Annotated in this window: 54 protein-coding genes, 2 pseudogenes and 2 riboswitches (1 of these 58 running past the window's edge); of the genes and pseudogenes, 52 read left to right on the plus strand and 4 right to left on the minus strand. The window is 35.7% G+C overall.

Annotation, left to right across the window (positions count from 1 at the left end):
* A pseudogene (locus CLLU_RS19595) lies at positions 1 to 89 on the minus strand (amino acid permease); the annotation flags it as partial.
* Between the two features lie 290 nt (positions 90 to 379).
* Here CLLU_RS19595 and CLLU_RS07800 point away from each other — a divergent pair.
* The 15 genes and pseudogenes from CLLU_RS07800 to CLLU_RS07870 all read left to right on the plus strand — a co-directional run bounded on the left by CLLU_RS07800 (position 380) and on the right by CLLU_RS07870 (position 13,913).
* Entirely contained in the window at positions 380 to 952 is a 573-nt protein-coding gene (locus CLLU_RS07800) for a TetR/AcrR family transcriptional regulator (RefSeq protein WP_106009181.1), read from the plus strand.
* 76 nt (positions 953 to 1,028) lie between these two features.
* Complete coding sequence (locus CLLU_RS07805) at positions 1,029 to 2,444, plus strand: MDR family MFS transporter (protein ID WP_207655959.1); 1,416 nt, start codon at positions 1,029 to 1,031, stop codon at positions 2,442 to 2,444.
* A 260-nt stretch (positions 2,445 to 2,704) separates the two neighbouring features.
* Positions 2,705 to 3,124 (plus strand): 2-thiouracil desulfurase family protein, encoded by a 420-nt coding sequence (locus CLLU_RS07810; protein WP_106009182.1) that lies wholly within the window; start codon positions 2,705 to 2,707, stop codon positions 3,122 to 3,124.
* 151 nt (positions 3,125 to 3,275) lie between these two features.
* Positions 3,276 to 4,706, plus strand: coding sequence for a DHA2 family efflux MFS transporter permease subunit (locus tag CLLU_RS07815; protein ID WP_106009183.1), 1,431 nt, complete (start codon positions 3,276 to 3,278; stop codon positions 4,704 to 4,706).
* Positions 4,707 to 4,818: 112 nt separating this feature from the next.
* Positions 4,819 to 5,080: pseudogene (locus tag CLLU_RS07820) on the plus strand (MFS transporter); the annotation flags it as partial.
* A gap of 437 nt (positions 5,081 to 5,517) precedes the next feature.
* Positions 5,518 to 6,267, plus strand: coding sequence for a class I SAM-dependent methyltransferase (locus CLLU_RS07825; protein ID WP_106009184.1), 750 nt, complete (start codon positions 5,518 to 5,520; stop codon positions 6,265 to 6,267).
* 52 nt (positions 6,268 to 6,319) lie between these two features.
* A complete protein-coding gene (locus CLLU_RS07830) occupies positions 6,320 to 6,859 on the plus strand; it encodes an ECF transporter S component (protein ID WP_106009185.1) in 540 nt (179 codons plus the stop codon).
* Positions 6,849 to 7,487, plus strand: coding sequence for a class I SAM-dependent DNA methyltransferase (locus CLLU_RS07835; RefSeq protein ID WP_106009186.1), 639 nt, complete (start codon positions 6,849 to 6,851; stop codon positions 7,485 to 7,487). The genes CLLU_RS07830 and CLLU_RS07835 overlap by 11 nt, the downstream gene beginning before the upstream one ends.
* Positions 7,453 to 8,199 (plus strand): class I SAM-dependent methyltransferase, encoded by a 747-nt coding sequence (locus tag CLLU_RS07840; RefSeq protein WP_106009187.1) that lies wholly within the window; start codon positions 7,453 to 7,455, stop codon positions 8,197 to 8,199. Before CLLU_RS07835 ends, CLLU_RS07840 begins: the two co-directional genes overlap by 35 nt.
* 49 nt (positions 8,200 to 8,248) lie before the next feature.
* Entirely contained in the window at positions 8,249 to 9,187 is a 939-nt protein-coding gene (gene nikB, locus CLLU_RS07845; RefSeq protein ID WP_106009188.1) for a nickel ABC transporter permease, read from the plus strand.
* 1 nt (position 9,188) lies between these two features.
* Positions 9,189 to 10,013, plus strand: coding sequence for a nickel transporter permease (nikC, locus tag CLLU_RS07850; RefSeq protein ID WP_106009189.1), 825 nt, complete (start codon positions 9,189 to 9,191; stop codon positions 10,011 to 10,013).
* Positions 10,014 to 10,035: 22 nt separating this feature from the next.
* Positions 10,036 to 11,586 carry an ABC transporter substrate-binding protein gene (locus tag CLLU_RS07855; RefSeq protein WP_106009190.1) on the plus strand — a complete coding sequence of 517 codons (1,551 nt, stop codon included), beginning with the start codon at positions 10,036 to 10,038 and terminating at the stop codon, positions 11,584 to 11,586.
* The gene (locus CLLU_RS07860; protein WP_106009191.1) at positions 11,583 to 12,410 is read left to right on the plus strand and encodes an ABC transporter ATP-binding protein; all 828 of its coding nucleotides are present in this window, start codon (positions 11,583 to 11,585) and stop codon (positions 12,408 to 12,410) included. The genes CLLU_RS07855 and CLLU_RS07860 overlap by 4 nt, the downstream gene beginning before the upstream one ends.
* Positions 12,370 to 13,338: an ABC transporter ATP-binding protein gene (locus tag CLLU_RS07865; RefSeq protein ID WP_338078774.1), complete on the plus strand. Its 969-nt coding sequence runs from the start codon at positions 12,370 to 12,372 to the stop codon at positions 13,336 to 13,338. Before CLLU_RS07860 ends, CLLU_RS07865 begins: the two co-directional genes overlap by 41 nt.
* A 32-nt stretch (positions 13,339 to 13,370) precedes the next feature.
* Entirely contained in the window at positions 13,371 to 13,913 is a 543-nt protein-coding gene (locus CLLU_RS07870) for a succinylglutamate desuccinylase/aspartoacylase family protein (protein ID WP_242977517.1), read from the plus strand.
* Between the two features lie 30 nt (positions 13,914 to 13,943).
* Here the strand turns inward: CLLU_RS07870 and CLLU_RS07875 are convergent, their stop codons facing one another.
* A complete protein-coding gene (locus tag CLLU_RS07875; protein WP_106009194.1) occupies positions 13,944 to 14,234 on the minus strand; it encodes a DUF2325 domain-containing protein in 291 nt (96 codons plus the stop codon).
* 102 nt (positions 14,235 to 14,336) lie between these two features.
* A riboswitch (SAM riboswitch) is annotated at positions 14,337 to 14,459 on the minus strand.
* A gap of 231 nt (positions 14,460 to 14,690) precedes the next feature.
* Between CLLU_RS07875 and CLLU_RS07880 the strand changes: the two genes are divergently transcribed.
* Both CLLU_RS07880 and CLLU_RS07885 read left to right on the plus strand, forming a co-directional pair.
* Positions 14,691 to 15,854, plus strand: coding sequence for a MerR family transcriptional regulator (locus CLLU_RS07880; RefSeq protein ID WP_106009195.1), 1,164 nt, complete (start codon positions 14,691 to 14,693; stop codon positions 15,852 to 15,854).
* A 63-nt stretch (positions 15,855 to 15,917) separates the two neighbouring features.
* Entirely contained in the window at positions 15,918 to 16,097 is a 180-nt protein-coding gene (locus CLLU_RS07885) for a small, acid-soluble spore protein, alpha/beta type (RefSeq protein ID WP_106009196.1), read from the plus strand.
* A gap of 97 nt (positions 16,098 to 16,194) precedes the next feature.
* Here the strand turns inward: CLLU_RS07885 and CLLU_RS07890 are convergent, their stop codons facing one another.
* A complete protein-coding gene (locus tag CLLU_RS07890) occupies positions 16,195 to 16,425 on the minus strand; it encodes a helix-turn-helix domain-containing protein (RefSeq protein ID WP_106009197.1) in 231 nt (76 codons plus the stop codon).
* Between the two features lie 156 nt (positions 16,426 to 16,581).
* Between CLLU_RS07890 and CLLU_RS07895 the strand changes: the two genes are divergently transcribed.
* The 12 genes from CLLU_RS07895 to CLLU_RS07950 all read left to right on the plus strand — a co-directional run bounded on the left by CLLU_RS07895 (position 16,582) and on the right by CLLU_RS07950 (position 32,936).
* Positions 16,582 to 16,719, plus strand: coding sequence for an aspartyl-phosphate phosphatase Spo0E family protein (locus tag CLLU_RS07895; protein WP_242977520.1), 138 nt, complete (start codon positions 16,582 to 16,584; stop codon positions 16,717 to 16,719).
* A gap of 223 nt (positions 16,720 to 16,942) precedes the next feature.
* Positions 16,943 to 17,887 (plus strand): AAA family ATPase, encoded by a 945-nt coding sequence (locus CLLU_RS07900; RefSeq protein ID WP_207655961.1) that lies wholly within the window; start codon positions 16,943 to 16,945, stop codon positions 17,885 to 17,887.
* Between the two features lie 167 nt (positions 17,888 to 18,054).
* Positions 18,055 to 19,023: a DUF58 domain-containing protein gene (locus CLLU_RS07905; protein WP_242977518.1), complete on the plus strand. Its 969-nt coding sequence runs from the start codon at positions 18,055 to 18,057 to the stop codon at positions 19,021 to 19,023.
* 13 nt (positions 19,024 to 19,036) lie between these two features.
* Positions 19,037 to 19,258, plus strand: coding sequence for a hypothetical protein (locus tag CLLU_RS07910; RefSeq protein ID WP_106009200.1), 222 nt, complete (start codon positions 19,037 to 19,039; stop codon positions 19,256 to 19,258).
* A 128-nt stretch (positions 19,259 to 19,386) separates the two neighbouring features.
* Entirely contained in the window at positions 19,387 to 21,258 is a 1,872-nt protein-coding gene (locus tag CLLU_RS07915; protein WP_106009201.1) for a transglutaminase-like domain-containing protein, read from the plus strand.
* 230 nt (positions 21,259 to 21,488) lie between these two features.
* Positions 21,489 to 23,363: a molecular chaperone HtpG gene (gene htpG, locus CLLU_RS07920; RefSeq protein WP_106009202.1), complete on the plus strand. Its 1,875-nt coding sequence runs from the start codon at positions 21,489 to 21,491 to the stop codon at positions 23,361 to 23,363.
* A gap of 566 nt (positions 23,364 to 23,929) precedes the next feature.
* Positions 23,930 to 24,904: a bile acid:sodium symporter family protein gene (locus CLLU_RS07925; RefSeq protein ID WP_106009203.1), complete on the plus strand. Its 975-nt coding sequence runs from the start codon at positions 23,930 to 23,932 to the stop codon at positions 24,902 to 24,904.
* A gap of 26 nt (positions 24,905 to 24,930) precedes the next feature.
* Complete coding sequence (locus tag CLLU_RS07930) at positions 24,931 to 26,184, plus strand: nickel pincer cofactor-dependent isomerase, group 22 (RefSeq protein WP_106009204.1); 1,254 nt, start codon at positions 24,931 to 24,933, stop codon at positions 26,182 to 26,184.
* A 148-nt stretch (positions 26,185 to 26,332) separates the two neighbouring features.
* Positions 26,333 to 27,553 (plus strand): exonuclease SbcCD subunit D, encoded by a 1,221-nt coding sequence (locus tag CLLU_RS07935; protein WP_106009205.1) that lies wholly within the window; start codon positions 26,333 to 26,335, stop codon positions 27,551 to 27,553.
* On the plus strand, positions 27,540 to 31,034 hold the full coding sequence (locus CLLU_RS07940) for an AAA family ATPase (protein WP_106009206.1): 3,495 nt from the start codon (positions 27,540 to 27,542) through the stop codon (positions 31,032 to 31,034). Before CLLU_RS07935 ends, CLLU_RS07940 begins: the two co-directional genes overlap by 14 nt.
* Before the next feature lie 80 nt (positions 31,035 to 31,114).
* Positions 31,115 to 32,044, plus strand: a complete 930-nt coding sequence (locus tag CLLU_RS07945) for a ketopantoate reductase family protein (protein WP_106009207.1) — start codon at positions 31,115 to 31,117, stop codon at positions 32,042 to 32,044.
* 19 nt (positions 32,045 to 32,063) lie between these two features.
* Positions 32,064 to 32,936: a cation diffusion facilitator family transporter gene (locus tag CLLU_RS07950; RefSeq protein ID WP_106009208.1), complete on the plus strand. Its 873-nt coding sequence runs from the start codon at positions 32,064 to 32,066 to the stop codon at positions 32,934 to 32,936.
* Between the two features lie 3 nt (positions 32,937 to 32,939).
* On the opposite strand, the gene CLLU_RS07955 is transcribed toward CLLU_RS07950, so the two are convergent.
* Positions 32,940 to 35,243: a heavy metal translocating P-type ATPase gene (locus tag CLLU_RS07955; protein WP_106009209.1), complete on the minus strand. Its 2,304-nt coding sequence runs from the start codon at positions 35,241 to 35,243 to the stop codon at positions 32,940 to 32,942.
* A 385-nt stretch (positions 35,244 to 35,628) separates the two neighbouring features.
* Here CLLU_RS07955 and CLLU_RS19600 point away from each other — a divergent pair, with 385 nt between their 5' ends.
* The 23 genes from CLLU_RS19600 to CLLU_RS08055 form a co-directional block, all read left to right on the plus strand.
* Entirely contained in the window at positions 35,629 to 35,877 is a 249-nt protein-coding gene (locus tag CLLU_RS19600; protein ID WP_477099999.1) for a hypothetical protein, read from the plus strand.
* Between the two features lie 92 nt (positions 35,878 to 35,969).
* Positions 35,970 to 37,016, plus strand: a complete 1,047-nt coding sequence (locus CLLU_RS07960) for a sensor histidine kinase (protein WP_477100000.1) — start codon at positions 35,970 to 35,972, stop codon at positions 37,014 to 37,016.
* A gap of 203 nt (positions 37,017 to 37,219) precedes the next feature.
* Complete coding sequence (locus CLLU_RS07965; RefSeq protein ID WP_106009210.1) at positions 37,220 to 38,665, plus strand: cell wall-binding repeat-containing protein; 1,446 nt, start codon at positions 37,220 to 37,222, stop codon at positions 38,663 to 38,665.
* Positions 38,666 to 38,709: 44 nt separating this feature from the next.
* Entirely contained in the window at positions 38,710 to 39,927 is a 1,218-nt protein-coding gene (locus tag CLLU_RS07970; RefSeq protein ID WP_106009211.1) for a sulfite exporter TauE/SafE family protein, read from the plus strand.
* Between the two features lie 52 nt (positions 39,928 to 39,979).
* The gene (locus tag CLLU_RS07975; protein ID WP_106009212.1) at positions 39,980 to 40,714 is read left to right on the plus strand and encodes a hypothetical protein; all 735 of its coding nucleotides are present in this window, start codon (positions 39,980 to 39,982) and stop codon (positions 40,712 to 40,714) included.
* A 151-nt stretch (positions 40,715 to 40,865) separates the two neighbouring features.
* Entirely contained in the window at positions 40,866 to 41,573 is a 708-nt protein-coding gene (locus tag CLLU_RS07980; RefSeq protein ID WP_106009213.1) for a response regulator transcription factor, read from the plus strand.
* 57 nt (positions 41,574 to 41,630) lie between these two features.
* The gene (locus tag CLLU_RS07985) at positions 41,631 to 42,110 is read left to right on the plus strand and encodes an S-ribosylhomocysteine lyase (RefSeq protein WP_106009214.1); all 480 of its coding nucleotides are present in this window, start codon (positions 41,631 to 41,633) and stop codon (positions 42,108 to 42,110) included.
* A 73-nt stretch (positions 42,111 to 42,183) separates the two neighbouring features.
* Positions 42,184 to 42,315 carry a hypothetical protein gene (locus CLLU_RS19320; RefSeq protein ID WP_273335986.1) on the plus strand — a complete coding sequence of 44 codons (132 nt, stop codon included), beginning with the start codon at positions 42,184 to 42,186 and terminating at the stop codon, positions 42,313 to 42,315.
* A gap of 34 nt (positions 42,316 to 42,349) precedes the next feature.
* On the plus strand, positions 42,350 to 42,727 hold the full coding sequence (locus CLLU_RS07990) for a carbonic anhydrase (protein ID WP_106009215.1): 378 nt from the start codon (positions 42,350 to 42,352) through the stop codon (positions 42,725 to 42,727).
* A gap of 188 nt (positions 42,728 to 42,915) precedes the next feature.
* The gene (locus CLLU_RS07995) at positions 42,916 to 44,379 is read left to right on the plus strand and encodes a nitrogenase component 1 (RefSeq protein WP_106009216.1); all 1,464 of its coding nucleotides are present in this window, start codon (positions 42,916 to 42,918) and stop codon (positions 44,377 to 44,379) included.
* 1 nt (position 44,380) lies between these two features.
* Entirely contained in the window at positions 44,381 to 45,679 is a 1,299-nt protein-coding gene (locus tag CLLU_RS08000) for a nitrogenase component 1 (protein ID WP_106009217.1), read from the plus strand.
* Between the two features lie 15 nt (positions 45,680 to 45,694).
* Positions 45,695 to 46,051, plus strand: a complete 357-nt coding sequence (locus CLLU_RS08005; RefSeq protein ID WP_106009218.1) for a NifB/NifX family molybdenum-iron cluster-binding protein — start codon at positions 45,695 to 45,697, stop codon at positions 46,049 to 46,051.
* Positions 46,052 to 46,095: 44 nt separating this feature from the next.
* The gene (locus CLLU_RS08010; RefSeq protein ID WP_106009219.1) at positions 46,096 to 47,397 is read left to right on the plus strand and encodes an O-acetylhomoserine aminocarboxypropyltransferase/cysteine synthase family protein; all 1,302 of its coding nucleotides are present in this window, start codon (positions 46,096 to 46,098) and stop codon (positions 47,395 to 47,397) included.
* A gap of 60 nt (positions 47,398 to 47,457) precedes the next feature.
* Positions 47,458 to 47,567, plus strand: a riboswitch (SAM riboswitch).
* Positions 47,568 to 47,699: 132 nt separating this feature from the next.
* Positions 47,700 to 49,166 (plus strand): nitrogenase component 1, encoded by a 1,467-nt coding sequence (locus tag CLLU_RS08015; RefSeq protein ID WP_106009220.1) that lies wholly within the window; start codon positions 47,700 to 47,702, stop codon positions 49,164 to 49,166.
* Complete coding sequence (locus tag CLLU_RS08020) at positions 49,159 to 50,481, plus strand: nitrogenase component 1 (RefSeq protein ID WP_106009221.1); 1,323 nt, start codon at positions 49,159 to 49,161, stop codon at positions 50,479 to 50,481. Before CLLU_RS08015 ends, CLLU_RS08020 begins: the two co-directional genes overlap by 8 nt.
* Positions 50,482 to 50,507: 26 nt before the next feature.
* A complete protein-coding gene (locus tag CLLU_RS08025) occupies positions 50,508 to 51,377 on the plus strand; it encodes an ABC transporter ATP-binding protein (RefSeq protein ID WP_106009222.1) in 870 nt (289 codons plus the stop codon).
* A 172-nt stretch (positions 51,378 to 51,549) separates the two neighbouring features.
* Positions 51,550 to 52,368 (plus strand): ABC transporter permease, encoded by an 819-nt coding sequence (locus CLLU_RS08030; RefSeq protein ID WP_106009223.1) that lies wholly within the window; start codon positions 51,550 to 51,552, stop codon positions 52,366 to 52,368.
* Between the two features lie 41 nt (positions 52,369 to 52,409).
* On the plus strand, positions 52,410 to 53,522 hold the full coding sequence (locus CLLU_RS08035; protein ID WP_106009224.1) for an ABC transporter substrate-binding protein: 1,113 nt from the start codon (positions 52,410 to 52,412) through the stop codon (positions 53,520 to 53,522).
* Between the two features lie 43 nt (positions 53,523 to 53,565).
* Complete coding sequence (locus CLLU_RS08040) at positions 53,566 to 54,738, plus strand: M20 metallopeptidase family protein (protein WP_158255908.1); 1,173 nt, start codon at positions 53,566 to 53,568, stop codon at positions 54,736 to 54,738.
* A 66-nt stretch (positions 54,739 to 54,804) separates the two neighbouring features.
* The gene (locus CLLU_RS08045; protein WP_207655962.1) at positions 54,805 to 55,887 is read left to right on the plus strand and encodes an ABC transporter substrate-binding protein; all 1,083 of its coding nucleotides are present in this window, start codon (positions 54,805 to 54,807) and stop codon (positions 55,885 to 55,887) included.
* Positions 55,888 to 55,984: 97 nt separating this feature from the next.
* Positions 55,985 to 56,134: a hypothetical protein gene (locus CLLU_RS18735; protein ID WP_158255909.1), complete on the plus strand. Its 150-nt coding sequence runs from the start codon at positions 55,985 to 55,987 to the stop codon at positions 56,132 to 56,134.
* Between the two features lie 114 nt (positions 56,135 to 56,248).
* Positions 56,249 to 57,337 carry an ABC transporter substrate-binding protein gene (locus CLLU_RS08050; RefSeq protein WP_106009226.1) on the plus strand — a complete coding sequence of 363 codons (1,089 nt, stop codon included), beginning with the start codon at positions 56,249 to 56,251 and terminating at the stop codon, positions 57,335 to 57,337.
* A 58-nt stretch (positions 57,338 to 57,395) separates the two neighbouring features.
* On the plus strand, positions 57,396 to 57,671 hold the 5' end (the start) of the coding sequence (locus tag CLLU_RS08055) for a D-cysteine desulfhydrase family protein (RefSeq protein ID WP_106009227.1). 720 nt of this gene lie beyond the right edge of the window; 276 of the gene's 996 nt are visible here — the first part of the coding sequence; it begins with the start codon at positions 57,396 to 57,398; the stop codon falls past the right edge of the window.

A 57,671-nucleotide genomic window follows, 5' to 3' on the forward strand; every position in this document is an offset into this window, starting at 1 on the left:
ATAAACAGGCCGACACCAATTGTACCGCCTAAAGCAATTAATTCGATATGACGTGCTTTCAAGCCACGTGTTAATTCTTTTTCTTCCACTTAAAATATCTCCCTTCAAGATGTCTATTAATAAATTAGTTTTTTCTGCAGAGACTTGTTTGTTATTCTCCAAACAATATATTATCATATATTAGCATAAATTTTTATTATTTAGCATAATTTTATATTTTTTTATTTGAATATTAATTCATTAAATTAATTGAACAAAATATCATAATATTTTGAAAATTATTCTTGCTTTATAAAGTTGTATTGACATAAAAATCAATTTATAGTAATCTATCATATAGACCAGTTATTATAATTTTATTTGTGGAAGGATATATCTTATGAATTCTAAAAATAATTCAAGAGAAAAAATACTTAATACTGCCACTAAGCTTTTCCAAATCAATGGATTCAATGCTACCGGATTGAATGAAATTTTAAAAGAAAGCAAATCGCCAAAGGGTTCTCTTTATTACTATTTTCCAGACGGTAAAGATCAACTGGCGTTAGAAGCAATTCAATTGGCAAGCAAATCTATAATAGAAAGAGTAAAAACTACCCTGAATAAATATTCGGATCCCATTGAAGCTATAAAATATTTAATAGGTAATATAATAAATGATTTAGAAGAAGAAAACAAGCTTCAGGATATTTCAATAAGTTTAATAGCCTTAGAAACATATTCTTCAAATGAGAATTTGAGAAAAGCTTGTAAAGGTGCATTTACATCACTAAGCTATGTATATGCCGGTAAACTGGTTCAAAATGGATTTTCGAAACAAAAAGCTGATGAATTAGGCATGACCATTGAAATAATGATTGAAGGAGCTATTACCTTATCTGTTACAAGAAAAGACACCGTTCCACTTTTAACGATTAGTAATATTATAGATATTTTGTTGAGTCAAGATTAACATATATTTTATTAATCTTGTTAATGTTTAATTTTGATATATAGACTGGTCTAAATACCAAAAGGAGTTAATATATATGCTGCAACAAGAAAATTATTTACAGTCGAGAAAATACAATAAAAAAGTTATAATGTTTACATTACTTTTAGGAAGCTTTATAGCACTTTTCAATGAAACCATATTAAATATAGCCTTCCCCAAATTGATGGCAGAAATGAATGTTGGAGCTACAACAGTTCAATGGCTTACTACTGGTTATGTATTGGTAATTGCTATTTTAATGCCGGTTACAGCATTTCTAATGAACACTTTTACAACAAAGAGATTATTTATGGGAGCTGTTACTTTATTTTTAATTGGAACCATATGCGCATTTTTTTCTGCATCATTTCCATTACTATTGATATCTAGAATTATACAGGCATTTGGAACAAGCATGATGATACCAATTTTAATAAACACTGCACTTGCAATCCATCCACGAGAAAAACGCGGATTAGTGATGGGTACATGTATTTGTGTAGTATCATTGGGTCCCGCATTTGGCCCTACCTTTTCAGGCATATTGCTGCAATATTTTTCCTGGCATATACTGTTCTTGGTTTTGACTCCCTTTTTAGTAATATGCCTGGTTTTGGGATATATATTTCTGGAAAATGTCAATACGATAACTAAACCTAAAATAGATTATTTATCTATTTTGTTATCTGCTGCAGGAATTGCATGTATCATATATTCCATAAGTTCAATGTCCACTGTAAATATACTGGTGGTTTTGGGAATATTTATAGCTGGGGTAATATCGGTGATACTTTTTTGCAGGCGGCAGACATTACTTAAACAGCCGATGCTGCAAGTAAAATCATTTAAATACCCTGTATTTGCAAGAAGTATGTTAATAATAATGATTATTCAAATGCTGCAATTTTCCATGAATATAATATTACCTATGGTTTTAGAAAATGGATTTAAGACATCATCCCTGGTAACCGGAATTGTTTTATTACCAGCAACCCTTTTTAATGCACTTTTATCGCCGATGGCAGGTAAAGTATATGATAACATAGGGGAAAAAATAGTAATTCCTGGCGGAGTTTTATTAATGTGTATTTCAACCTTTATATTATCCAATATTACAAAATCAAATTCTATTTTAACGATTGTTATTTTGTACTGCTTTATATGTATAGGGTCAGCAATGGCTGCATCTAATACACAAACAACCGCACTTAATCAGCTGCCGGATAAATTTAGAGCAGATGGAATTGCAATTATAAATACTTTAATGCAAATAGCTGGTTGTTTGGGATCTTCATTATTTTTAGGGATTATGTCAATTTATGAAAATAAGTATTTGATAGTTTCTCACAGCAAAATAAGTGCTGCATTCTATGGATTTACTTCTTCTATTAGGTTTGCAGCTATTATATTAGTAATTGGATTTATATTATCATTAACATTGAAATATGATATTAAAAATAAATTACGTTGATTAAAAGAAAAATTATTTATAAAAATGAACCACATGTTAGAATTATTATATGGCTTTGGCCAGTAAACAATATTTCAATTTTATGTAGTGTTGAGTGACAAATTGGTTTTGGCTATCGAATTAATTTATATGATATAATTTATATGAAATAAATTAATAAAAGGAGGTTTGAAATATTTATAACTAGAATTTGAAGTTAGATTATTTATGATAAAACAGATAGAATATTCGAATGATCCTTAATATTGGGAGGTCTTATTTTGAAGATACTTGTCAGTGCATGCCTTATGGGTAAAAACTGTAAATATAACGGTGGAAATAATTATAATCCAAAAGTAGATGAATTTTTAACTGGAAAGGAAATTATTATGATTTGCCCGGAAATGCTGGCTCAATTGGGCATTCCTCGAAATTGTGCAGAAATAGCCAATGGAAAAGTAATAGATATTATGGGTAAGAATGTTGATAAAGACTATCGTAGAGGTGTCGATCTTGCCCTTAGGAAAGTACAAAACGAACAGATAGATTTGGCTATTTTACAGTCAAGGAGCCCAACTTGTGGGGTACATCAAATATATGATGGCAGTTTTTCTGGTACGCTTATTCAAGGTCAAGGATTGTTTGCAAAGGCTCTTATCAGCAGGGGATTTAAAGTTTTGGATGCGGATGAGTTTCAATGAATGTGATGTTCTAGCTAACATATACTTTATTAATATCTGATTTTAATATATAGGCTGGTCTAAAAATTTAAAAAATCTACACTATATAATGTAAGGGTATTATTTCTAGAGACTTTTATTTTCAAAGAGAATGAGGAGGTAATTTGATATTATGCTGCAACAACAGACATTTTCAAAGGCCAGAGTAGATGTAAAACATCCTTATCTGGTCATGTTGGGATTATATTTAGGTACATTTACTGGTATGTTCAGTGAAACATCACTAAATATTGCACTTCCACAATTGATGGACGCTTTTAATATCAGTGCGGGGATTGCCCAGTGGTTGGTTGTAGGTTATATGCTTGTGATTGGAATTATTCTGCCTTTTACTAGTTTACTGATGAAATGTTTTTCCGTAAGAAAACTTACAGTTTTTGCTTTAGGAGCATTTATGGTCGGCTCTCTTATCAGTGGTTTTGCACCCAATTTTAAACTTCTTCTAGCTGGACGTATGATTCAGGGAATTGGTACAGGAATGGTTCTTCCAATGATGTTTTCAGTTATTTTGGAGGTTTTTCCTCCAAATAAAATTGGCTCTGCCATGGGAGTAGCCTCTTTGGTCGTTATGTTTGCACCAGCAATTGGACCGACCCTTTCCGGAATATTTTTAGGAATGCTTTCCTGGCGCTGGATTTTCTTTTCTTTTGTTATTATATTGGCAGTTGCTGTGTTTTTTGCAGTAATCTATATGGTGAATCCTTATAAATTAACCAAACCTAAAATTGATGGAATATCCTGCTTGAGTTCCGTTATTGGATTTGGGGGTATAGTGCTGGGTGTTAGTCTGGTCAGTGAATTCGGATTTTCTGTTCCAGTTATTATGGCACTGATAATTGGTATTATTGCCATTGTATTTTATGCAAAAAGGCAAATGCAGATGGAAACTCCAGTTCTTGATTTAAAAGCTCTGACAGTCCCAAGATTCAGAACGGGAGCAATACTGGTGATGGTGAACTTTGGTATTGCATTATCGGCTATGTATTTGCTGCCCCAGTATATTCAAAACGGATTGTCGATTCCGGTGGCTACGGCTGGTTTGGTTTTGTTTCCAGGAGGGCTTATCAATGCCTTTGTTTCTTATCTTTCTGGTACACTTTATGATAAATTCGGAGCAAAATACCTTGTGAAAATTGGATTCTTTGCCTCGATTATGGGTATGATTTTATTACTGTTTACATCATCCAAAAGTTCTGCTGCTTATATAATTTTCTGCCATATTTTTTTAATGGTTGGTATTCCGCTGGTAATGTCTCCGGCACAGACAAGTGGATTGAATGCACTTCCGCAGAAACTGTCAAGAGATGGAAGTACCATTATAAATACAATGCAGCAGATAGTCGGTGCTATTAGTACCGCAATTGCAACATGTCTGCTTGGGATCGGACAAACTTTGTATTTATCTGACGGCGGCAGAAATAAAGCGGAAGCATTTGTGAATGGTTCCCATTACGGATTTTATTTTGCTCTGGCGCTTTCTATAATTGGATTTCTTATTTCCTTTAAAATCAAAGATACAAACAAAGCAAATAAAGTTTACTGAACAAGAGCAAAATATTTGCCGTACCCGGTTGTTTCCATGGAAAATCAAACAAACAGATGCCAGATATAATTATAATAATCAAGCTTTAAGCAATTTAAAGGGGGAAAATGCTATGGAAGATATTCCGGAAAGAACGCAAAAATATCTTGGTAACAAAGGATTGATTTTATTTCTTGCACTTTTAAGTGCATTTGTACCGCTGTCTACCGATCTTTATCTGCCGGCCCTTCCGGTTATGACAAGTTTTTTTCATGTGTCCGAGTTTGAGATGAATCTGACACTGATTCTGTTTTTCGTATTTTACAGTCTTGCAACATTGGTGTGGTCCTCTAAGCGATAAATATGGCCGCAGGCCAATTTTGCTCATTGGTCTGACTGGATAAACGATTAAGTGGGTAAAATTCAAAACCAGGAGAATAAGGAAACAGCAAGTAAAAATTTATAATTTTAAAATTTATCAAAATGAAACCGAGATATCATTATGAAATAAAAATAATCTCATAATGATATTTTTCTGTTTTTTGAATTGATTTAAGCAACGTAATTTGTCGATATTTTCATCTTAATAGGGATATAGTGCTGTATTGACAAGATTTCTGTATATATTGATGTTTTTGGCACGAATATTGCTGCTTAAAATAACTATACATAAAATTCAGGGGAGGTATAGTTGAAGTAATAGACAATACAGATGAAAACTATAGGATAAAACATCCTTATACTAAACTGCTGCTTGATTCAGTGCCTATAGATAATCCAAACAAGAGAAATGCAGTTTGACTAATATTAAAAAATTGGAGGAGGATATATGATGAACTTACAGTATATGGTGGAAGATAATTGGAGCAAAGCTGCTGAAGGGTACAGCGGCATAGTACAGAGAGAACTTCACAGTTTTAAAAAGGATGCATGGACAGAGCTCATATTAAAAAATGCACCGGATAAAAAAAAGCTGAAAGTGTTGGATATAGGAACCGGACCTGGTTTTTTTGCTGTTATTTTATCTTTGGCAGGACATGATGTTACTGCTGTTGACTGTACAGAAGAAATGATTGTACAGGCTCAAAAAAATGCAGAGGAGTCAGGAGTTAAACCACATTTTTATGTGATGGATAGTCATGATTTGGATTTTGAATATGAAAGCTTTGATCTGATTGTAAGCCGCAATGTGACCTGGACTCTGAGAAGTGCGGAAGCTGCTTATAGAGAATGGAAACGCCTGCTTAGAAAAGATGGAAGAATACTCATATTTGATGCCAATTGGAATTTATATTTTTATAATGAAGAATATAGAATAAACCATGAAAAGGATAAAAAGGATTATATCGCTAAATATGGAGAGGCTGCCTGCATAGATAATCACCCGGACAATGGAGATAGGTTCAGAAAAGCTATGCCCATGAATAAGAGATTGCGTCCTCAATGGGACTTTGATACTCTGATTAAAATCGGGTTTACCAAAATTTATTGTGAAATTGATGTCACAGAAAAAGTATGGGATGAGCATGAAAAATTAAAATACAGGTCAACACCGATGTTTATGCTGTCCATTGGGAAATGATAAATTCAGAGTTCTAAGTAATTGGAAAAAATACATTGATGGGGGGATTGAAATGACAAAGAACAGAGATGTGATGCAGTTGGCAAGAGCTGCTGTGCTTGTAGCAATTGCACTTATACTGCCGTATTTTTTTCACGGTATAAACAATGCAGGAAGCATTTTTCTGCCCATGCATATTCCAATTTTAATTGCAGGTTTTTTGCTTGAACCCAAATATTCAGTCATGGCAGGTGCAGCGGCTCCAGTGCTCAGTTTCCTGTTTACAGGAATGCCGCCTGTGCCCTATTTATATGTAATGGTATTGGAACTGGCTGCATACGGGCTTTTGATATCTGTTTTTTATAACAAGCTAAAGCTTAGAATGTATATGTCCCTAATTTTAGGTATGCTGGGGGGCAGAATAGTAAGCATAATTGGAACTTTTTTAATACTTCATATTATTATGGCCAGACCCTTTGATTTTATAACTGTGGTTTCAGGTCTGTTTATTACAGGGATTCCGGGAATAATAATACAGCTTGTATTTATACCAATTGTAGTGGGCGTACTTGAAAAAAATGTTTTAAAGGCTGGGATTAAAAATGGAAGATAGGGAATTTTTTAATGCAATAGCTGAAAAGTGGGATGATATGTGCTGTCATCCAAAAGAAAAAGTGAATCATGTAATTGAAAGTATAGACCTTGCTGAAGGGGAAAGAATTTTGGATGTGGGAAGCGGGACCGGAGTTCTTATACCTTATCTGGAGCAGAAAATAGGGAAAAGCGGCAGCATAACTGCAATTGATGTTGCAGAGAATATGATAAAGGTTTCCCAGAGAAAGAATAAGTACCCAAATTTAGATTTTCAGGTAGTTGATTTTTTTAAGCATGAAAGCAAAGAAAATTATGATTGCATAGTAGCTTATTCCTGTTATCCCCACTTAAAGGACAAGAAAAAATTTTTTGAGAAATCTTATGATATGCTGAATTCACAGGGGAAACTTGTAATAGCACATATAGAAGGTAAGGATAAAATAAATTCCCGTCATGGTGAAATAGAGGATAGAATAAACTCCAATTTACTGGTGGATATAGATAAATTGGCTGAGTTTGCAGAAAGAAGAGGCTTTTATCCACTTTATACTCAGGATGACAATGAGTTTTATATATATGTGGGAAAAAAGGTTTTAGATAGGGGGGAATTTGATGGAGACGATTATTCAAGATTACTGGGACAATAGGGCGGATACATACAGTGAAATGATAAGTGAAGAGATGAATAGTTTCAAAAGGAATAGCTGGAGTGAAATTATTAAAAACAAGGTTGCTTTGAAAGAGAATATAAAAGCACTGGATGTGGGAACTGGACCGGGTTTTTTTGGAATTATCATGGCTCAGATGGGATATCAGGTAACTGCAGTGGACGGATCGGAGGCCATGCTTCAGGAAGCTGAAAGAAATGCAGAAGTGGCGGGAGTAAATATAGATTTTATAAAAGGGGATGTGGAAAACCTTGACTTGCCTGAAGAGAGCTTTGATTTGATTATCAGCAGAAATGTCACCTGGACATTGAAAAATCCGGTTAGAACCTATGAAAATTGGTTTAAGCTTCTAAGGACTGGAGGAAAGCTTATTGTATTTGATGCAAACTGGTATCTTAGATTATCCTGTTCCAAGCTGCAGGATCAATATGCCAGGGATATGGATACAGCTTTTAAACTGGGCTATGACTGCAAAATCCATGAAAAGCAGATTAAAGTATGTGAAAATATTGCGAGGGATCTTCCGCTGACTTATAAGCTGCGTCCTGCATGGGATGAAGAGGTATTGATAAAGTGCGGGTTTTCAAAGGTTGATCTGGAAAATGATATTTCAGAGAAGATATATACTGAAGAGGAAAAAATGGCCTATAGAACTACGCCTATGTTCAGCATATGTGCATGGAAATTGTAAAATGCAGCCGCTGTATTCGAGACATTGAGGGAAAGAGGCGGTGAGGTGGATGCGTAAATACATATTTAAAAGATTGTTGTATTTGTTTCCAGTTCTATTTGGAATTACATTTTTAACATTTGCTCTTACGTATTTTTCACCGGGTGACCCTGCAGTGCTTATGCTGAATGCTACAGGGGTAACTCCTTCTCCGGAACTTGTAGAGAAAGTGAGGGGTGAATTGGGACTTGACAGACCTTTTCTGCTTCAGTATTTTAGCTGGCTGTCCGGTGTGATTAGAGGAGATTTTGGCATTTCCTACAAGTACAATAAACCGGTGCTGGATTTGATATTTGAAACACTTCCGGCTACTTTTAAACTTGCGGTCGTGTCCATCTTTCTGATGCTGCTCATAGCACTTCCGCTTGGCATTTTATCTGCACTTTATAAAAACAAGCTGGCTGATTATGTAATAAGAACTGTATCATTTTTTGGCATATCCATGCCTGGATTCTGGGTTGGTTTATTGTTAATGTATATATTTTCATTGAAGTTAAAAATTTTACCGGTCATGGGTGACTCAGGATGGACAAGTATTATACTGCCTTCGGCAACTTTGACTGTTGCAATGGCATCAAAATATACAAGGCAGCTGAGAGCCTCCATACTCGAGGAAATATCCCAGAATTATGTAGTTGGCGCCAGGTCGAGAGGAATTGGTAAATGGTGCATATTGCTGAAACATGTACTCAAGTGCTCTCTCTTATCAATTATAACTTTGCTGGGCTTGTCTCTTGGATCACTTCTTGGAGGAACAGCTATAGTTGAAACTATTTTTTCCTGGCCAGGAGTGGGGAAACTTGCCGTGGAGGGTATATTTACCAGAGATTATCCTCTGATACAGGGATATGTGGTGTGGATGACATTGATCTATGTATTTGTCAATCTTGCTGTAGATATTTCATACTACATTTTAGATCCTCGTATCCGATTGGAAAAGGGGGCTTGATATGAAGAGATTTGAAACATTTTTAAAGGATAATAAATTGTTTGTATTTCTCTGTATACTGGCATTGACTTTGATTGCGGCAGCTGTCACAGCACCTTTCCTGGCACCTAATGATCCCTTTAAAACGAATATGGCAAATTCCCTTCGGGAAAGCGGCGGCAGGTTTCCACTGGGTACTGATAATCTTGGCAGGTGTATTTTTTCGAGACTGCTCTATGGAGGTCAGAATTCTTTGAAGATGACTTTCAGCCTTGTTGTATCCGTATTTATAGTTGGCACGGCGGTGGGAACAGCAGCGGGGTATTTTGGAGGACTGGCCGATAATATTATAATGAGATTTTCCGATGTTTTTCTCGCTTTTCCTGGAATTATTTTTGCCATTGCCATTGCAGGAGTGCTTGGACCTAGTTCTATTAATACAGTTATAGCTTTGATTGCAGTAAATTGGGTAAAATATGCCAGGGTGAGCCGGAGCCTGGTCATGGCTGTAAAGGAAAAGGAGTATGTTAAATTGGCAAAAATGGGGGGGGCCAGAGAATATCAACTGATCTTGAAATATGTAGCGCCCAATATAATACCATCTCTTGTGGTAATGGCCACCATGGATATAGGTACTATGATGCTTGAAATATCGTCCCTGTCATTTTTGGGACTGGGTCCGCAGCCGCCTACTCCAGAGTGGGGTTATATGCTCAGTGAAGGCAGAAATTATATGCAGACCTCACCAGAGCTTATGATATATCCGGGTATTGCCATATTTATAACCGTCATGATATTTAATTTACTGGGAGATAGTATGAGAGACATACTGGATCCTAAAAAATAACATTGAGGAGGACTTGGTGAAAATGAAAATAAAAAAATATCTAGCAGTTATACTTTCAGTGATTTTTTTATGTGCAGGTTTTATAGGGTGTAAAAGTGAGAGTACTGCTGAAAAAAATGACAATGGACAATCAAAAAATATTGTATTTGGAGTAAATCAGTTTCCCAGCAGTCTGGATCCGGCAGAAGGATTCAACGGATGGTTTGTTTCCATGTATGGTGTAGGAGAGACACTGGTGAAGCTTGATAAAAATATGAAAATAGAACCACTGCTTGCTGATTCATGGAAAAGAGTGAATGATTTAACCTGGAAGTTTCATATTAAAGATGGAGCTAAGTTTCAAGATGGTACGCCTGTCAACGGTAAAACTGTAAAGGCTTCTCTGGAAAGGTCCCTGAAGTTAAATCCAAGAGCAGAGTCAATATTACCTATAGACTCTATAACAGAAGATGAACAATATGTTAGTATAAAAACAAAAACCTCCTATGAAGCATTTTTGGGAAACATTGCAGATCCGGTTGCCATAATAGTAAATACCAGTGCTGCAAAGGATACATTTACCAAAGCCCCCGTGTGTACAGGACCTTTTAAAGTTAAATCCTATGTTCCGGAGTCAAAGGTGGTGGTGGAAAAGAACAAAAACTATTGGGGAGATGAAGCCAAGATAGACGGGGCAGCTTTCAAATACATCAAAGATGCCAATACCCGGGCAATGGCGCTTCAGTCAGGAGAAATTGATGCGGCACAGAGTATTTCAAGCGACAACATATCCTTATTTGCCGACAAGTCCAAATACAATACAGATAAGATTACCAGTCTGAGAATAATAATGTCCTATGAAAATCTGAACAATGAATTTTTGAAGGATCCTGCAGTCCGCAAAGCCATAGCTCTGGGAGTGAATAGAGAATCCTATGCCAAGGATGTTTTAAAAGGCACTGCTGAAGCTGCAGTTGGACCTTTCCCTAAATCCCTGCCCTTTGGAGAAAACAATCTTACGTCATATAAATATGACAAGGAAGGGGCAGTCAAACTTTTAAACGAGGCTGGATATACGGATACTGACGGAGACGGCATAAGAGAAAAAAACGGGAAAAAGCTGCAATTGAACCTGGCATTTTACACAAGCCGTTCCGAGCTTCCGGTAATTGCACAGGCAATGCAGTCCGAGCTTAAGGAAATCGGCATAGCTGTTAAACTGCAGTCCTATGAATCAGTGACCAATGTGCTTAAAAGCGGCAGCTTCGATATCTGTTTGTATAGTGTGAATACTGCAACATCGGGAGATCCTCAGTCTTTTCTGGAATTGTATTTCAAGACCGGAGGAAGTGAAAATTATGGTAAATACAGTGATCCTGAAGTTGATTCTCTTATTGACAAGCTAAAAAATGAAAAAGATACTCAAAAAAGAAATTCTATTGCCATAGATGTACAGAAAAAATTGCTGGAGGATAATTCCGATATATTTTTAGTTACGCCAATGCTTAATCTGGTAAGCAAGAGTAACGTGAGCGGGCTGACTGTATATCCTGTTGATTATTACCTGCTTAACAGCAGTGTGTATATAAAATGATAGCTAAAAATATACTGGATATAAAAAATATATCTATAAAATACGGAGAACAGGCACCTGCAGTTGAAAATGTAAGCATGACAGTTAAAAATAAAGAAATAGTTGGGATTGTAGGTGAAAGCGGCAGTGGAAAATCCACGATTATAAGGGCTGTACTTGGACTTTTGCCTGCAGGAGCAGCTGTTTCCTCGGGAAATATAATTTTTAAAAATGAAGATATTCTCAATTATTCTGAAAGAAAATGGAGAGAAATACGGGGAAACAGGATGGCAGTGATATTTCAGGATTCAGGGGGATTTTTGACTCCTGTAAAAAAAGTAGGGAATCAATTTGTAGAAACTATAAGGAGTCATTTTCATATTTCAAAAAAGGAGGCTTTTGATAAAGCTGTTTTCATGATAAAAAAAATGGATATGGCAGATGCAGCTGCTGTAATGAATTCATATCCCTTTCAGCTGAGCGGCGGTATGAAACAGAGGGTTGCCATAGCCATGGCCATGGTTATGAAACCTGAACTTCTCCTGGCAGATGAACCTACCAGCGCTTTGGATGTAACTGTTCAGGCCCAGGTTGTAAGACAGATGGCTGAACTCAGAAAGAATTTTAATACAAGCATAGTGCTGGTTACCCATAACCTGGGAGTGGCAGCCTATATGTGTGATAAAATAGGAGTAATGCAGGAAGGAAGGCTGGTGGAGTGGGGAACTAAGGATCAGGTTATAAATAATCCAAGAAACAAGTATACTATGGAATTATTATCGGCGGTACCTGAATTGGAGGGATGTGATTTTGGAGGAAAAGAAGCAGCCTATACTGGAGATTGAAAATCTTACAAAACAATTTCAAATGGAGGATAAAAGAAGACTGACTGCAGTGAATGATGTGAGCCTGAAGCTGTATGAAGGGGAGTGCCTGGGTCTGGTTGGAGAAAGCGGCTGCGGTAAAAGCACCCTGGCAGATATGATAGTTCATCTTGAAGAACCTACTTCCGGAAAAATTATTTTCAGAAATCAGGATATTACCAATTTAAGAGGAGAAAAATTGAGGCAGAACAGGAGGAAAATTCAGATGATATTTCAAGATATCTCTGAAACCTTCAATCCCCGGATGAAGGTCTGGGAAACTATAGCTGAGCCTCTTTTGAATTTTAAACTCATAGATAAGCACAGTGCCCGTAAAAAAGCGGCAGAGCTTCTTGAAGCAGTGGGCATGAGTGAAAATTTTGCAGATAGATATCCCCATCAGCTGAGCGGAGGACAGCGGCAGAGAGTGGCAATAGCAAGGGCGGTATCCTTAAAACCTGAAATTATAATATGTGATGAAGTCACTTCAGCTCTGGATGTTTCCGTACAAAATCAGGTTCTTTCTCTCCTTGTGAATCTGCAGAGGAAAGAAAAATTGTCCTATATTTTTATCTGTCATGATCTGGCGGTGGTGAAAAATATAAGTCACAGGATTGTGGTTATGTATCTTGGAGAAATTGTTGAAATCATTCACAGCTGCAAACTCACTTCAAGTTCATGCCATCCTTATACAAAAGCCCTGCTGTCCTCCGTGCTGTCTGTTAAAAAAGCTGATAACAGCAGAATAGAAATAATTAAAGGTGAGCCGCCAAGCCCCGTTTGTCTACCTCCGGGATGCAGTTTCAGCTTCAGGTGTAAAAGATGCAGTGATGTATGTTTGAAAGAAAAGCCTGAATTAAAAGTAATAGGAAAAAGTCATTTAGTGGCTTGTCACTTATTTGATAAATAATGTATAGGCTGCGTACATATTATGAAGAGTTAATGCCCTATGTATATTATGTGGGAGCAGCTGCAGCGGAAGTTGTTGAAAAATCAAAGGCCATGGCAGAAGTGATGGATGTTCCCTGTTTGGTACATTCTCCACATGGCAGCGGAGATTCCTATAATTATGCAGGCTCCTGTGGTATTCCCAGTATTTTGATTGAGAGAGGATGTACGGGTGTCTGGTCAAAAGAAGAAGTGGAATTGGGAAAAGAAGATGTTAGAAATGTGCTGCGTTATCTTAAAGTCCTGGAGGGAAAGATATCTGAGAGAATCTATAATCCTGTAGATATAGAAAATGTAATTTACAAGAGTGCATCACACACGGGATGCTGGTATCCGATAAAAAAAGCAGGAGATGCCTTGAAAAAAGGAGAAATATTGGGCAGGATTAAGGATTACTTTGGAAATGTACTGGAAACATGCACTGCCGAAGCAGATGGAATTCTGCTCTATCAGGTTGTCAGTTTGTCTATTATCAAAGGCGGCTCCATGGTGGCTTACGGAGGGAATGCAGACTATGGTCAGATAGATAAATGGTGAAAAAGACAAATATTTTCATGATAGTTACTGCTACGATATTTTTTTTATGTAAGTATTTATGTTTTTGTTTATGCTGGACCAGGAATGTTTGCAGAACATTACTGTGATATTGTTTCGTTTTGACTGTTGTTTTACTATTTCAGCCATATTATGTCCTATGTAGTCTGTGAGAACCACGACTATATCCGTATTTGATGGAATTTTTATTTTTCTGTCTCCTTTTTTTCTCCCCGTAACATGTACTATTTTATTAAACCCGTTTTCTCTCAATTTGTTTTTTATTTTTTCAATTCTGTCTCCGCCTACCACTAAAATCCCCATCAGACATACCTCCAATTTTTATTTTTGTAATATAAAAAAGCTATTTTCCTTTTATAAGAAAAATAACTTTTGATAACAGGTTATAGAATAGAATTAGTATTTTTCTTATCTTTCAAAGTAACTTAAAACAATTTAATTCACTTTGCAGGAATTGACACCGGTACATATAAGATGTCCGGTTGTCGGGCTTCAAAGGGCCAGTCCCTCCACCGCTCTTGATAAGAGAACTTTATTAAGTTATATAAATTTTATCATACTACAATATGATCGATAATGCAAATGAATATTGAAATAAGTCAGAATCTTTTAGAATTGAATTTTTTCAAAAAGTGTTGACTCTGACGCCGCGTCATAGTGCAATATATATGTAGAGATTATTTATATCAACAAAGACTTGCAGCCGGCGGAGCGTTAGACAATAGTGATAGTTCTAAAATCAAATTTTGAGGTGTGGAAATGAGAACAGTAAAACAGGTTTCAGATTTGACGGGAATAAGTGTGCGCACACTGCATTACTATGATGAGATAGGATTGTTAAAACCAAGTAAGATTACAGAGGCAGGTTACAGACTTTATGATGACAGGGCTCTTGAAGCTTTACAGCAGATCTTATTTTTTAAGGAGCTTGAATTACCCTTAAAGGAAGTAAGAAAAATTATGACAGAACCAAGCTTCGATAAAATGGAGGCACTAAAAAATCAGAAAAAACTGCTTGTTTTGAAACGCAATAGATTAAACAAATTAATTGGACTTATAAATAAAACGTTGAAGGGAGAAAGCACGATGAGTTTTAAGGAATTTGATATGACCGAATATTATAATGTGTTAGAAGAATTTAAAACAGAAAATAAGACTAAAGTAATTAGGCAGTGGGGAAGCATAGATAAATTTGATGAATTTATTGAAAAAGTTAAAACTAAGGAAACTGAAATTGCCAAAGACGCTGTAAAGCAGTATGGAAGTATAAAAAAATTCACTGAAGCTTTAAAGAAAAATTTAAATAGTGATGTTTTAGCTAAAGCAGAACAGATTGATGAGTTTAAGAAAGATTGCCTTTATGACAGGCATCCTAAATTAAAAGAACTATATAAGAAACTTGTGTTTGATTTAAGCAAAGATCCTTCTTCGTGGGAAATTCAACGGATTGCTGAAGAAATAACTAATACAGTTAAAAAGGATTATGAAGTTTTTAAAGCTGATATGGGAGATTATTACTGGCACAGTATGGTGCAAATTTATTTGGTATTTCCTAAATGGATAGAAGAAGTTGATAAGAAATATGGAAGCGGTGCGTCTAAATTTATAGGAAAAGCTTTGAAAATTTATTCTGAAAATAATTTGCCTAAAATAGATACATTATATAAAAAGCTTGTATCTGATTTAAGCAGAGATCCTTTTTCAAGAGAGATTCAACAAATTGTTTTTGAAATAGCAAATGAAACCAGGCAAATAAATGAAGCTTTGAAAGTATATGAAGGAGAAAATTATTTTGGGTATATGGCAGATTTTTATTTATCAAGTCCTGAATTTATAAAAGCAACAGATAAAAGATATGGAAGCGGTGCATCAAAATTTATAGGAAAAGCCCTAAAATTTTATTCTAAAAACAAGTTGAACTAGGGTAAATTTCTATTATATATTTCATTGAAATGTACAAACTATTGTAGAGGAGATGATAATTTTATGTCCAGAAGAAATAAGATATTGGTCCCCGAAGCTAGAATTGGCATGGAGAAATTGAAGATAGAAGCGGCCAGGGAACTGGCCGAAAATAACAAGAATTCCAGTTCAGTGAATAATTTTTCAGTAGGCGGCCAGATGGTTAAAAAAATGGTTAAAAAATATGAAAAAAAATTAAAGTAATATCAAAAAACCCCGTCCGGAAAGGATGGGGCCTTTTAACTCCATTCAATTTATTTATAAATGTGAACTAAGTTAGCCGGAAAACAATTCTGACTTTTTAGCTGTCTTCCATTGCTTTCTCAATATTTAAAATAAAATCACTGGTTTTTATATCTAAACTTTTGCAGATTTTAAAAATGATATTTAAAGTAGGATTTCGTTTCTGACACTCTATCATGCTTATATAAGTTCTATCAATATTACATTTACGAGCAAGATCCTCCTGGGATAATCCACATTTTATTCTGCGGTTTTTTAAAGTTACAGCAAGTGCATTTTCTAATGTCACATAAACCACCTCTTGAATTTAATTTTAAAAAAAATGTTGCAAATTGTCAGCATACTATAGTCTACAATAAGGGATTTTTATGCTATAATTTAAAAGTGTTTTGAATTATAAACTTTAATTTGTTATTTATAAGAAGGGCGGTTTGAAATTTACGTGATGGATGATAAGGTAAACGATTTGAGAGAGAGATTACATAAATTAATTGAGGAAAAGGCAGACTACAGGGAAATATTAAAGGCAAGTCAGAAATTAGATAAATACATAAATCAAGTCATAAAAAGTACAAGCAGTTAATTATATAAAATATGAGTTTTTATGTTCAAATGTATGAATTTGGGATAATATGTCTGTTAAAGTATTGTTAATTTTTGATGATAATAGTATTCTGTTCTAACGAGGAGTATTTAAATGACTGGCATTAATAAGTATGTTAAAAAACATTGCGGTTGTTGTGATTTTTATAAAATTGGCTATAATTGTAGTTAATACTGCGTTGAATTGCCGGGAGGAGATTGGTTTGAGGAAGGATATGGAAAATATAATAGAAAATATATCAAAAGTTGTTGTTGGTAAAAAACTTGTGATTTTGGATATACTGGAAGCAATTTTGGCGGAAGGACATGTGCTTATTGAAGATGTACCCGGTGTAGGAAAAACTATGTTGGTAAAAGCTTTGAGTAAAAGTCTGAATTTAAATTTCAGCAGAATTCAATTAACACCGGATATACTGCCTTCTGACATATTGGGAGTGTCTGTTTACAATCCCCGAAATTATGAATTCAATTTTAAGAAAGGTCCTATTTTTGCCAATATGGTTTTGGTAGATGAGATAAATAGAGCTTTGCCTAGAACTCAAAGTGCATTAATTGAAGTAATGGAAGAAGGTCAGATCACCGATGGAAATAATACCTATTTATTAGATGCGCCATTTATGGTAATGGCTACAGAAAACCCATTGGAGTATTCTGGTACTTTTCAGCTGCCTGAAGCGGTGCTTGACAGGTTTATGATTAAAATATCTCTAGGATACCCCACAAAAAATGAAGAGATAAAAATGCTTTCCTCCCGTTCTGTCCATGGAAAAAGTCAATTGGACAGCATACTTCCTGTTATGGAACTTGATCAATTGAAGCAGCACCAGGAACAAGTTGGAAATGTGCATGTAAGCAGTGGGATATATGAGTTTATAGTCAATATTGTCCAGAAGACGAGAAGCTGCAATGAATTGCTGTTAGGGGCATCTCCCAGAGCTTCCATTGCACTGTTGAAAATCTCAAAAGCAGCTGCATATGTACATGGGCGGAACTATGTAGTCCCGGATGATGTAAAGGAAAATATAAAAAAAGTACTTTCCCATAGAATAATATTATCGAAAGAAGAAAAATTCAATGGTACTGATACTTCGAAAATTATTGATAACATAATGAAAGAGGTAGCAGTACCTGATGTTAAATACGCATGATAAAATTTAAAATATCGTTTATAGCTGTTTTAGCTTTACTGATTTCAGCTCATTATTTTTATGGGAAAGAAATAATTAACTCTTTACTTCTGGTATTCCTTTCAATACTATTTATCTCATTTATTTCAATGCTTTTCTTAAAAAAATATATAGAGATCAATTTGTGTTTGGAAAGCAAAAAATTTTTTGTGGATGAACAGTCAAAAATCTATTTACATGTAAAAAATAGAGGCTTATTTTTTTATCCTGACATAGGTTTTTTATTTGATTTTTTTAATGTAAGAGAAAAATCAAGTGGAAGTTTTATTTTACCGCCGTTTAAAGAACTTAAAATTGAGTTGAATTGTGAATTTACTGACAGGGGAATTTATAGCTTGAAAAATTGTTTTTTGGAGGTAGGAGATATATTCCTGGTATCTTCGAGAAAAATGAATTTTAGCAATGAACATGATATAATTGTCTATCCCAAGAGGGTGAAACTGCCTTTGAAAATTGAGAGAATTATAGATAGAGCCAGTGAGTACTCAAAAAATAATATGAACTTCTATACTTCGGATACCTATTCATCTATTGATAAATATGCGGCAGGAGATAATTTTAAGGATATACACTGGAAATTAAGTGCTAAAATGAATGAACTGTATGTAAAAAAATTTGATACCGTAAAAAAGCAGGGTATTGAGATATATGTGGATATGACAGATTGCCTGATGCAGCCCAAGGCATTTCACAATATGACAGATGAAAATCTGGTTTCTTTTTCATTATCCATAATAAAATATTTGTTGTGGAAAGGTGAAACTATTTATGTAAACATCGAAAATTTACAAAGCTCTGTTTTTAAATTGGACAAAATTGATGACTATTATTCTATCCTGTCATATTATCTAAAGCACAAAAGTATGGGGAAAAATGATTTTTTCAATAAAGTACTGGGGAAAAAAATGCAAAATGCTGAAGTATACAGGTGTACTTATATAATAACTTATACTATATTGTCCCATAATGTGGAGGTACTTTCCAAAATAAAAAATAATTGTGAAGTTTTAATTGTTTTCGTCCTGGTAGATATTTCATATAAAATAAAAGAATTGTTGTCTCATAGTGGTATAGATGTGGTGGTATTGACTGTTTAAAGGATGTGGTATATTGAGAAAAATTTATATTCCCATGGCTGTAGCAAATATTGTAATGATTATTATTTTAGTTGATAAATCTTATATTGTTGCAGATATTTCCTATAAAAATATTGCATTGGTATTTGCAGTAACTTTGACAGTGTTTGAGTTGACAGGGTACATCATAAATAAAAATAACAAAATTTGTCTATTAGATAAAGTCTACCTACATAGCAATTCAAGTACATCATAAATAAAAATAACAAAATTTGCCTGCCCTTATTGATTGTATTTATTGTATTAGCTGCAGTCATTTTCAGGTACTCTAATTTCATATCATATCTCGACAATTTAAAAAATTTAGCGACAAGAATAGATAATTTGACTAAAACAGCTTCTTCAGTTGATTTTTCATTGATCTACCCATTTTATGTTTTAATTATACCTATATTGACATTTCTTTATTTAATTCTATTTAAATTTAATTTGGGAACAGCAGCAACATTGATCAATACTTTAATATTGGTATTGTATGAGTTATTGGAATTCAATACAGCAGTGAAAACTGTATTGCCTTTATATATTTTTTCAGCTTATATGAATTATAATCCATATAAATTCAGTGTAGAAGTAGAAAAAAATTATGCTAAAAATTTATTTCTCTACTATTTAATAATATGTATTGGATTTTCCTCAGTTATATATTGTTTTGTACCGGATACGTATGGAAAAGAAGCAGATGTCATTCAATATAAATTTAATAATATGATCAACAAAAACCAGGACAGTTCTCATGATTTTGTCAGCATCGGTATAAATACAGGCAGAACATCTATTTTGGGAAAGAAACTGAAGACAAGTGATTATAAGCTTTCGCTGATAAGCGGGGATGTACCTGATTATTTGAGAACCAAGGTATACTATAATTATAATCATGATAGGTGGACAGAAAGCAGGGATCTGATCTTATTGAGAGCTAGACATACATTGAATGTATTGGATTCAGCATCACGCAGCGGACTCATTGAGAAAAATATTGAATACAATAGGGAAAAGACTTCAAAAATTAAAACTATTTCAGTTCAAAATTTGAATGATGATTTCTATAATATTATGATATCACCTAATTTCATTACAGAGATAATCTCTTCGGAAAATTCAGATATTGTTATGTACAGTGATGAAAACTATCTTGCAGGACGGCATCAGACCAAATATGCCATAAACTTTTATGATTATGACGATATTGAGACTTTTGAGGATTATGCCGTGTCAAAATATAGTGAGGATATAAATAGTGTTTACAAAAGCTATAATGTGAATGACAATGCCCTGAATTTTACCAGTTCGCAAAGAGTAAGGGAATTGGCAGATAAAATAACTCTCACGGCTTCCAACAATACTGAAAAATTGAAGCTTATTAAAAGTTATCTGATGAATAACTACAATTATAATTTACAGCCTGATAAAATGGAAAGCAATTCTACAGATTATGTTGATTTCTTTTTATTTGACGGAAAAGAGGGATACTGTACGTCTTTTGCTACGGCTGCTGTAATGCTGTGCAGAGCTGCCGGCATACCGGCTAGATATGTAGAGGGATTTAAAATAAGCGGGGAAAAGGATTATAAGGGCAGGTATATTTTAAGATCCTCTGATGCCCATGCTTGGTGTGAAGTACTCACCTCTGCAGATAAAGGAACGTGGACAATATTGGACACCACTCCGGGTTATGGAGATAATGATGGGGTGAGCAGCACAGAAAACGCTGCTGCAGATAATGATTCTCAAAATAGCAGTGAGCAAAAACAGCCGCAGGAAGAACCTGTGAAAGAAGACAAGCGGACAAATACAGAGAAGAAAATTGAAAACGCCGGTTCCATTAAAAAATTTCAAAAATATAATTATATAGCTACAATAATATGTACAGCTGTTTTACTTGGTACAACCAAAATTTTAAGAAGAAAAATTATACTTAAAAACATAGTAAATAGTGAAGCTGTAATGCCATTGTATACTTTTGTATTGAAAAGATTAAAAACTATAGGGCTGTCAAAAAAAATCTATGAAACTGACAGGGAATTTGCTTTTAGAATAAAAGATAAATTGGATATTAGAGATCTGGTAGAAGATGTATACAGAGAAATATACGGAGGTGAAAAGGTTAATTTGAATAAAAATACTGTCATATTGACTGTAGAAAAAACGGTAAAAAGGAATTCAAACATTTTGAAATACTATATTTTTTTCTGAGATAAATTGTATAAGAGATAAATTTGTAAAAATGTATTGACAAAGATAAAATTATTGTTAAAATAAAATTAGCACTCAAGTAATACAAGTGCTAACAAAATAGCCGGATGACCATAAATTCAAGAGTCATCTGATGAAATATTGAATATTGGATTATATGATAATTGTGACAGTGGTTTTGTGCCCTGTCATTTAGATATTATTAGATATAACTGAAAGGAAATGATAAAATGGCTGTAAAACAATTTAAGGCAGAATCGAAAAGACTGCTTGATTTGATGGTTAACTCAATTTACACAAATAAAGAGATATTTTTAAGAGAACTTATATCAAATGCCAGTGATGCAATTGACAAAAGTTATTATAGGTCGCTTGTTGATGAAAATGTGAACTTCAACAAGGAGGATTTTTTTATCAGAATTACTCCAGATAAGGAGAAAAGAACACTTACAATTACTGACACCGGTATAGGAATGACAGAGGAGGAACTTGAAAATAATCTGGGTACTATTGCAGAAAGCGGATCTCTGGCATTTAAAAGTGAAAATGACATAAAAGATGGTGTGGACATAATAGGTCAGTTTGGAGTTGGCTTCTATTCCGCTTTTATGGTATCTGACAAAGTGATTGTGAAAAGTCGTTCCGTTGACTCGGATAAGGCATATAAGTGGGAATCACAGGGTGCAGAAGGATATACCATTGAACCCTGTGAAAAGGAAACTGCGGGTACTGAAATTATATTGAAAATCAAAGAAAATACTGAAGATGAAAAGTATGATGAGTTTCTGGATGAATATAAAATTAAATCTTTGATAAAAAAATATTCCGATTTTATAAAATACCCAATCAAGATGATGGTTAAAAAGAGCAGACCTAAAAAGGACAATGACAAAGAGCAGGAAGAGTATTTTGAGGATGAAACCTTAAACAGCATGGTTCCTATCTGGAGAAAAAATAAAAATGAATTGAAGCCGGAAGATTATGATCAATTTTATATGGATAAGCATTTTGGATACGATAAGCCTCTCAGAGTGATACATTCCAGTGTAGAAGGTGTAGTCAGCTATAAAACACTGCTGTTTATTCCGGCCAGAGCACCTTATGATTTCTATACAAAGGAATTTGAAAAAGGACTTGAACTCTATTCAAATGGTGTTTTGATAATGGAAAAATGCGCTGATTTACTGCCGGATTATTTTAGCTTTGTCCAGGGACTTGTGGATTCGGCAGATCTTTCTCTTAATATTTCAAGAGAACTTCTGCAGCACGACAGGCAGCTTAAATTCATTGCTAAGAGGATAAAGGATAAAATAAAGAGCGAACTTCTTTTGATGCTCAAAAATGATCGTGAAAAATATATTGAATTTTACAACAGTTTTGGAAAACAACTCAAATATGGGGTTTATTCTGATTTTGGAGCCAACAAGGAAGTACTTCAGGATCTGCTGATGTTCTATTCTTCCACGGAGAAAAAACTTGTAACGTTGGATGAATATGTTTCACGTATGAAAGAGGAGCAGAAATATATATACTATGCGGCAGGTGAGAACATAGAAAAAATTGAAAAACTGCCTCAAACAGAGCTGGTTAAAGACAAGAATTTTGAAATATTGTATTTTACCGATGACGTGGATGAATTTGCCATTAAAATGCTCATGAAATACAAGGAAAAAGAATTCAAATCTGTTTCCAGCAAAGATCTGGGTTTTGACTCTGATGATAAGGAAAGTAAAAAGGAAACCGAGGAAAATAAAGAACTGTTTGATTTTATGAAAGAGGTATTGAAGGATAAGGTAAAAGAAGTCAGGGCTTCAAATAGACTCAAAACTCATCCTGTGTGTCTGGCAAATGAAGGTGAAGTTTCAATTGAAATGGAAAAGGTACTCAAGATGATGCCGAGCAACCAGAATATAAAAGCTGATAAAATCCTTGAAATAAATACCAGCCATGAGATGTTCAAGGCTATCAAGAAGGCATTTGCAGAGGATAAGGACAAATTGAAGATGTACTCCAACCTGCTCTATGACCAGGCGCTTTTAATTGAGGGGCTTCCAGTAGATGATCCTGTGCAGTTTGCCAATAATGTGTGCAGTTTAATTAAATAATCTTATATTTTAGAAAAAACAGGCTCTTTGATTATCAGGGAGCTTGTTTTTGAGTTAGGGATTTTTTAAAATTGTTAGAATAATCAAATTACAACAACGAATATAACAATTATCTCACATTCTTAAATTTTTCTAACAGAAAGGTTTATTTTATATACAAATATAAATGTGGATTTAAGCAGTTTTAAGGTGATATAGTAATAGAATAAAGGTTGGTATGATTATTGCTATAATAAAAATGAGAGGGAGTTTTGATTATTTTATTGATATGAAAGCGATTAAATAGTATACTTATTTATAGTAGTAAATTTACTTCTATATCATATACATAATAGTATTTTTACTACTATGAGATTTCTCCGGAGAGACAAAAAGTTTATTTTATGTTGAATAAGCTTCAATATAGAGCTTTGAAAACGATTTATGATCAGCAATACTTATAAAATTCCCAATATTCCGATACATAAAAAGGTGGTGATTCAGTAAAATATCAGGAATCTATTATTACTTAGTCCATTGATAATTTTGGAAATTATATTTAAGAAATTGAAAAGGAGATTAGAAAAATGATAAGAAAAATTTGCAAAATAATTACGGGATATTTTCCGGTATGGGTGGTCATTGGTTCAGTTTTATCCTTTATATTTCCAACCCATGTTAAGCCCTTAAGTGCCTATACTGCTTATTATCTGGGAACTGTAATGTTCTGCATGGGACTTACTATGACAACCAATGATTTCAAATTGGTATTTTCTCGCCCGCTTGATGTACTGTGGGGTGTTGTACCGCGTTATCTCATCATGCCTTTTGTTGCATTTGCCATATCAAAGCTTTTGCATTTACCGGCTCCTATAGCTGCTGGACTTATTTTGGTTGGATGCTGTCCAAGCGCTGTGGCTTCAAACCTTATGACATTTTTGTCCAAGGGGGATGAGGCTCTTTCAATCACGGTTTCAAGTGTGAATACGGTTCTGGCACCTATCCTTACACCGGCAATTTTTTTGATGCTTGCAGGATCCATGGTTAAAGTAAATGCAGCGTCAATGCTTTTGAGTATTGTAAAAAGTGTAGTTGTTCCAGTTTGTTTGGGAGTATTGCTCCGCAGAATTGCAGATAAACCTGTACAGAAAGTTGTAGAATTTGTACCTGTAGCATCTACAATTGCTCTTATGTTTATCATAACCACAGGTGTTGCAGTGAATGCAGAAAACCTTGCCAGTGTAGCATTTATGGCCTTCCTGGCAGTAGCACTTCATAATGCAACTGGATTGTTCCTGGGATATAATGCTGCACGTAGATTAGGCAAGCTCAGCAAGCGCAAATCCAAGGCAATTGCTTTTGAAATAGGCATGGAGAATTCAGGACTTGCAGTTACACTGGCTTTAATGAATCTAAATCCTCTAGCTGCTATTCCTGGTGCTATTTTTAGTGCTTGGCACAATGTTACAGGTTCTGCCCTGGCAACCTACTGGTCCAATAGAGCGGAAAAGGATGATGCTGTAGATTCTGCAAAAATTAAAGCTGAAAGTTTAGAAAATTAAAATTTATTCTTGCAAGGAGGTTTAGTATGCTTGATATAAAAATGCCGGTAATTCATAGAATAGTTACTGAAGAAAGCTGCAGCTGTTTGTCTGAAAAAGAAATAATTGAGATAGTTCAACATGGAATTGACAGAGAGCTTGAAGGAAAGGATATCAAAGGGAAAAAAATAGGTGTGCTGGCGGGAAGCAGAGGTATACGGGATGTTCAGCTCATTATAAAACAGGTTATAATCAATTTAAAAGCACATGGAGCTGATGTAATTGTTTTACCTGCCATGGGCAGTCATGGAGGTGCAACAGCAGCAGGACAGCGTTCAATTCTGGATCATTACGGCATAAATGAAAAGGAGCTCGGAGTTCCCATAGTGTCAAATATGGAAGTGGAAACCATTGATCACATAGGCAGGCAGCCGGTTTATGTAGATAAAAAGGTGCTGGATCTGGACTATATAGTTCCGGTAAACAGGGTCAAGGCTCATACTGATTTTCACGGTGAACATGAAAGTGGAGTTATAAAGATGCTGGTTATTGGAATAGGGAAACAAGCACAGGCAGAAGCAGTACATCAGCACGGCGCCAATGGACTTAAAAATCTAATTCCAAAAGTGGCCGAAAAGGTATTGGAACATATTCCTCTATTGGCTGCAGTGGCCATTGTTGAAAATAAGAGGGACATGACGGCAGCTGTGGAAGTATTAAATGCCGGAAATATTTTTGAAAAAGATGCAGAACTTCTGAAGTATTCAAAGAAGTTGCTGCCTAAGCTGCCATTGAGCAATCTGGATGTTTTGGTAATCAAGGAGATGGGAAAGAATATCTCTGGTGTGGGCATGGACCCGAATGTAATTGGCCGCATGAGAATTAATGGTATACCTGATGACCCGGGAACTGCAAGCAGAATTGTCATATTGGATTTAACGGAGGAATCTGAGGGAAATGCTCTGGGCATGGGTATTGCCGATGTGACTACAAAAAGGCTTTATGACAAGGTGGATATCCAAAAGACTTACATGAATACCATAACTTCTGGATTTTTGGAGCGCTGTTTTATTCCGGTGGTAGCTCCTACAGACAAAGAGGCAATACGGATAGCTCTGCAGACTTGTGGACGAGCTGTAGATCAGGATACGGCACGTATTATGCTCATAGACAGTACTCTTGAGCTCTCACATATATATATATCTTCAGCGCTGCTGCCTGAAGTTCCCCCTGAATATAAAATTTGTGGAACGGACGTTACAGATGTATTTGACGGGAATGGAAATTTGACATTGTTTTAAAAAATAATCTCCGCAGGATGTTAGAGGGACTGTTTCAAAATTTGAATTTTGAAACAGTCCCTTTTAGCATTAAAGCCGTTCTGGCATTATGATATAATGATCAATATATAGATGTGATATTACTATATTTGAGTTGGAGGAAAAATCAATGAGAATTTTACATACTTCTGATTGGCATCTGGGAAAAAATCTGGAAGGCCACAGCTGCATGGACGAACAAGAAGCTTTTCTTGAAGACTTTGTGAGAATAGTAAATGAGAACAATGTGGATTTGGTTATCGTTGCAGGAGATATTTACGACAGCTATAATCCACCGGCCAGGGCTGAAAAAATGTTTTATGATACATTGAAAAAATTGTCCTCGGATGGAGAAAGAATAACTTTGGTTATATCCGGCAATCATGACAACCCGGATAGATTAGTGGCAGCAGGTCCTCTGGCAAGAGATCATGGAATCATAATGGTGGGTACACCGAAGTCCGTAATTCCCTGCGGAGATTATGGAAAGCACAAAGTTGTAGATTCCGGTGAGGGTTTTGTTGAAATTGAAATAAATGGGGAGAGAGCTGTGATCATTACAGTACCTTATCCAAGTGAAAAAAGATTAAATGAAGTTTTATACAATGAAATGGAAACGGAAAAAGACAAAGTCCTGTCCTACAGCCATAAAATCAAGACTCTATTTGACAACTTAAGTAAAAACTTTAGAGAGGATACCATAAATATTGCGGTTTCCCATTTATTTGCAATGGGAAGTGACCAGGCCGGCTCGGAAAGAAACATTCAGCTTGGTGGAAGTTTTATTGTAGACGGAAGCTGTCTCCCTAAAAAAGCGCAGTACATTGCCCTGGGACACGTCCATAAACCTCAAGCAGTGCCCGGGACCGGAGGGAGGGCAAGATATTCAGGTTCCCCTCTGCAGTACAACAAAAAAGAAATTAGTTTTAAAAAGAAATGTTTTGTAATAGATGTAAAGGCAGGGGAGGACTGCAGTGTCAGGGAAGTTGAATTTAAGACATATAAACCTATAGAAATCTGGAGATGTGCCAGTGTAGAGGAGGCTATCGAAAGATGTAATGAAAATAGTGGCAGCAGCTGCTGGGTCTATATGGAGATAAGCACCGACAGATATATAAGGGAAGATGAAATAAAATTGATGAAGACTGCGAAAAAGGATATATTGGAAATTGTTCCTAAGATAACAGGTGAAAATTGTATTGATGGGGATGTAGACAGTTTTTCACATAAATCCTTTGAGGACATATTCAGGGAGTTTTACATAAAGGAAAGAAAGGTAGAACCTGATCCGGAGATAATAGACCTGCTGATGTCTATTATTGGGGAGGAGGATAATAATGAAACCAATTAAACTTAAAATAAAGGGATTGAACAGTTTCATGGACACCCAGGAAATTGATTTCAAAAAATTGACCTGCAGGGGTATATTTGGCATATTCGGACCTACGGGAAGCGGAAAATCTACCGTACTTGATGGAATCACCCTGGCACTTTACGGTGAGGTCGCAAGAAAAAGCTCCAATTTCATGAATGTTAACTGCACGGATTTGATGGTAAGCTATGAATTCCAGATATCAGATAAGAAAATGAAAATATACAGGGTGGAGAGGGAATTTAAAAGAGAAAGTAAAACCGGAAAAGTGAGGAGTAAATTTGCCAGAATATTGGATATTACTTCTGGCATAGAAGAAATACTGGAGGAAGGAGCCAAAAGCGTAACTGAAAAATGTGAGGAAATACTGGGATTAAAACTTGAGGACTTTACCAGGACCGTAGTGCTTCCCCAGGGAAAATTCAGTGAATTTTTAAGGCTGGAGGGAAAAGACAGAAGGAATATGCTTGAGAGATTGTTCGGACTTCAAAAATATGGAGATGACCTGTCTTTTAAGCTTGGATCAAAGATCAAGAAAGAAAGAGAGAAGGATAATCTCATTCAAGGACGGCTCACCGGCTATGAGGGAATTGATGAAAAGGTTCTGGAAGAAAAGGAGAGAGTTCTTGAGGAAGTAAAAAAACAATATCATCTGTGCGAAACTGAGTACGATGATGTGGAAAGAAAATTTAATACTGCGGGAGAACTCTGGAAGCTTCAAATGGAATTAAATGAAAAAATATCCTGCCAGAAGTCCATGCTGGAAAGGGAAGGCTATATAAATGAATGTGAAAAAAAAGTGGCACTGGCTGAAGGTGCATTAAAGGTCAAACCATATATGGACAGTTATGAAAATACTCTCAGACAGATAAAGATTTTAAAAAAAGAACTTCTGGATCTGAATGGAAGTATGAATAGTATAACACAGCACAAAAGTAAAACAGATGCCAGCTTAAGTGTCATTGAAGAGAAAAGGCACAGGGAGCTGCCGGAATTAAAAGTGAAACAGCAGAAAGTTATGGATGCCATGGCAGAAAATGTAATTCTGGAAAAGCTTCGGAAACAGAAGGAAACCTTGAAAAAAGATATTGATTATCTGAAAAGAGCTCTTCAGGTAAAAAATAATGAAAGAGTGGAGAATAGAAAATACATTGAAAAGCTGTCAGCTGATATACAGCTCAGGGAAGAAAATGTAAATTGCCTTAAGGTCCCTGGAGAGTATAAAAGTAAGGTAGATGAAGGAATTATTGTATTGAAGGATTATGAAATTATAGAGAATCAAAAAAACAGCTTGCTGGAAGATATAAAAAATATCAGTGCAAATATTGAGGATAAACGTAAAAAGGGTGAAATTATACTGGAGAATGTAGAGAAAAAACAAGAGCTGGTAGATAAAGCTGAAAATCAGTTAAAAGAGCTTGTGAAAAATTGCCCGGGAGATGAAAGTACACTTCTGGACTTTCAGAAAAAGGCAGCTGATATAAAAGGTAAATGGGACAGATATGGGGATTACAAGAATATTGTGGAGAAAAGTGAAAAAATTTTACAGAATTTAAATGAAAAATTAAAAAATAAAGTCAGTAAAGAGTCCTCACTGAGAGCTGAAGTTCATATATTGGAGGAAGAAATAAAAAAATTTGAAATACGTAATATGGCAAATACTTTGAGAAATACATTGTCGGAGGGTGATCCATGTCCTGTCTGCGGTTCTGTTTACTGTGGTGGAGTAACTCTGGATAAAATTGATACAGGTGCTGCTGACAAGTTAAAAAGACATTTGGAGGCCAGACAGCAAAAACTTAAGAGCCTGTCTGAAGAAATAATAAAGCTACGTACAAATATTGAATCAGAGAATAGGATTGTAGAAGAAAATAGTAAAAAGATCAGTGAAATGGGAGAAAGTTTTAAATCCACTTCGCTGGAAACTGTGCAAAATGAATTTGTTCAATTGAAAAGCAGAGTTTATGGATTTAATGACAGCAAGTCTGAACTTGACAAAAAAATCAAGCTTTTAAAAGAAGAAAAAAATTCTCTGGATATAGAATACAATAAAATTATTGCAGCACAGAGCCAAAATGAAATACAGCTGAAAAAATTCAAGCTGAATCTGGAGAAGGAAGAGGGAAAACTTAAAATAAGAGCAGAAAAATTATACTCACTTAAAACTGAATTGGGGATTGAAGATTTTAAAGATAAAAAAAATGAGATAAATGAAAAGGAAGGGAAAAAAGCTAAGCTGGAGGCTGAAATAAAAAAATTCAGAGATAACTTGACTGAAGTTCAGTCAAAGTGGGAGGACCTTAGCGGTGAAACTGCCAGTTTGAAGGAGAAATTGAGTGAAAAGCAAACTGAATTTCAGGAAAAAAATAAAAGTATAGTTGAAAAGGAAAACAGTATAAGAAATAAAGTGGGGGAAGGGCTGGATATTCAATATGTCAACAAGCAGATATCAGCACATATAGATAAGATAGAAATTGAATATGCAAAAATCAAAGAAGACAGTAAAAAGGTACAGGTGAAGTATGATGAATATAAAAACATGATAATAGCATGTCAGAGTAATTTGGTGAACTACAATGAGATGAAGTCAGATGAGAGTAAAAAACTTGACAGGGTTTTGAACGAGCAGCACTTTGAAAATACTTACCAGGTCAGGAAAAATTTCATGAATATAATTGAGATAAATAAAATTAATGAAGAGGTAGAGCAGTACAGGGATTCTCTGGCTAAATTGAAGGGCACCATAGAAAACATCCATGGGAAAATAGGGGAAAGGACCCTGAAGAAGGAGCAGTGGCTTGAAATAGGATATATCAAAGATAAAAAAAGCCGTCAGTTGAAGGAGCTGTATGAGAAAAAAATAAAACTGCAGGAAGAAGTTAATTCTATGAGAACAAAGCTTCTTCAATTGAAGTATATTCTAAAGGAGAAGAAAAAAATTGAACATAAACTGGCGCTTCTGGATGATCTGGAAAAATTATTTAAGGGAAAGAAATTCGTGGAATTTGTTGCAGGCAACCAGCTGAAATACATATCTCTGGAGGCAGATAAAAAGTTAAAGGAAATCACCTGCGGAAACTATGGGCTGGAGGTTGATGGAGATGGCAGATTTTTTATAAGGGATTATAAAAATGGAGGTAAAAAAAGAGATGCATCTACCTTGTCAGGAGGGGAAACTTTTGTAACTTCCCTGGCACTGGCACTGGCGTTGTCCTCACAAATACAGTTAAAGGGCAGGGCGCCTCTGGAGCTGTTCTTTTTAGATGAAGGCTTTGGTACGCTGGATGAAAATTTACTTGAAATAGTTATGGATTCCCTGGAGAAGATCCATAATGACAGATTATCCATAGGGATAATAAGTCATCTGGAGTCCATAAAGGAGAGAATGCCGGTGAGACTCATAGTTACCCCGGCTGAATCTGGTATGGGAGGGAGCAGAATTAAAATAGAATTGAACTAAAATATTAGGGCTATTACATAAGTCCAGTCGTATATTATAATGGATATAATATATCTGAATGATGTTGGGGGGAATTTATTGTGAAAAGTATAAGAAATATATCCGCTGTAGGAATGGGAGCTATCGGCTGTGCCTATATCAGCAAATTGTATGATCTGGATCCTGCGGGATTGAAAGTTATAGCAGGTGGGGAAAGGGCTGAAAGGTATAGAAAACATGGATTTATAATAAATGGCAAGAGGTATGATTTTACATATGTAGCACCAGAGGAAAAAACTGAACCTGCAGATTTGATTATTGTTTCAGTAAAGTCAAATCAACTTTGTCAGGCTGTGGAGGATATGAAAAATCAAGTTGGGAAAGATACAATTATAATATCTCTCATGAATGGAATTACCAGCGAAGAGATAATAGGAGAAAAATATGGAATGGATAAAACGCTCTATGCCCTCTGTATTGCCATTGATGGAAACCGAAAGGGCAATGAGATCTCCTTTTCCAGTTACGGAAATATAGTTTTTGGCGAAAAAACAAATAATATTTACTCGGAAAAGGTACAGAGGGTAAAAGAACTTTTTGACAGGGCAGATATAGCCTACAGCATTCCAGAGGATATGATGCACTCCCTGTGGTATAAATTTATGATCAATGTGGGGATAAATCAGGCCTCAGCAGTTGTAAGAGGGGATTACGGAGTATTTCAATCTGTAGGTGCGGCGAAAGAGCTTATGGAATCTGCCATGTGGGAAGTGGTAAATTTATCCCACAAAATTGGCATAAATTTAAGCGGGCAGGATATTGAAAAATGGAATAAGGTACTTGCTACCATGCCTCCCCGCAGCAATACTTCAATGTGTCAGGATATTGAATATGGCAGAAAAACTGAAGTCGATATATTCGCAGGAACTGTATGCAGACTGGGAGAAAAATATGGAGTAGATACTCCGGTAAACAGGACACTTTTGAATATAATAAAGGCAGTGGAGTGGAGCAATGATTTAAAAATGTAAGTTTTATAGGAGAAAGCAGATGGAAGAGGATTATAAAGATCTTAAAATTGCAGAAAAGAGAACCAAGGTAAATGTGGTAGTATATGTGTTTTTATCTTTATTTAAGCTCGGTATAGGATATTTTTTTCATTCCAGAGCTCTTTTTGCGGACGGCATTAATAATTCCACGGATATAATAGCTTCCTTAGCCATTGTTATAGGACTTAAAATATCCAGAAAGCCTGCAGATGAGGATCATGCCTATGGACATTTGAGAGCCCAGACGGTATCCACTCTTGTTGCTTCTTTGATAATGATAGCTGTAGGAGCAGAGGTTTTTTACAATGCAGTGTACTCCACCATATTTTTCAAGGCCAAGGCACCGGATATGATATCCGCATTGGTTTCCATTGTATGTACTGTACTGGTATATGTAGTGTACAGGTACAACAGGAAAGTGGCGGTTAAAATTAAGAGTCTGGCACTTATGGCTGCTGCAAAGGACAATCTTTCTGATGCCTGGGTCAGCCTTGGAGCTGCCTGTGGAATTATAGCATCACAGTTTGGTTTTCCTTGGATAGATCCACTGGCAGCAGTAATAGTGGGAATACTGATAATAAAAACAGGCATGGGAATTTTCAAGGAGTCCGCCCAAAGTTTAACTGATGGTTTTGACAGCAGGCAGCTGGATGCCATAGTTGAAAAAATAAATAAGATTGAAGGTGTAGACAGCGTCAAGGATATAAAAGCCAGGGTACATGGAAATAATATTTTACTTGATATCATAATAGTAGTCAGCTCTAAATTGACCGTATTGGAAAGTCATAGGATTACGGAAAAAATAGAAAGTATGCTGAGCAGTAAATTTAAAATAAAATATGCAATTATACATGTAGAGCCGGCTTTAAAATGATTTTTATACTATCTTGAATTTTTTAAGACTTAATGAATTCAATAAAACTGATATGGAACTAAAGCACATCGCAGCAGCTCCAATAACAGGATTCAGATGTCCGGTCACTGCGGCGGGTATTGCAATTATGTTATAGATAAATGCCCAGAATAAATTTTGTCTTATTTTTCTCATTGTCATTTTTGAAAGCTTTATTGCATTTGGCAAAGCTCTCAAATCATCCCTCAGCAATATTATATCTCCGGTTTCAATAGCTGCATCAGTACCTGTCCCCATGGCAAAACCTATATCTGCAGTAGCCAGGGCAGGTGAGTCGTTTATTCCATCACCTACCATGGCAACTATATTTCCTTTACTTTTTAATTTGGCCACTTGCGCTGCTTTATTTTCAGGCTGAACCTGTGCTATTACATTTTCTATACCAAGCTTGTCTGCAACAAAAAGAGCAGTGTCTTTGTTGTCACCTGTAAGCATGTACACTTCTATTTCCATATTTTTAAGGGAGGCCACAACGTCTTTCGAATTGTCTTTTATTTTATCCGAAAGGGCAATGGAGCCGGCCAGGATATTGTCAACTGATATCAGAATGGTTATTTTACCCTGTTTTTGTAAATCATTTGATTCATCTCCAAGTGTATGTAAATCTACGGAATGTTCGGCTAAAAATGTTCTGGTACCTATAAGCAGGGTCCTGCCGTCCATAACTGCGGTTATTCCATTTCCTGGAACAGCTTCGAATTTGGACACTTCTTTTAGATTATACTTACAGCTGTTTACGGTATATTTGTATACAGCATTTCCAATAGGATGTTCAGAAAGCTTTTCGGCAGAGGCTGCTAAAATCAATAAATCCTTCTTGTTATTGATGCCCAGAGTTTGGAGCTTTTTACTGTTGAACAGTGTAATATCGGATACCTCAAGCTTTCCGGCGGTGAGAGTTCCTGTCTTATCAAATACCACCGTATTGATTTTGGAGGACAATTCCAGTTTCTCTCCATTTTTAATTAATATTCCATTCTCAGCACCTTTTCCCATTCCAACCATCAGCGCTGCAGGAGTTGCAAGACCAAGTGCGCACGGACAGGATACCACCAAAACTGATACGGCATTGATTATGGCAATACTTATGATAAAAAACTGGTGATTTAAAATTATAAAATACCATATTATAAAAGTAATTAATGATATGATAAGCACCGCAGGAACGAAAATGCCGGATATTTTATCTGCGATTTTTTGAATAGGTGCTTTACTTTCCTGAGCCTCTTCAACTAATCTCATAATATTTGAAAACACAGTATCACTGCCCACTTTAGTAGCTTTAAAGCTGAAGGTACCATTTTTGTTTATTGAAGCGCCTGTTACAACATCACCCTTCTTTTTTTCAACAGGCAGGCTTTCTCCTGTAAGCATGGATTCGTCCACAGAGGAAAAACCGCTGATAATGACTCCATCCACAGGTATTTTTTCTCCAGGTTTTACCATTAGTACATCTCCTATGGATACTTTTGATACGGGAACTGCGTGTTCTGAATTGTCTTTTATTACTCTGGCCGTTTTGGGTTGAAGCCTGCTTAAAGCTTTTATAGAGCTGGCAGTTCTGCTTTTGGCCATGGCTTCCAGATATCTTCCCAGAAGTACAAGAGTAATTATAGAAACGGAGGATTCGAAATATAAATTTATCATTCCCAGGGTATATGTTAAAGTTTGAAACAGTGCTATATACACACTGTAGAAATATGCAGCTGTAGTACCTATTACAACCAGCAGATCCATAGTGAAGGCTTTGGCCTTTAGTGCATAAAAGGAACTTTTGTAAAATCTGAAACCTATTATAAACTGTACTATAGTTGCTATTACAAGCTGAAATTTCCAGTTGTGAAGCTGGGAGGATTTAAATCTCAAAGTTTCAATAAAATTTCCCCATTTACCAGCTGAAGCAGGATCAAAACTACTGTGGCAAAAGCCCGTGGTTCCAAGTATCATTCCCAGTATCAGCGGAGCACTTAAAATAGCGGAGGCTATGAATAGATTTCTGAGTTTGTTTCTTTCGATTTCTTCTCTTGAAAGGTTCGTACTGGACGATTTTTCATTTCCTTCATCCACTGAAAAACCCAGCAGCTCTATTTTCTCCTTTATGGCGTCCAGAGTTGTTTTATTGTTGTCATATTGAAATCTTGCCTTTTCAGTGGCATAACTCACATTTATTTTATTTATGCCTTCAATTTCATCCACAGCAGACTCTATTGTAATAGCACATAGAGTACAGGTCATACCATAAACTTTTAATGAGCCGTTTTTAATCACGTTTAACACTTCCTTTAATTTTGAACAAAATTAAAGACCAGCAATCCATTAAATGAACTACTAGTCTCCAGTTTTCTGGTCAACAAAATACAATTTCCTGTATTCTATCACGCTTCTGAATTTATGTCAATAATTTAGAAAAGTTAGAATATTTACAGTTAAAGTGTTCAATTAGGTAATTTGCATGAAATTATATAAAATTATTTACAATTTATTAATAAATTTTACATGCAATATGCACAGAACAATTAATTGACAATTGTAAAAAGCTCTATTATTATAAATGAAAAATAGTATATGATAACAGGTGGAGAAAAGTATTTCTTGTAAACAGACTCCATCTGAACCTAAGAATCACTTGATAATTTTTGGAGGAATGGTATGGATGAAAATCAGTTTAAGGAACAGATTGACAATATCCTATATTTTTGTCACTATTGTTTGTGTATTTTTAATAAGTATCTTGATGAATGTGATGCTGGAGAAACAATTTAGAATGTATACCAGACAAAATCAGCAGCGATCAAATTTGGAATTAGCTGGTTTAATAAGCAAACAATATAGCGGAGGAACATGGAACCGCAGTGTAATTGACAATATAGGAGTCAATTATATAGAGCGGGAATGTTTATAAAGGTAAGCGATATCCACAATAGAGTAATTTGGGATGCCACTGTCCACAATAATGGCTTATGCAAAAAAATGCTGGATGATATGTGGAAAAATATGAATAAATACTATCCTCACTGGAATGGAGAATATAAAGTTGAATCTTATCCTGTTTACGATGGTAAAACAAAAATAGGGACAGTAGTTGTAGGGCATTATGGACCATTTTACTATAACAATACGGATCTTGCCTTTATCTATACATTGAAAAATAGGATTCTCATATTTGCTTTTATATTTTCACTTCTCTTCACTGAAATATTTGGAACTATCATGGCACGGATGCTCAGCAGGCCAATTGCCAGGGTGGTTAGGGCAGCTGAGAATATTTCCAGAGGGTATTTTAAAAACAGAATAGATGAAAGATCCGGCACAAAGGAAATTTATATGCTCACTTCCGCTATTAATAACATGGCAGGTACCCTGGAATCACATGAGATATTGAGAAAAAGGATGTCGGACGATATTGCTCATGAACTCAGAACCCCTCTTGCAACTCTCCAAAGTCACATGGAAGCTATGATTGATGGCATATGGGAATCGGACAAGAACAGACTTAAAAGCTGCTATGAAGAAATAATAAGGCTTGCAAGCTTGGTGGGGGAGCTGGAAATGCTGGGAAAATGGGAAAATGAAAATGGCAGATTGAATAAAATCAGGTATGATCTGTGTGAGCAAATAGAAAAGATAGTATTCAATTTTCAAGCAGAGTTCAAAAATAAAGGAGTCAGAATAAAATTTTGCGGGAAAAGACAGGAGATATTTGCTGAAAAAGATAAGATAAGCCAGGTAATAATCAATCTTATATCCAATGCACTCAAATATACCCCCCGGGATGGATTGGTGACAATAAATGTAGAAAATACAGAAAGTATGGTAAAAATGATTATAAAGGATACTGGCACAGGCATTTCCAATGAAGATCTGCCATTTATATTTGACAGATTTTATCGTGCTGATAAATCACGGAACAGGTTGACCGGTGGAAAAGGAATAGGACTAGCTATAGCAAAAACCATTGTAGAACTTCATCAGGGAAAAATAGATGTAAAAAGCAAACTCAATGAGGGAAGTGAATTCATAGTTTCTCTTCCTAAAGTTTAATTAATAAATCATTAACAATTTATACATGCAAACTACATAATAATTTATTTTTTATATTGACAACTGATAAAAATCATATTATTATATAACTCATAACAAATATGCTATTTGATAGCTAACTAGAAAACTAGAGGCTGGAATTTTCTTTTTATAAAAAGAAAATTCTGGCCTTATTTTATTAAAATTTTAGGGGGAATGAAACTATGAAAAGTAAAAGAGTATTATCGCTGCTGCTCTCAGTAAGTTTGGCAACTACAACTTTGGGAAATGTCATAAGTTCAACAGTTGTCAGAGCGGCTTCATCAGGGCAGGTAACACGAATAGGCGGGCAGGACAGATATCAAACAGCTGCTCAGGCTGCCCTGTCGAATTGGAGTACTTCAGACAATGTAATTCTAGTGTCGGGTGAGAGCTATGCAGATTCCGTAAGTGCCTCCGTACTGGCTAAAGAATTAAATGCACCAATTCTTTTAACCAATTCAAACACTTTGAATTCATATGCAGAATCCGCGCTTTCTGCATTGAAACCCAAAAACGTGTATATTGTTGGAGGTGAAGGGGTGATTTCCCGGGAAATCAGGGATTTGTTGAAGAAATCATATTCTGTTATCGAACTTGGAGGTTCCAATAGGTATGCTACCAATACAGCCGTAGCTGATGAACTTGTAAAACAGGGAGTAGATCCTTCTAATGTAATATTGGTTGGAGGTCAGGGTTTCTCAGATGCACTGACAGTATCTTCTATTGCAGCTTCAAAAGGAGAAATACTGCTGCTGGGTGATAATGATTCAGATGATCTGGCTTCAGTAACAAATTTCATAAATTCCCATAAATCAAGTGTTACTGTGATTGGTACAAGTTCTACTATAGATGACAGTACATATAAGGCTGTTAATGGAGCGGAGAGGATAGAAGGTGGAAAAGACAGGTTTGATACGAACCTGAAAGTGCTCGCTTCATTTAAAAATTATATAAAGGCAGATAAAGTTTATGTAGCCAATGCCGGTGGAGATAGCTATGCAGATGCACTGGTGGCATCAGTTTTGGCAGGAAAGAATAATTCTCCCCTGGTATTGTTGGACAATGAAAGCTCCAGTGCCACGGTAAATGCCCTTGATTATCTAAAATCAAACTTGAATTCATCATCAGAGATTGAGATTTTAGGAGGTGTAGGAGTTATTTCAGAAGAACTGGAGAATAAGATAAACAATTCACTGCCGACAGAAAATTCAGAGCCTCAGGTACAAACCTTCACGGGATATATAACTACAGAAGATGATCATGCGGCTTCACTTGGTGAAGATACAGCAGACATGGTATATATGAAAATGATGGCATTGTCCGGTCTTGGTGTAACCCTTAAAGACAACAGCGGCAACTGGATTTTTTATTATTTCGATGGAGATATTTCCACAGACAACAAAGATGGAGACGGAGGAAGCTGGAAGTTCAACGGCACGGGATCCCAGCTGAAAGCATGGAACATAGTTGAAGAACAGGTTAAGCGCAGCAATGGAGAGGACAAGATGAAACCAGTACCTGTTACAGTAACGGGAGTACTGGATGGAAGCACTCAGACCAATCCAGGCCCTGATGCGGATGGAATTGATTATCCGGTAATAAAAGTACAGTCCATAACTGCAAATTAGAGTATCAGTTATTTTTACTGATAAGCTCATAAGGAGGGTGAAATTTGAAAGCAGATATAGTAAAAGATACAAACAATGCAAACAATGGCAATCAATTTAAAAATCAGAAAAACAAGAGCAAATTGACTGCAGTTTTTATTATAGCGGCGGCTATACTGATTGCGATAATCTTAAAGTTTAAGGTAAACATACTGGAATTTTTCAAAAACTTATTTATGTTAGAATATTTACCCAGATTAGGCAACCATGCCAGCTATGCATTGCTTTTTGCATTTGGAGTGCTGACGTCTTTCCACTGCGTAGGCATGTGCGGGGGAATAACCTTATCTCAGACTATCAGTAAAAATGAGACTGAAGTCAAAAATATAGCATTTAAGCCCTCTTTATTTTATAATATCGGGAGGATCCTGTCCTATACTATTGTTGGTGGTGCTGTTGGGGGATTGGGAAGTATACTCAGTCTTTCAGGTGCATTTAGGGGCATTGTTCCAATTGTTGGCGGTGTATTTATGATTATCATGGCAGTAAATTTACTGGGAATTTTCAAAGCGTTAAGAAAAATAAATATTACCGTACCATCTTTTGTTGCCAGAAAGGTTCGCAGAAAAAACAATTATAGTCCCATTATTGTGGGATTACTGACAGGATTGATGCCCTGCGGCCCGCTTCAGATAGTTCAATTATATGCGCTTGGAACTAAAAGTGTATTATTGGGTGCTGCTTCTATGTTCTTTTTTTCAATTGGTACAGTTCCGCTGCTATTTGCATTTGGTGTAGTAAATACACTGATAACCAAAAATTTTTCTAAAATTATATTGAAGGCCAGTGCCGTACTTGTGCTTTCACTTGGTGTGGTTATGGTTGGAAGAGGATTGTCTCTTTATGGCATATCCCTGGGAATGAAGAACATGGTGAGTACCTCTGGAAAAGGATTTTCAACTATTGAAGGCAGAACTCAAAATGTGAGAACAGAACTGGGAACCGATAATTTTCCGCCTATTGAAGTAGTAAAAGGTGTACCGGTTAAATGGAATCTGCATGTTGATGAGAAAAATCTCAATGAATGTAACAAGGCTCTTCAAATTCCAGAATATAAAATCAAAAAAAATCTGGCGGTTGGAGATAACATAATTGAATTTATTCCTGATAAAGAAGGAGAATTTATGTATACATGCTGGATGGGCATGATAAAGAGCAGGATAACGGTAGTGGATAATTTCGGTGAATTAAAGCAGGATCAGATTAGAAATGCTAAAAATTAAGTGTTAATTAGAGAAGGAAGGTGAAAGCCGTTATAATTTTAACGGTAAATCAATGAAAATAAAGAAAAAATTTATAATTGGCATAGTTATAGCAATATGCGCAGTTGCAGGCGTAACCATATGGGCTGTAGGGGCTGCAACATCCAAGACTTCAGCAGAAAATGGTACTGAAGTTTCCAACAAAAAAGATAAAATGGATCATAACATGCCATCTCAATCAAGTCACAAGGAAAATTCGCAGCAAAAAAACAATTCCCAAGATGAAAATAAATCCAGTGCAGAGTCGAAATCTCAAAGTAAAATTCAGGGAAAGTCATCAGCTACTCAAGAAGCTGCTTCCCAGCTGCGGAAGGATGCAGAGAATGCTTCCAATGGAGCAAATGAAGAAAACTCCAAAGCGCAGACTTTTACAGGGTATATTACTTCAGAGGATGATTTCGCAGCCGGACTTAAAGAAGATACCGCAGATATGGTTCATATGAGGCTCATGGCCTTATCAGGACTTGGAATAACTTTTCAGCAGGATGGGAAATGGGTTTTCTACTATTTTGACGGTACATTTTCTACGGATAATAAAAAGGGCGCTGATGGAAAATGGTCTTTTGATGGTACAGGTTCTCAATTGAAGGCATGGCAGCTGGTTGAACAGAGTGTTAAAAGCGGTAAAGGTAAAAGCCCTGTTCAAGTCACGGTAACAGGAATACTGGATGGAAGTACTAAGACCAATCCAGGACCTGATGCAGATGGAAGAGAGTTTCCTTCAATAAAGGTAGAATCTATGAAGTGACTTTAGGTTCACAGTGATTTTGCTTATGAGAAAAATCTTTTTCAAGAATCTTGGAATAACTTGATATTGATGCATTGAATCAGGAGCGTTATTGTACTATCATCTAAATTGTACATTGGTAAATGAATTGAAATTGAATGGAGTCTTAATTATGCACAATCATAAAAAAAGAATACTTGTGGTAGATGATGAGATGAAAATTGTAGAAGTTGTCAAATCGTATCTTGAAAGAGATGGATATTTTGTGTATTCTGCATATGATGGAAAGACTGTTATTAGTTTGTTTGACAAAATAGCTCCAGATCTTATGATACTGGATTTGATGCTGCCTGACGTCAGAGGAGAGGAGCTGTGTGAGATTTTAAGAGCTAAATCAAAGGTACCTATTATAATGCTTACGGCTAAAACTTCCGAAGATGATATACTTAGAGGGCTTGATATAGGGGCTGATGATTATGTGACTAAACCATTTAGCCCCAGACAGCTGGTTGCCAGAGTAAAAGCGCTTCTTAGAAGAACAAAAGATGAAGGTAGCCGCTTTGAGGATTTGATTTATATAGATGAAGGCGATTTGATAATTGATAATTTAAGTTACGAAGTTAAAAAATCAGGGGAAACAATAAATCTCACTCCCATTGAATACAAGATACTTTCAGTGATGGTGAACCATCCTGAAAAGATTTTTACAAGAGAAGAACTTATATCTATAGTGTTGGAGAAAAATTTTGATGGATACAACAGGACCATTGATTCACATATAAAAAACTTAAGACAAAAAATAGAAACGGATTCGAAAAAGCCTGCATATATTTTAACTGTAAGGGGCATAGGATATAAATTTGGAGTTATAAAAGACTGAATAATTGATTACGGGTTAAACATGATGTATAATAAATGCTACAGGAGGCGATATTGCATGGATAAAATTTCAAGTTTCACTGTTAATCATTTAAAACTGATACCAGGTGTTTATGTTTCCAGAAAAGATAAATTTGGAGATGTAGTTCTAACCACATTTGATATAAGAATGACAAGCCCTAATGACGAACCTGTTATGAATACAGCTGAAGTTCATACCATTGAGCATTTGGGAGCAACTTTTTTGAGAAATCACAGTATTTATGGAAATAAAACCGTATATTTTGGACCCATGGGATGCAGAACAGGATTTTATCTGATTTTGCATGGAGATTATGAGTCAAAGGATATTGTGGATTTATTAGTGGAGATGTATAAGTTTATATTCAATTTTCAAGGAGATATACCTGGAGCTGCTCCAAAAGACTGCGGAAATTATTTGGACATGAATCTTCCAATGGCAAAATATTGGGCAGATAAATTCCTCAAAGAGGTTTTGACAGACATCCCGGATGAAAGGCTGAATTATCCAGAATAGTATACAAATTTATAAAAGTCACTTCCATCATGTTTTTGATAGGAATGACTTTTTTAAATTCTGTTGATTTGCAGTGGGTAAGGCGGTAGAGAAAGGACTTGTTCTGAGAAAAATAGCATGGGGACTTACGGTAGATGAGGTTGTCGGAGATGCCGAAGCACAGTTTATAATATCGGAGAATTTGAAGGCCAGTGATATTTTATAATATATAAATTTAATATGCGGGAGGTGTATGGAGTTTGAGTAAAAATTTTTGCACATTATTGAACTGCATGGATGGAAGGACACAATTACCTGCGATAAATTGGATAAGAAGCAATTTTGATGTGGAATATGTGGATATAATATCAGAACCAGGAATTGACAAAGTGATTAGTCTTCAAAAGGAAGATTTTATGAATTCATTATATAAGAAAATAAGTATATCCTTAAATTCACATGGTTCAAGTATGGTATTCATAGCAGGGCATTATGATTGTGCTGCAAATAAAGGAAATAAATTTCAACATGTGGATCAGATAAAAAAATCTGCAGATATAATCGGTAAACAGTATAAAAATGTTGTTGTTATAGGACTTTGGATAAATGAAAATTTTCAGGTGGAAAAGGTATGCTGAAATTAAAAGAATATACAGACTTGGATCTTTTTATATAAAAAATATTGACAAAAAAAAATAAAAGTAGTAGCATAATATTCAAACATAAAAATAAGTGATTTTGCTAACTAGAAAACTAGAGGCACTAAGCAGTATATGGAATATATATTGTTTAGTGCCTTTTTAAAATTTATAGAGGAGATGAAAAGATGACAATTAATTTAGATACTGCAGTTACACCCACAAGAGAAGAACGGCTTGGTGCTATTACAGGCTATAATGGAAATTTATACGAACTTTGTGGAACGGGCTGCGGGCATTTAAGCAACAGAGAAAGGTTATTTAGTCAATCCAGTTCGTGCAATGCCGGCTGTGCTCTGGGCCAGCTTTCGGGAATAAGAGATGTAGCTGTGATAAATCATGCACCATCCGGATGTACAGCTATGTCAGCAAATGTAAGTGTTACCAACAGTCAGATGGCGGCAAAAAGAGGAATTGTCAATAATACTGTGTTTGTCGGAACTGGTATGGATGAAAATGATACGGTATTTGGAGCGGTGGGAAGTTTAAAAGAAATAGTGAAAAAAGTCTATGATAGATACAAGCCCAAGGCAGTTTTTATAGGAACTTCTTGTGTAACTGGAATTATAGGAGAAGACGTGGATAGTGTTGTTGAAGAATTGAAGAAAGAAATACCTGTTCCAATAGCAGCCGTTCACTGTGAGGGTTTTAGATCCAGAATATGGGCATCTGGATTTGATGCTTCAGATCATGCTGTACTCACCAGTATTGTAAAGCCCCCTGTCAAAAAAAATAATGTGATTAATTTTAAGAATTTTTATGAAAGTGCCAGAAATGAAATAATTGATATATTTTCAAATTTTGGAGTCAGACCTGTGTTTTTATATCAGAATTCAACAGTAGAGGAGTTGGAGCATTTATCGGAATCCCTTGCCACAGTTTGTATATGTGGAACCCTTGGAACATATCTGGGAAATGGGCTTGAACAAAAATATGGAGTACCTTATATAAGAACTATAAACCCACTGGGGGTTACAGGATTTGAAACCTGGCTTAGGCAGATAGGAAAAGTAATACGAAAAGAATCAGAAGTTGAAAAATATATAGAAGGAGAAAGAAAAAAATATATACCTAAAATAGAGGAAGTAAAAAAGCAGCTTAAGGGTCTGCGTGCAGTACTTGGAATGGGACCTGGTTATGCTTTTGAAGTGTCAAGGGTGCTCCAGGAACTTGGAATGGAAGTGGTCTGGACTGCCGCATGGCATTATGATAGAAAACATGATAATAATAACAATCCACCAGCAGCCAGATATCTGATGGAAAATTCCCCTAAAAATATAAAGGTGAGTGTAACTGAGCAACAGAATTATGAAATACTCAACATATTGAATAAATACAAACCGGATATATATTTTTCAAGACATCCAGGAACTACTGTCTGGGCTATAAAACAGGGAGTTCCTGCACTTTGTGTAAATGATGAATATATGATTTTTGGATATAGGGGAACGTTGAATTTTGCACATAGTGTGCTTGATACTATCAAAAACAGGAGTTTTGAAAAAAATCTTGCCTCAAGAGTGAATCTACCCTATACCAAATGGTGGTATGAGCAAAATAGTGCGACATTTTTGAAAGAAAGGGTGAAATAGCATGGCAAAAGTACTTGACCAGCCTAGATATAAATGTGCTATGGCAGCTATGCAGACTGTACATGGTATAACGAGAGCTATTCCAATTTTACATTCAGGTCCTGGATGTGCGGAAAAACTGGAGAGGGATTTTGGAACCTCAGGATATTTTTCATCTCATATATTTCCCTGTACTAATATAAGTGAAAAAGAGATAATATTTGGAGGAGAAAAGAAACTTAAAGAGACTATAGAAAATGCCCTCAAGGTTGTTGATGCAGATATGTATGTGGTTTTAACCAGCTGCAGTTCTGAAGTAGTCGGTGATGATGCCGGAGAAATTGTAAAATCATTTGAAAATTCTAGAAAACCAGTTATATATGCTTCTACACCGGGATTCAAAGGTAATAATTATCGTGGCCATGAATGGGTTATAGATGCAATTATAGAACAATATTTAAAACCGACGGATAAAAAGATAAAAGGACTTGTGAATATATGGTCAGGAGTTCCACTGCATGATCCGTTCTGGCTGGGAAATTTAAGAGAATTGGAAAAGCTTGTTGCAGAACTTGGACTGATTCCCAATACTATATTTGGATATGGAAGGGGAATAAAAAATATAGATAAAATACCGGAGGCTGAATTTAATCTTTTGGTATCTCCCTGGGTGGGAATTGAGAACATGAAACTTTTAAAGAAGAAGTTCAATACGCCGTATCTGCACTATCCAGTATTGCCTGTGGGGGCATTTGAAACCAGCAAATTTCTCCGTGCAGTGGGGAGATTTGCAGAAATAGATGATGAAAAAGTTGAATCCATTATTAAAAGTCATGAAGAGGAATATTATTATTATATAGAAAGGTTTGCCGATGTCTTTCTTGAAACAAGAGTTATGTCAAAACGTTTTGTAGTGATTTCAGATGCACAGTATACTCTTGCACTTACAAAGTTTTTAGTGAATGATTTTGGTTTGTTCCCGTCAAAACAGTATATAACAGATGATACACCTGTTGAATACCAGAAAAATATAAAAGATTATTTTAAAGAGTTAAATGACGGAATAGAAGCTGAGGTGGAATTTTGCACAGATGGATATAAAATAGATAATGAAATCAGGCATACGGATTTTTTCGGATATCCACTTATATTGGGAAGTTCATGGGAAAAGAAGATAGCAGCAGAAACTAAAGCACATTACGTGGCTATATCGTGGCCTGTTTTTGAAAGACTTATAATAAACAGCTCATATGTTGGATATTCTGGAGGCCTCAGACTTTTGGAGGATATATACTCTGTAGTTCTCACAAGATTTAATTAGAGAGGAACTGATGATATGTATAGAATTGCTGCTGCAAGTAATGATGGCAAATTTGTAGATCAACATTTTGGGCAAGCTAATCAATTTTTCATATATGAAGTCAATGACAGTAGTTATAAATTTATAGAAGTTAGAAGTGTAAAAAATATATCTAAAAATTTCAACACAGATTATGATAAATTTTTGTCTATAGTCAAGTATCTTTCGGGATGCAGAATTGTCCTTGTCAGTCAAATAGGACAGGGTGCAGTGAATTTTTTAAGTAAAAATGGAATACAGGTGTTTGATGTGGAAGAATCCATAGATAATGCTATAAAAAAATTGATCAAGTATTATTCCAGAATAGATAAATTAAAAAAGTACTGTAAGTAGTAATTTATTGTGGTATGAAAATAAAGATTTAAGGGAGGTGCAATATGTCAGAAAAACAAATTTATGGGTTTGAAACACTTCAAATTAGAGCTGGATATTGTCCTGAGAAGCATAATTATGCTTCTACTGTGCCGATTTATCAGACAGCATCTTTTAATATAGGAGATACAGATAGATTAAAAAGATTAAAGTCTAGGGAAGAGCATGGATTTCTCTACACAAGAAGCGGAAATCCAACACTTGACATACTTGAAAAGAGGATAACAGCCCTTGAGGGAGGAACCGGTGCTCTGGCAGTGGCATCCGGAATGGCAGCTGTGGCCTATTCGCTGCTGAATGTAGCGGAGGGTGGAGGTGAAATAATCGCAGTATATTCCATTTATGCAGGATCGTATAATCTTTTGAAACATACCCTGCCTAAATTGGGAATCAAGGTAAAATGGATAGATGATTCATATGATGTTGAATCATTTAGAAGAGCTGTAACGAATAATACAAAAGGCATATTCATAGAAACAATAGGCAATCCTTTGATCAATTTATTGGATATAAAGGCCATAGCAGATGTAGCCCATGAAAATGATGTACCACTTATCGTGGATAACACATTTGCGACTCCATATCTTTTAAAACCATTTGACTTTGGTGCAGATGTGGTGGTGTATTCATCTACTAAAGCCATAGGTGGACATGGTTCTACACTGGGTGGGTTAATTGTTGAAAATAATAACTTTAATTGGAACAATGGTAAATTTCCACATTTCACGGAGCCTGATTATAAAGTTGAAAATAAGAATTTGATTGAAGTATTTCCGAACATTCCGTTTACTACCAGAATAAGATTGCATTATTTATCGGAATTTGGAGCTGTTCTCAGTCCTTTTGATGCATTTTTAATACTTGAAGGATTTGAAAGCCTTTCTGTTAGAGTTGAAAGAGAGGTTAAGAATACACAGATTATTGTAGATTATCTAGTAAATCATCCACAGGTTTCATGGGTCAGTTATCCTACTGTTCATGACAAAAGAAATTGCAATAATAACCAGCTTGCAGAGAAATATTTTCCCAGAGGAGCAGGGTCCGTATTTTCTTTTGGATTTAAAGGTGAACAGGAGAATATTAATAAATTTTTAAATAGCCTGAAAATATTTAGTTTTCTTGTGAATGTAGGTGATTCCAAATCTCTTATTACACAGCCGTCTCAGACTACACATTCTTCATTAAAAGAAGAAGACAAAGCTAAATCAGGTGCTTTTGAAAATGCACTGAGAGTATCTGTTGGTCTGGAATATGTCGATGATTTGATTTCAGATTTAGATCAGGCATTTAAAAAATCTGTAGAGTAATAAATCAGCAAAATAATTTTTATTTTAAATGGATTATAAAGCTTATAAAATTAAATAGGATCCTTATCAAGAGAAATGGAGGGGCTGGCCCAATGAAGTTTCAGCAAGTAATATGGATTATATTCATATGAGGTGCTAAATCCTGCAGATATATTTCTGAAAGATGGGGAAATGGATGTTAAAAATTTATTAAATATTCCTTTCGCCTGTGAAAGGATTTTTTTATTGTCAAATTTTAATTAATTAGATTGATTTTGACAGTGATGATTGTGGAAATGATGAGATAATGAAGGGAGAATATTATGGGTGTTGATATAGAAAAACCTTCTGTGGAAATAAGAGAGAGAAGGATTAATTCCATTACTGCATACAATGGCACTGCAGCTGATATATGCGAAAAATATGATAATAGATCTCTTAAAAATTATAGAAGATCGTTTACGCAGTGTATATCCTGCAGTGCAAATCAAGTCATGAATCAACTGTGCTGTATTCAGGATGCAGCCGTTGTGGAACATGGACCTGCTGGATGCAGTGGAGATATACCAGGACGTAATCTGGTTTATAGAACAGGCAGCAGGAAGAGAAATCTGACAGTATCGAATCTGAAATATATAAATACAAATTTAACTGAAAAAGATACGGTGTATGGAGGAGAATTGAAGCTTGAAAATGCTATAAGAGAGGCAAAGAGAAGATTTGACCCCAAGGCCATATTTGTAACCACTACTTGTACTTCCGCGATAATAGGAGATGATATTGAAAGTACAGCAGAAAAACTTGAAAAAGAGATAAAAATACCAGTAGTAACAATATATTGTGAAGGCTTTCGTTCGTCAATATGGGCCACGGGGTTCGATGCCGCATACCATGGAATTTTAAGAAAGATTGTCAAACCTGCCAGAAAGAGAAAATCAGATGAAGTAAATATAATCAATTTTCAAGGTGAAGATATATTCACTCCGCTTTTGGGAAGGATTGGACTTAAAGTCAATTATATTGTACCTTTTACTACCATAGAACAGCTCAGTCATATTTCGGAAGCTGCTGCTACTCTTCAGATATGCTCTACACTGGGAACTTATCTGGCAGCAGGGCTGGAAAAATACTTTGGAGTACCGGAAGTAAAGGCACCGGCTCCATATGGAATATCCGGATTTAATGCCTGGCTGAGAGAGCTGGGAAAGATAGTTCACAAAGAAGGTGAGGTTGAAAAGCTTATAGAAGAGGAAACAAAAAGGACAGCACCTGAAATAGCCGGTCTCAGAAAAAAATTAGCAGGTAAAAGAGTGCTTATAGGTGCAGGGGCAGCTCATGGACATGGTATTGTGGCTATTGTGAAGGAGCTTGGAATGGAACTTGTGGAAAACTGCACCTGGCATCATGATCCTATATTTGATAATGGAGATAAAAAATCAGATACACTTAGAAATGATGTGAAAAATTATGGGGATTTTAAGATGTCAATCTGCAATAAGCAGTCCTTTGAACTGGTAAACAGGTTATACAGGCTTAGGCCCGACATCTATATAGCCAGGCATACAGGAACAATATGGGCAACGAAGCTGGGAATACCGTCATTTCTCATGGGAGATGAACATTTTGGAATTGGATATCAGGGCTTGATAAATTATGGAAAGCTGATTTTAGATACTATAAGCAACCCTTCCTTTGTAAATGGAATAGCGGCTCATAATAAACTTCCCTATACTAATTGGTGGCTGGAACAGGATGCATCTAAATTCCTGGGGAGGTCGGAAAATGAGTGAATTACTTGAAGAACCAAGGCATTTTTGTGCACTTGGAGCACAGCAGACGGTGGTGGCCATAGAAAGAGCTATTCCCATACTGCATGCTGGACCTGGCTGCAGTGCTAAATTATCTGCAGGTATGGCTGGATGTGGAGGGCATCAGGGAACCGGATATGCAGGAGGAGATGCCATACCATGCAGTAATATGGTTGAAAGAGACGTGGTTTTTGGCGCAGAAAAAAAATTGAAAAAACTTATAGAAGGCACTCTAAAAATAATGGATGGAGATTTATTTGTAGTTCTTACCGGATGTACCTCAGATATAATAGGGGATGATGTAGCAAATGTGGTAAGTGAATTTCAAGAGAAGGGCGTGCCAATAGTGTATGCTGAAACCGCTGGATTTAAAGGTGATGCCTATGCAGGACATGAACTGGTACTTGAAGCCATAATAAATCAGTATTTGAAAGACGATGGTAAGAGAATATCAGGACTTGTAAATATTTTTTCATCAGTCCCCATTCATGATCCGTTTTGGGAGGGTGATTTGAGAGAAATAAAAAGACTGCTTGAAAGTATAGGATTAAAAGCAAATATATTATTTGGATACAAAAGTGGAGGTATAAATGCCATAAATGCTATACCACATGCTGAATTCAATATAGTGATATCGCCCTGGGTGGGTATAAAAACAGCAGAACTTCTGAAAAAGAAGTTTGGCACACCATACCTTCATTGCCCCGTGTTTCCTATTGGAGGGGTGGAAACCTCTAAATTTTTGAATAGAGTTGGGGAATTTACAGGTATGGACAAAAAAATAGTAGATAAGGTAATAAAGAGAGAAGAAGATGAATATTATCACTATTTGACCAGGTTTGCAGATTTTTTTATAGAGTTTAGATATGATTTGCCTAAAAGGTTTTTCAATATAAATAATACAACTTATGCATTGGCTATAAGCAGATTTTTAGCAAATGATCTGGGACTTTTACCCGGGCATCAATTTATAACGGAAAATGTGCCTGAAAGATTTAAAAATAACATTAGAGAATATTTTAAAGATATTGTACCGGGAATATCTTCTGAAATAACTTTTTCTCAAGATGGAGGGATAATCAATGAAAAATTATTAGAGTTTACTGCAGAAACAGCCCCATTGATACTTGGAAGTTCATGGGACGTGGATGCGGCATCACAGATTGGAGGAATAAATTTGAGTGTAGGATTGCCCATAACTGACAGAGTTATACTACATCATAATTATGCAGGATACTCGGGAGGATTGAATTTGATAGAAGATATTTACAGTAAAATTTTATCGAGACATAACTAATTATATAAAATAAAGGAGGATTTTTTATGACTGTTGAATCAGATTACAAGATAGTGGCTGAAGATGTTGGATATGTATACCATGCTAAAAATCAGGGAAAAAGAATCAAAAAGGATTTCTTAGCTATAGAGGGAGTTGATTTGAAAGTAAAAGATGGTGAATTTGTATCTATAGTCGGTCCCAGCGTATGTGGAAAGTCGACATTTCTAGATATTGTAGCAGGCTTGATAGGGGGAAATACGGGAAAAATATTTATTGACAATAAGGAAATAAATGGACCAGCACTGGACAGAGGCATAGTGATGCAGGGTTATGCGCTTTTCCCCTGGAGGACTATAGAAAAGAATGTAGAATTCGGCCTGGAGATCAAAAAAGTCAGCAAAGGTGAAAGGAAGAAATTAAGTAAAAAGTATTTGGAATTGGTGGGATTGAAAGGCTTTGAAAACAGATACCCGCGTGAACTGTCAGGGGGTATGAAGCAGAGGGTGGCTATTGCCAGGGCATTGGCATATGATCCGGAAGTACTGCTTATGGATGAGCCTTTTGCAGCAATAGACGAGCAGACCAAAGAGGAGCTTCATATACAGCTGCTTCATATATGGGAAAAGACACATAAGACCATATTATTTGTTACACACAGCATTGAAGAAGCCGTGTTTTTGTCGGACAAAGTGGTTGTTATGACGAAAAATCCAGGAACTATCAAGGAAATAATTGATGTAGATATACCACGACCCAGGGAGAGTGGAGATGTAAAATCATCAGATAAATTTTCTGCACTGAGGCATAGAATATGGGAGTTGCTTAAAAATAAACCAGGCAGCAAAGAAAACCCCAAGAGAGAAAATGAATATGAAGAGAAATCTTACAATGTACCTCAACGTGCAATAAATTAGTAAAATCGTACTAATATAATTTGATTTTCAGCTGACTGGAAAACCAGAGGCTTTAAATATAAATTTTGTTTAAAGCTCTGGTTTTTTATTTTTAACAACAGTTTGAAAATCAAAACTTTGATACATGTCATTTGCGTAAAATTAATTTGTATATTTATGGGAGGTAATAAAAATGAGTGAAGTACTAAATGATTCAATAGATCAGGTAGAAGAATTAAAAGGTGAATCATTTTTTACAAAAGTTAAAGATTTTGTGTTTAATTTAAGAAGACTGTTTGGAATAATTATATTTCTGCTGACATGGGAAATTTCCTCTCGGGTAGGAATAATTGATAAAAATTTTTTGCCGCCGTTTTCTGTGGTAATGCAGACCTTTTTTAGCATGCTGGCTTCAGGAGAGCTTGAAACCAATATTGCAGTTAGTCTAAAACGTTCTTTGGCAGGATTTGGATTGGGACTTGGGATAGCAATACCTTTAGGGCTTATCATAGGGTCTTTTAATAAAATTGAATTTTATATAGACCCTCTTCTTCAACTGTTCAGACAAACGTCAACTCTTGCACTGCTGCCGGTATTCATGTTGTTTTTTGGAATAGGTGAGACTTCTAAAGTTGCCATAGTTTTTTGGGGGGTTTGGTCTGCTATACTCTTAAATACTATCAATGGGGTTAGAAGTGTAGAGCCTATTTTGATTAAATCTGCCAAATCTATGGGAGCTTCACAGCTTACAATATTCAGAAAAGTAATATTACCTTCTGCATTGCCTTCAATTATTACAGGTATAAGACTCAGTGCTACTTCTGCAATATTGGTGCTGATTGCGGCAGAGATGATGGGAGCAAGTTCAGGTTTGGGCTATCTGTTGTATGATACTCAGATAAAGTATCAAATACCAAAAATGTATGCTTCCATTGTTACCATGTCATTGATAGGAATAATTGTAAATTATATAATAGTGGCTTTTGAAAGCAGAGTTACAAAATGGAGATAGTTTGTATTTTTAAAAATAGAGTCTAGAGGAGTGTTTTAACAATGAAAAAATCAGTAAAAAAACTTTTAATGCTTCTATTGAGTGCAGTAGCTGTTATATCAATGCTTGCAGCATGCGGAAGTACAAAGTCAAATTCGTCGAATTCATCAAAATCATCAGATTCATCTGAAGTTTTTGACAGCAGCAAGCCCTATACGGGTAAATTTGTGAATGGAAAATTAACCAAGCCTTTTCATCTTAAAATTCCAACGCCACAAGCATTTACTGAAGGTATTGTAGCTGATAAAAAAGGTTTCTTTAAAGAAGTTGGAATAATCCCGGAGTATACCGGTGTTCTTCCAGCTAATGTGAGTTTGGCCCAGTCTGTGATTAAAGGTCAAAATGATCTGTTTAATTCGGGACATGTGACCACTATTGCTTCGGCACGACAGGCAGGTGCAAAATTGAAGATTGTGCTTACAGGAAGTGTTGACAGTCCTGAACTGGATAAATCCCATATGGTTTGGTTTGCAAAAGAGGGAAGTGGCATTAAATCAGCAAAGGATCTGGAGGGAAAGACAATTGCCATGAGCAGCAAGGGGTCTTGCGCAGAATTGTGGAATGCCGAGTTTTTGAGACAAAATGGAATAGATGTAAAGAAAACTAAAATTGTGGTTATGGCGGATCAACAGCAGGAGCAGGCACTTAAACAGGGGAATATAGATGTGGCCATATTACATGCACCATACAGTAAAAAGGCAAGGAATGACGGAGGATTTTTAGTTTTGACATCAAGCTATAAAATAGCAGAAGCAGCTGGAGATGGACGTTTGAGTGGAGTTGGTGTTCGTGCATTTAGTGAGGACTTTATAAAAAAATATCCTGATGTGGTAAAGGCATATATAGCTGCAGACTATAAAGCACAGCAGTATGTGAATGCTCATTATGAAGATGCACTTAAAATCTCTGCTAAAGATCTTGGAGTGGAGCAGAAAGATGTATCGGGAAATTTATATGCTGCCAATCAGAAATGGGTTGTACCGGAGCAGATTAATTTCTGGATCAGTGTAGCAGAGAAAAATAAATTAGCTGGTTTTGAGACACCTGGAAAAGTAAAAGCTTCTGATTTATATACCAATGAGTATAATCCGTACTACAAGGGTGAGATTAAATAGATATTAACTTAGTTGCATTAAGTATTTGAAAAGGATGGATAGGATGTTTACAGATAAATATGAGTCTTATGTTATAAAACTGAGAAGAGAATTTCATGAGAAGCCGGAATTGAGTGGAGAGGAAAAGAATACATCACAGAGGATTGTAAGAGAATTGGAATCCATGGATATTCCATATGAGATTGTTGGAAAATATGGAATAATAGCAACTTTAAATGGGAGTCGGGAAGGCAGGACTCTGGCATTAAGAGCTGATATGGATGCACTTCCCATAAAGGAAAACAATAAAAATTTGGTAAAAGATAAAATTGTAGTATCAAAGGTAGATGGAGCTGCCCATGTATGTGGACATGATGCACATATGTCCATGCTATTGGGCGCAGTTAGATCGTTAGTGGAGATTAAAAATAATCTGTCGGGCAGAATATTGTTTTGTTTTGAACAGGGAGAGGAAAATGGATATGGCATACAGGACATGCTTCAGGGATTGGAAGGTAAAAGAATAGATGGAGTATGGGGAATTCACATGTGTCCTGATTTGCCAACGGGGACACTTTCTGTGGAAGGTGGCAACAGAATGTCGAGTGCAGCAGGTTTTAATGTGACTATAGTGGGAAAGGGTGGTCATGCATCCAGACCTGATCTGTGCATTGATCCGATTGAGTGTACAGCCCATGTGATTTTAGGATTGTCTTCAATTCTGTCAAGGGAAATCAAACCAAGTGAACCCGGAGTGGTTACCGTGGGAAAACTTAGAGCTGGGGATGTTGGAAACGTGATTCCTGAAATTGCAGAGTTTAGTGGAACTATAAGATTTTTCAGCAGTAAAGTGGGGAATAAGATAAAAGAAGCCTTTACACGTATCGTGAATAATACGGCAGCAGCGCATGGATGCAGTGCAAAAATTGAATTCAGAGGAGCACAGCCAACTGTTGCAGTTGTAAATGATAGTAAATTATCAATTTTAGCGGCAAATGCAGTGAAAAAAGCAGTGGGCCGTAAATATTTGACGACTCATGAGCCGTTTATGGCATCTGACAGTATGAGCAGATATTTGAATAAATATTCCGGAGTATATGCATTTTTGGGAATCAATAATAAGGAGTTAGGTACCGGTGCTGGTCTCCATAACCCCAATTTTGACATAGATGAGGCTTGTCTAAAAAATGGAGTTGCAGTTACAGTTCAGTTTGCACTGGATTTTTTAAATAGCTAGATTTTTAAAAATTGCTGATTTTAATTATAAATTAAAATAATTTTACAAAAAGAGGAAGTGTATAAAATGAAGAGACAAATAAAAAGTTTTCTGCTGGTTGCATTGAGTGTGGTGGTTATTTTAGCCATGTTTGCGGGTTGTGGAAATAAAAAATCCGGTTCTTCTGATGTCTATGATGATACCAAGCCTTATACAGGCAAATTTGAAAATGGAAAGCTTACGAAGCCATTCCATTTGAAAATAGTAACCCCAACGGATTTTAACGAGGCAATTATAGCTTATAAAAAAGGTTTCTTTAAGGAAGTTGGAATAATACCTGAGTTCACTGGAGTTCTGCCAGCTAATGTGAGCCTGGCTCAATCCGTAATAAAAGGTGATAATGATCTGTTTGGGTCAGGACATGTAACCACAATTGCCCAGGCGCGTCAGGGAGGATCCAAACTTAAAATTGTACTTCACAGCATGGTGGACAGTCCTGACTTTGATAAGCTTCATATGACCTGGTTTGTAAGAAACGATGGAAAAATTAAATCTGCAAAGGATCTGGTTGGAAAGAAAATTGCAATGAGCAGTAAGGGAAGTTGTGCAGAAACTTTAAATGCAGAGTATTTGAGGCAAAATGGTGTAGATGTGAAGAAAACTCAAATTGTTGTTATGAATGACCAGCAGCAGGAACAGGCTCTTAAACAGGGAAATATAGATGTGGCCATTGTGCATCCGCCCTTTAACATGAAAATTAAAAATGATGGTGGGGTAAATATTCTTACTACAAGCTATCAAATTGGTGAAAAAGCAGGTGATGGAGAAATTGGTGGACTTGCAGTACGTGCATTTAGCGAGGATTTTATCAAAAAATATCCGGATGTGATAAAGGCTTATATAGTGGCAGATCTTAAAGCACAGCAGTACATAAATAAAAACTATAATGAATCATTGAAAATTGCCGCTGATTATTTAAAAATGGATATCAAAAATATGGCTGGTAATATATATCCTGATCAAAAATGGATTAAACCAGAGCAGATTGAATGGTGGGTCAAAACTGCAGAAAAAAATAAAATAGCCGGCTTTGAAACACCTGGGAAGGTAAAAGCTTCCGATTTATATACGAATAAACTAAATCCATATTATACAGGTGAATTGAAATAAATTTGATTTTAAATTCTGCAGACTGATAGATTAGCTTAAATTTTTTATCAGTCTGTAGAACAAGATACTTTTCTTAAATGTATGAGAGGTATGTAAAATGATTGAGATTCCAGGGAGAATAAAAATTGCAAATTTACTGGCAAGAATAGAAAAATTAGAAGGATCTTCCGCCTATATAAAGAGGAAGAATATGAGTGGAAGAGGATTTTTAGGCATTAGTGTAAACGATAGTAGAGGAAGATTTTAAATTATAAAAATATTCTGTTCATAATTACTAAAGGTATCTTCGGAATCTTTTCTTAAAAATAATTAATGTAATTAAAAATAAAAATAATTTTTATGAAAGAGGAAGTGCATAGAAATGAAAAGACGAATAAAAGTTTTTTTGCTGTTTGCATTGAGCTTGGTGGTTGTTTTATCGGTGTTTGCAGGTTGCGGAAATAAAAAGTCCAGCTCGTCTGATTCTAACTTTTATGATGATACTAAACCTTATACGGGTAAATTTGTAAATGGAAAACTTACAAAGCCATTCCATCTTAAAATTGAGACTCAACAAGGGTTTAAAGATGGTATTATAGCAGATAAAAAAGGTTTTTTTAAGGAAGTGGGGATAATTCCTGAATTTACTGGAGTACTGTCACCTAATATGAGTCTGGCTCAATCAGTTATAAAAGGTGATAATGATCTATTTGATTCAGGGCATGTTACTACAATTGCACAAGCACGGGAAGCAGGTTCAAAGCTCAAAATTGTATTAACTAGTATGGTAGATAGTCCGGATTTTGATAAAACCCATATGACGTGGTTTGTAAGAAATGATGGGAAAATAAAATCAGCTAAAGATTTGGTAGGCAAAAAAATAGCTATGAGTAGTAAAGGAACCTGCGCTGAGCTATTAAATTCAGAGTATTTAAGACAAAATGGAGTTGATGTGAAGAAGACCAAGATTATCGTAATGAAAGACCAACAACAAGAACAGGCTCTTAAACAGGGGAATATAGATGTGGCAATATTGCATGCACCATATAATATGAAAATAAAAAATGATGGTGGTGCTAAGGTTTTAACTACAAGTTATGAAATAGGTAAAAAGGCTGGAGATGGAACCGTCAGCGGACTTGCAGTACGTGCATTTAGCGAGGATTTTATCAAAAAATATCCGGATGTGGTAAAAGCTTATATAGTTGCAGACCTCAAAGCACAACAATGGATAAATAATAATTATAAGGAGGCATTAAAAGTTACAGCAGATTACTTGAAAATGGATATCAAAGATATGTCAGGAAATATATATCCTGATCAAAAATGGATTAAACCAGAGCAGATTGAGTGGTGGGTTAAAACCGCAGAAAAAAATAAATTAGCTGGTTTTGAAACTCCGGGAAAAGTAAAAGTTTCTGATCTATATACGAACAAATTAAATCCATATTATACAGGTGAATTGAAATAGACTTGATTTTAAATTATGCAGAACAAAATATTTTAGAAATATATGAGAGGTATGTAAAATGATTGAAATCCCAGAAAAAATAGAAATTGCAAATTTGCCAACGAGGATAGAAAAATTAGAAAGGCTGTCTGATAAATTAGGAGGCCCTTCCATCTATATAAAGAGGGATGATCAGACTGGAACAGAGTTTTCAGGAAATAAAATAAGAAAGCTGGAGTTTTCTATAAAGGAAGCCATAGATAGAAAATGTGATACAATAATCACTTTTGGAGGTGTACAATCCAATCATTGCAGGGCAATAGCGGCAGTATCTGCAAAATTAGGGCTAAAGTCA

This window comes from Clostridium luticellarii (assembly GCF_002995845.1).
In the GTDB taxonomy this organism is placed as follows: Bacteria; Bacillota; Clostridia; order Clostridiales; family Clostridiaceae; genus Clostridium_B; species Clostridium_B luticellarii.

Coding starts and splice junctions, on each gene's coding strand:
- CLLU_RS07800 (WP_106009181.1), top strand. CDS start 380: ATGAATTCTAAAAATAATTCAAGAGAAAAAATACTTAATACTGCCACT.
- CLLU_RS07805 (WP_207655959.1), top strand. CDS start 1,029: ATGCTGCAACAAGAAAATTATTTACAGTCGAGAAAATACAATAAAAAA.
- CLLU_RS07815 (WP_106009183.1), top strand. CDS start 3,276: ATGCTGCAACAACAGACATTTTCAAAGGCCAGAGTAGATGTAAAACAT.
- CLLU_RS07825 (WP_106009184.1), top strand. CDS start 5,518: ATGAACTTACAGTATATGGTGGAAGATAATTGGAGCAAAGCTGCTGAA.
- CLLU_RS07830 (WP_106009185.1), top strand. CDS start 6,320: ATGACAAAGAACAGAGATGTGATGCAGTTGGCAAGAGCTGCTGTGCTT.
- CLLU_RS07835 (WP_106009186.1), top strand. CDS start 6,849: ATGGAAGATAGGGAATTTTTTAATGCAATAGCTGAAAAGTGGGATGAT.
- CLLU_RS07840 (WP_106009187.1), top strand. CDS start 7,453: ATGGAGACGATTATTCAAGATTACTGGGACAATAGGGCGGATACATAC.
- nikB (WP_106009188.1), top strand. CDS start 8,249: ATGCGTAAATACATATTTAAAAGATTGTTGTATTTGTTTCCAGTTCTA.
- nikC (WP_106009189.1), top strand. CDS start 9,189: ATGAAGAGATTTGAAACATTTTTAAAGGATAATAAATTGTTTGTATTT.
- CLLU_RS07855 (WP_106009190.1), top strand. CDS start 10,036: ATGAAAATAAAAAAATATCTAGCAGTTATACTTTCAGTGATTTTTTTA.
- CLLU_RS07860 (WP_106009191.1), top strand. CDS start 11,583: ATGATAGCTAAAAATATACTGGATATAAAAAATATATCTATAAAATAC.
- CLLU_RS07870 (WP_242977517.1), top strand. CDS start 13,371: ATGCCCTATGTATATTATGTGGGAGCAGCTGCAGCGGAAGTTGTTGAA.
- CLLU_RS07875 (WP_106009194.1), bottom strand. CDS start 14,234: ATGGGGATTTTAGTGGTAGGCGGAGACAGAATTGAAAAAATAAAAAAC.
- CLLU_RS07880 (WP_106009195.1), top strand. CDS start 14,691: ATGAGAACAGTAAAACAGGTTTCAGATTTGACGGGAATAAGTGTGCGC.
- CLLU_RS07885 (WP_106009196.1), top strand. CDS start 15,918: ATGTCCAGAAGAAATAAGATATTGGTCCCCGAAGCTAGAATTGGCATG.
- CLLU_RS07895 (WP_242977520.1), top strand. CDS start 16,582: ATGGATGATAAGGTAAACGATTTGAGAGAGAGATTACATAAATTAATT.
- htpG (WP_106009202.1), top strand. CDS start 21,489: ATGGCTGTAAAACAATTTAAGGCAGAATCGAAAAGACTGCTTGATTTG.
- CLLU_RS07925 (WP_106009203.1), top strand. CDS start 23,930: ATGATAAGAAAAATTTGCAAAATAATTACGGGATATTTTCCGGTATGG.
- CLLU_RS07930 (WP_106009204.1), top strand. CDS start 24,931: ATGCTTGATATAAAAATGCCGGTAATTCATAGAATAGTTACTGAAGAA.
- CLLU_RS07935 (WP_106009205.1), top strand. CDS start 26,333: ATGAGAATTTTACATACTTCTGATTGGCATCTGGGAAAAAATCTGGAA.
- CLLU_RS07940 (WP_106009206.1), top strand. CDS start 27,540: ATGAAACCAATTAAACTTAAAATAAAGGGATTGAACAGTTTCATGGAC.
- CLLU_RS07950 (WP_106009208.1), top strand. CDS start 32,064: ATGGAAGAGGATTATAAAGATCTTAAAATTGCAGAAAAGAGAACCAAG.
- CLLU_RS19600 (WP_477099999.1), top strand. CDS start 35,629: ATGAAAATCAGTTTAAGGAACAGATTGACAATATCCTATATTTTTGTC.
- CLLU_RS07960 (WP_477100000.1), top strand. CDS start 35,970: ATGAATAAATACTATCCTCACTGGAATGGAGAATATAAAGTTGAATCT.
- CLLU_RS07965 (WP_106009210.1), top strand. CDS start 37,220: ATGAAAAGTAAAAGAGTATTATCGCTGCTGCTCTCAGTAAGTTTGGCA.
- CLLU_RS07975 (WP_106009212.1), top strand. CDS start 39,980: ATGAAAATAAAGAAAAAATTTATAATTGGCATAGTTATAGCAATATGC.
- CLLU_RS07980 (WP_106009213.1), top strand. CDS start 40,866: ATGCACAATCATAAAAAAAGAATACTTGTGGTAGATGATGAGATGAAA.
- CLLU_RS07985 (WP_106009214.1), top strand. CDS start 41,631: ATGGATAAAATTTCAAGTTTCACTGTTAATCATTTAAAACTGATACCA.
- CLLU_RS07995 (WP_106009216.1), top strand. CDS start 42,916: ATGACAATTAATTTAGATACTGCAGTTACACCCACAAGAGAAGAACGG.
- CLLU_RS08000 (WP_106009217.1), top strand. CDS start 44,381: ATGGCAAAAGTACTTGACCAGCCTAGATATAAATGTGCTATGGCAGCT.
- CLLU_RS08005 (WP_106009218.1), top strand. CDS start 45,695: ATGTATAGAATTGCTGCTGCAAGTAATGATGGCAAATTTGTAGATCAA.
- CLLU_RS08010 (WP_106009219.1), top strand. CDS start 46,096: ATGTCAGAAAAACAAATTTATGGGTTTGAAACACTTCAAATTAGAGCT.
- CLLU_RS08015 (WP_106009220.1), top strand. CDS start 47,700: ATGGGTGTTGATATAGAAAAACCTTCTGTGGAAATAAGAGAGAGAAGG.
- CLLU_RS08020 (WP_106009221.1), top strand. CDS start 49,159: ATGAGTGAATTACTTGAAGAACCAAGGCATTTTTGTGCACTTGGAGCA.
- CLLU_RS08025 (WP_106009222.1), top strand. CDS start 50,508: ATGACTGTTGAATCAGATTACAAGATAGTGGCTGAAGATGTTGGATAT.
- CLLU_RS08030 (WP_106009223.1), top strand. CDS start 51,550: ATGAGTGAAGTACTAAATGATTCAATAGATCAGGTAGAAGAATTAAAA.
- CLLU_RS08035 (WP_106009224.1), top strand. CDS start 52,410: ATGAAAAAATCAGTAAAAAAACTTTTAATGCTTCTATTGAGTGCAGTA.
- CLLU_RS08040 (WP_158255908.1), top strand. CDS start 53,566: ATGTTTACAGATAAATATGAGTCTTATGTTATAAAACTGAGAAGAGAA.
- CLLU_RS08045 (WP_207655962.1), top strand. CDS start 54,805: ATGAAGAGACAAATAAAAAGTTTTCTGCTGGTTGCATTGAGTGTGGTG.
- CLLU_RS18735 (WP_158255909.1), top strand. CDS start 55,985: ATGATTGAGATTCCAGGGAGAATAAAAATTGCAAATTTACTGGCAAGA.
- CLLU_RS08050 (WP_106009226.1), top strand. CDS start 56,249: ATGAAAAGACGAATAAAAGTTTTTTTGCTGTTTGCATTGAGCTTGGTG.